The sequence below is a fragment of the Pseudomonas rubra genome (assembly GCF_028656935.1).
GTDB classification, from domain to species: Bacteria; Pseudomonadota; Gammaproteobacteria; order Pseudomonadales; family Pseudomonadaceae; genus Aquipseudomonas; species Aquipseudomonas rubra.
In genome coordinates this window covers 54954-105398 of the sequence record NZ_JAMDGZ010000009.1, presented here as the reverse complement: position 1 = coordinate 105398, position 50445 = coordinate 54954, and the positions used below count along the sequence as shown (strand labels likewise).

Below are 50445 nucleotides of genomic sequence, written 5' to 3'. Positions count from 1 at the left end.
CATTTGTTGCAACGTGCCATGACCTGTGAGATCGGCGTTGTCAGCCTTGGTGCCAGGCGGGAGCCTGTGTCGAGGCCAAAAAACCTGGCGGGAAAATTCATTGCCGGCTCAGGCCACCGCAGCCAGCTGGGCCTTGGCCTGGTTCAGGCCCTTCTCGTGGAAGTCACCGCCCATGTTCAGGCCTTCGGCATGGATGAAGGTCACGTCATGGATACCGATAAAGGCCATGACCTGGCGCAGGTAGGGTTCCTGGTGGTCGCTGCTGGCGCCGCTATGGATGCCACCGCGGGCAGTGAGGATGTAGGCGCGCTTGCCGGTCAGCAGGCCCTGGGGACCGGTTTCGGTGTACTTGAAGGTGATGCCGGCACGCAGCACGTGGTCCAGCCAGGCCTTGAGGGTGCTGGGGATGGTGAAGTTGTACATCGGCGCGGCCAGCACCAGGACATCGGCGGCCAGCACTTCATCGGTCAACTCGTTGGAACGTGCCAGGGCCTGCAGCTCGTCGGTATTGCGCTGGGCTTCGGGCTTCATCCAGCCGCCGAGCAGGTTGCCATCCAGGTGCGGCACCGGGTTGACGGCCAGGTCGCGCAGGGTCACCTGGTCGGCAGGATGAGCCGCTTGCCACTGGCTGACGAAATCGCGGGTCAGTTGCCGGGAGATCGAATCCTGCTGGCGGGCGCTGCTTTCGATGACGAGTACACGGGACATGGGCTTGCCTCCATCGGCGAGTTCGGTAAGTCGATGGAGGCAAGATTAATGATTGACCTATCGATAAAAAAGCGTAAAAACTGGGTCCAACCTATCAGTTAAATTGTTTTATTGCGGCTTGCAGCTCACGGCGATGCGCAGCTTGATGATCTCGCGGTTGAACTTGGCGGTGGTATCGACGCTTTTTTTCGCCGGCACCTGCACGCGCCGCACTCGCGGCGCTTCCGGGCCATTGCGGAACATCACCTTGCACTGCGCGGCAACCTCGCCATAGTTGTTCAGGGTGATCGAGCCAATGTCACGGTCGGTGTCATAGGTGGTGTAGTCGACCTTGACGCCTTCGATGTCCTTTTCCACGTCGATGGGATAGGCCAGGGCCGTGAGCGGAAGCAAGGCCAGCAATACAGCACAACATTTCTTCATACGACGCTCTCCATGAAAGAGCGCCAGCTTAGGACAACAGGAGCCGAAGATGAAAGCGCCGCGCGTTACCCTGGATCAGTGGCGGACCCTGCAGGCGGTGGTCGATCATGGTGGCTTTGCCCAGGCTGCCGAGGCGCTGCACCGCTCGCAATCCTCGGTGAGCTACACCGTGGCGCGCATGCAGGATCAGCTCGGCGTGCCGTTGCTGCGCATCGACGGGCGCAAGGCGGTGCTGACCGAGGCCGGCAACGTGCTGCTGCGTCGCTCGCGGCAACTGGTCAAGCAGGCCAGCCAGCTGGAAGACCTGGCCCATCACATGGAACAAGGCTGGGAGGCCGAAGTGCGTCTGGTGGTCGACGCCGCCTACCCCAATGCCCGCCTGGTGCGCGCTCTGAGTGCGTTCATGCCGCAAAGCCGCGGCTGCCGGGTGCGTTTGCGTGAGGAAGTGTTGTCCGGGGTCGAGGAAGTGCTGCATGAAGGCGTGGCTGACCTGGCCATCAGCGGCTTCAACATTTCCGGTTACCTGGGCACTGAACTGAGCGCCGTGGAGTTCGTCGCCGTCGCCCACCCCGAACACAGCCTGCACCGCCTGGGGCGGCAGCTGAGCTTCCAGGACCTGGAGAGCCAGTTGCAGGTAGTGATCCGCGATTCTGGCCGCGCGCAACCTCGGGACGTCGGCTGGCTGGGCGCTGAACAGCGCTGGACGGTCGGCAGCCTGGCCACGGCATCGACCTTCGTCAGCAGCGGCCTGGGCTTTGCCTGGCTGCCACGCCACCTGATCGAGCGGGAGCTGCGTGAAGGCCTGCTCAAGCCCTTGCCACTGGATCAGGGTGGCAGTCGTCACCCACTGTTCTACCTTTACTCGAACAAGGACAAACCCTTGGGCCCGGCAACACAGATCCTCATCGAGCTGCTGCGCAATTTCGACACCGCACCGCTGGATGTTCCCTTCGCCGCGCCCGCCCAAGCCTGATAGGAATCAAGCCGATGGCCTACTTCGAACATGAAGGTTGCTCGCTGCACTATGAGGAATATGGCCAGGGCGAGCCGCTGGTGCTGCTGCACGGCCTGGGCTCCAGTTGCCTGGACTGGGAAATGCAGGTACCGGAGCTTGCCGGCCATTACCGGGTGATCCTCATGGACATCCGTGGCCACGGTCGCTCCGACAAGCCTCGCGAGCGCTACAGCATCGCCAGTTTCAGCGCTGACCTGCTGGCCCTGCTCGAACACCTGCAGACCGGCCCCGTGCACCTGGTCGGCTTGTCCATGGGCGGCATGGTCGGTTTTCAGTTTGCCGTCGATCACCCCGAGTGGTTGCGCAGCCTGTGCATCGTCAACAGCGCCCCGGAGGTCAAGCGCCAGAGCCGCAGCGACTGGATCTGGTGGGCCAAGCGTTGGGCCCTGGCCCGGGTGCTGAGCCTGGAAACCATTGGCAAGGGCCTGGCCGAGCGGCTGTTCCCCAAACCGCAGCAGGCCGATTTGCGGCGCAAGATGGCCGAACGCTGGGCAAAAAACGACAAACGCGCGTATCTTGCCAGCTTCGACGCCATCGTCGGCTGGGGGGTAGCGCAACGCCTGGGGCAGATTCGCTGCCCAACCCTGGTCATCAGCGCCGACCAGGACTACACCCCGGTGCAACTCAAAGAGCGCTACGTCGCCCTGATTCCACAGGCGCGGCTGGCGGTCATCGAAGATTCCCGGCACGCTACGCCCCTGGATCAACCTCACATTTTCAACCAGACGCTGCTGCAGTTCCTGGCGGCGTCCACCACCTCTCAAGGATCATTGAGCCCATGCTGAAAAAACTCCTGCTGGCCACCTGCTCGGTCGTCTTCGCCACCAGCCTGATGGCCGCTGAAAAAGCGCCTCATGTACTGCTGGATACCAGCTTCGGTCAGATCGAAATCGAGCTGAACGAAACCAAGGCGCCGATCAGCAGCAAGAACTTCCTGCAGTACGTGGACAGCGGTTTCTACAACAACACCATCTTCCACCGGGTGATCCCGGGCTTCATGGTCCAGGGCGGCGGTTTCACCGAACAGATGGTGCAAAAGAACACCAAGGACCCGATCCGCAACGAAGCCAGCAACGGCCTGAAAAACGTCCGTGGCACGCTGTCGATGGCCCGTACCTCCAACCCCAACTCGGCTACCAGCCAGTTCTTTATCAACGTTGCCGACAACGACTTCCTCAACCCGGGCCGCGACGCCGGTTACGCGGTGTTCGCCAAAGTGGTCAAGGGCATGGATGTAGTCGACCAGATCGTCAACTCGCGCACCACCACCAAGAAAGGCATGGGTGATGTACCGGTCGATCCGGTATTCATCAAGTCGGCCAAACGCATCGACTGACCTCGGGTTTCACAGGGACGTGAACCAGGCCTGAGAGTCTACTGAACAGGAGTTATCGCTTTCATGTTGTTTCGCCGTTTTGAAAAACTCATCGACATCTTCCGTGAGGCGCCCACTGCGGCGCCACCGACCACGGTATGGCCGTTTTACATCTACTACCTGCGCCAGGTCTGGCCGAGCTTTGCCGCCCTGCTGGTGATCGGTTTCATCGGCGCACTGATCGAAGTAGCACTATTCAGTTACCTGAGTCGAATCATCGACCTGGCCCAAGGCACACCCTCTGCCAGTTTTTTCAGCGACCACGCCAGTGAACTGCTGTGGATGCTGGTGGTGGCACTGATCCTGCGCCCGGTGTTTCTTGGCCTGCACGACCTGCTGGTGCACCAGACCATCAGCCCGGGCATGACCAGCATGATCCGCTGGCAGAACCACACGCTGGTGCTCAAGCAGAGCCTGAACTTCTTCCAGAGCGACTTTGCCGGGCGCATCGCCCAACGCATCATGCAGACCGGCAACTCGCTACGCGACTCGGCAGTCCAGGCCGTGGATGCCCTGTGGCATGTGCTGATCTATGCCGTCAGTGCACTGGTGCTGTTCTTCGAAGCCGACTGGCGGCTGATGCTGCCTTTGATTGCCTGGATCGCCTGTTACATCGGCGCGCTCTCCTACTTCGTACCCCGGGTCAAAGCCCGTGCGGTGATTTCTTCGGATGCCCGCTCCAAACTCATTGGCCGCATCGTCGATGGCTACACCAACATCGCTACCCTGAAACTCTTCGCCCACACCGATTTCGAACAGCAATACGCCCGCGAAGCCATCAGCGAGCAGACCGAGAAAACCCAGCTTGCTGCCCGCGTGATCACCAGCATGGATGTGGTGGTCACCAGCCTCAACGGCCTGCTGATCGTCAGCACCACAGGCCTGGCCCTGTGGCTGTGGACCCAGTCGCTGATCACCGTCGGCGCCATCGCCCTGGCCACTGGCCTGGTGATCCGTATCGTCAACATGTCGGGCTGGATCATGTGGGTGGTCAATGGCATCTTCGAAAACATCGGCATGGTCCAGGACGGCCTGCAGACCATCGCCCAGCCGGTGAGCGTCACCGATTCGCCGAGTGCGCGCGACCTCAAGGTCGATCGCGGCGCGGTGAGGTTCGACAATGTCAGCTTCCACTACGGCAAGGGCAGCCGCATCATCGATGACCTTGACCTGGACATTCGCCCGGGCGAGAAGATCGGCCTGATCGGCCCCTCCGGCGCGGGCAAGTCGACCCTGGTCAACCTGCTGCTGCGCCTCTATGACCTGGAAAGCGGGCGGATTCTGATCGATGGCCAGGATATCGCCCAAGTGACCCAGGCCAGCCTGCGGGCGCAGATCGGCATGATCACCCAGGACACCTCGTTGCTGCACCGCTCGATTCGCGACAACCTGCTCTATGGCCGGCCCGACGCCACTGAACAGGAATTGTGGGACGCAGTGCGCCAGGCCCGGGCCGACGAGTTCATCCCGCAGTTGTCAGACGCCCAGGGGCGTACCGGCTTCGATGCCCATGTGGGTGAGCGTGGGGTCAAGCTGTCCGGTGGCCAACGCCAGCGCATCGCCATTGCCCGGGTACTGCTCAAGAACGCGCCGATCCTGATCATGGACGAAGCGACGTCAGCACTGGACTCGGAAGTAGAAGCAGCCATTCAGGAGAGCCTGGAAACCCTGATGCAAGGCAAGACCGTGATCGCCATTGCCCACCGACTGTCGACCATTGCCCGCATGGACCGCCTGGTGGTGCTGGAGAAAGGCCGGATTGCCGAAGTGGGCAGCCATTCGGAACTGTTGGCCCATCAAGGGCTGTATGCCCGCTTGTGGCATCACCAGACCGGGGGCTTTGTCGGGATCGACTGAAGACTGCGGTGACTTCATCGCCGGCAAGGCCGGCTCCCACAATGGATCTGTGTACACTGGACCTGTGGGAGCCGGCCTTGCCGGCGATGAGGCCCTCAGCCCTGCCGATAAGGCAACGCCGAACGCGCCTCTTCGGCGTAGGCCAACACCCCCGCCCGCTCCTGCTCCAGGAACTCCTCCACTGCCCGGCGCAACCCTGGGTGCAGCAGGTAATGCCAGGAACGGGTGATCACCGGTTCAAAGCCGCGAATCAGCTTGTGCTCACCTTGCGCACCGGCATCGAAGCGCTGCCAGCCTTCGGCAATGGCCATGTCCATGCCCTGGTAAAAACAGGTCTCAAAGTGTAGCCGGTCGAACTCATCCACACAGCCCCAGTAACGGCCATACAGGCTACTACCGCCGACCAGGCTGAAGGCCATGGCAACATCGCGCCCACCCTGACGGGCCATGACCACGCGGATCGCCGACGGCATGCGCTCTGCTAACAGGCTAAAGAACTCCCGCGTCAGATAAGGCGCTCGTCGGCGTACCGCGTAGGTATTGGCATAACAGGCAAAGACAAAATCCCACTGCGCCTCGCTCAGCTCTTCACCGCGAAACCACTGAAACGCTATGCCGTGCCCCGCCACCTGCTCGCGCTCCTTGCGCATCTGCTTGCGCTTGCGTGAACTCAAGGTGTCGAGAAAATCCTGGAAGTCGCGGTAGCCTTGGTTGCGCCAATGAAACTGACAGCCCAGGCGCTCCATCCAGCCGTCGCGATCGCGCATCACGGCATCACCAGGCTCGTCGGTGAAGTTGATATGGGCGCCAGACAAGCCCTGTTCGAACAGCTCATCGGTCAGCCTGTCCACCAGCTCCGCCGCCGCTTGTGGATCACCCAGCAGCCGCGGGCCCGTGACCGGTGAGAAGGGCACGGCGCAGAGCAGCTTGGGGTAATAGGCGATGCCCGCCCGTTCGCAGGCATCGGCCCAGGCGTGGTCGAACACATACTCGCCGAACGAGTGGCTCTTCACGTAGGCCGGCAAGGCCGCGCGCAATTGCCCGGCGCTGTCGGTAAGCAGGTGATGGGCCGGGCTCCAGCCGGTATGGCGGCTGACACTGCCGCTGTCTTCCAGGCTGGACAGAAATGCATGGCGCAGGAACGGCTGTTCGTCTGGTACCAGGGCATCCCAGGTAGCAGGTGTGAGTTCGGCAAGGTGTTGCAGAATGAGCTTGGGCATTGGCGCAGTCTGCCTCGTCGCGTCGACGAAAAAAAGCCCCGCAATCGCGGGGCTGAAGATCTAACGGATGAGGAGCGGTGTTGCTTAGAACACGTACTGCGCGCGCATTACAAAACCATCGCCACTGTCGTCGCCGGCGGCGTTCTGGGCGTTGTCGACCTTGGCCTTGACGTACACGCCGCTGAGCTTGATCGACTCGTTGGCGTACCAGTTCAGACCGACGTTGTGCACCTTGCCTTCGACATCGCCAATGTTGGCGAACGCACCGTTGTCGTCATCGACGCTCAGGTGGTCATAGCGATAGAACACTTCCCAGGCACCGATCTGCTTGTTCGAAGGCTTGATGCTGTCGAACTTGCCCAGCTTGTAGCCACGCGCTTCACCGGTGATGGTGTAGGCCAGCTGACCGTAGTAACCATCGGCCTTGATGTCAGAGAACGAGGCGCTGTCGGCCTGGACGTCCCGCTTGACGTACTCGCCCTGAACCGAGAACGGCCCCATGGCCCATGCCGCTTCCAGGCCCCAGGCCTTGTCGGTGTCGAAGGCACCGGCCGGGGTGTTGTTCTGGCCACCCAAGGTCAGGCGGTTGCCGTTGCTGCCAGCATCCTGACCACCGTCGGTGCTGACCCCGCGCATGCCCAGACGGCTGCGGATACGGCCATCGAACGCGGTATCGGAGAGATCGCGCTGGGCGTAGTTGACGCCGAAGTGCAGGACATTGCCGGCTTCGTGCATTGGTGCAAAGACGCCGCGCAGGTTGAACTGCTTGGTGCTGTCGCCGTCCTTGTCCTGGTTGGTGGCATCCTTGGCGAAGGCACCGACCGAACCGTACAGCGAGTCACCGGCGTTGCCCGAAACCTGCAGCCCCATGCCACCGTTGTGGGCGTTGGTCCAGTCGACCAGGTCGTAGGCAGCGGTACGTTCCTGAGCCGTTACCCACTTGGAGCTGGTGGCTTTTTCCAGGCCGAACTCGGGGTCGAAACGACCGACCTTGATCGAGACCGGGCTGAAGCCGTTGTAGGCCAGGGACGCTTCATCGAAGTAGCCGTCTTCGGAGCGGTTGTCGCCGCCGGAGTTGTGCGAGAAGTCGTAGGCGATCTGGTAGGCCCAGTCCTTGTACATCACGCCGCCCAGTTCCAGGTAGGCGCGGCGGAAGTAACCGGCATCGGCAGTGTCGCCGTTGTTGGTGTAGAAACCGTCGAAACGGCTGTAGTCAGCCTGGATCCGACCGCCCAGCTTGAAGCTGAATTCCTTGTCGGTGGTAGCGACCTCGAGGCCACCCTTGGTCTTGACTACGATATCGGCGCCGTCGGTGGTCACGGTACCCGCGAAAGCCTGGGCGGTAACGGCCATGGCCAAGGCGCTGGCTACGAAACCTGCGAAGTGCTTACGGATCATCGAAGAAGCTCCCCTACTATATGGTCTTGATAATGTTGGAAAAACACGCGGCTCAAGCCACTTGTGCTGGGGAGGAATCTTGGCGGGGGCTTATGTCAGATCAGTGGCTTTTAGATAAATGTTTTGTTACAGGGGAACTTTTTTACTTCGAAAGGAAATAAGTCAGAAAGCTCCATTGCAGAGCTTTCCAGACGTGTTTCAGGAGTCTTTGAGCTCCCGCGCCAGGCGTTCGGCCAGGGCCTGGCTGTCGACCACCGGCTCCTCCGGCAAGGCCCGCACCGTGGCCTGGGCGACGCGCATCTGCTTGAGAAAGCGTCGACAATGGCTACAGAACAACAGGTGCTGGCGCACCATCAAGCGCTCCCCCAGCGTCAGTTGTTTATCCAGGTAGTCGCTTGAGCGGGCGACGAGTTGCTTGCAGCTCAGCATTGGCCGGTTTCCTCGAAATGTTCCAGGGTCGCAAAGACTTTCAGGCGCGCCCGATGCAACAGCACGCGGACATTGGAGAGGGAAATATCAAGAAGATTACAAATCTGTTCCAGCTCCAGGCCCTGTCGCTCGCGCAACAACAGCACACTGCGTTGCAGTTCGGACAGGCTGAGCAAGGTGTGCTCCAGGCATTCGCGCATCTGCTCGCGGCTGAGCAACGCCTCCGGGGTGTCTTCGTGCCACGCCGCCGGCCCTTGCAGCCAATGCCCGTCTGTTGCGAAGCGCTCGTCACCGATCGTGCCGTGCGGGCCTGGCAGGTCATCAAGCAGCACCTCCCGGCGGTTCTGCTTGTAACGGGTCTTGGCGGCATTGGCGGTAATGGTCAGCAACCAGGTCTTGAGGCTCGAGCGCTGCTCGAAGCCCTTCAGGTTACGTACCACCGCCAGCCAGGCATCCTGTACTGCTTCATCGGCATGCCGGCTGCCGACAATCGCATAGGCAACTGCACGCATCGCGCCTTGGTAGGTATCGACCAGTTCCTTGAACGCCTGTTGCTCACCCTTGAGCAGCCGCTCCAGCAAGCGGGTTTGTTGTTCGCCAGTCATCGCCTTCCATCCATCGTTCTGCGGGTAGAGTCCGATTAGGCGGATTTGTTACAGCCAACACTATCAGCGAAGCGCCCGAGCACGGTGGGACACTTCGCCAACAGCTGCAGCTTAGCGCTTGCGCAGGATCACGCTACCGATCGAGTAGCCAGCACCGAACGAGCTGAGCACGCCCAGGGCGCCCTGTGGCAAGTCATCCTGATGCTTGTGCAGAGCGATTACCGAGCCGGCCGAGCTGGTGTTGGCGTAACTGTCGAGAATCACCGGTGCTTCTTCTTCCAAGGCATCGCGACCGAGCAGCTTCTTGACGATCAGGTGGTTCATGCTCAGGTTGGCCTGGTGCAGCCAGAAGCGCTTGACGTCGCTGACATTGAGGTTGTTTTCACTCAGGTGCTGGCCGATCAGTTCAGCAACCATCGGGCAGACCTCGCGGAACACTTTGCGGCCTTCCTGGACGAACAGCTTGTCGGTGGCATCAACGCCCTCTTCGCCTGCGCGGTTGAGGAAGCCGAAGTTGTTGCGGATGTTGTTCGAGAACTGGGTCAGCAGTTTGGTGCTGACGATGTCGAACTGGTGTTTGGAGGTGGCCAGGTCAGCGCGCTCCACCAGCACGGCAGTGGCGGCATCACCGAAGATGAAGTGGCTGTCGCGGTCGCGGAAGTTCAGGTGGCCGGTGCAGATCTCCGGGCTGATCACCAGCACCGCACGGGCCTGGCCCAGTTGCACGCTGTTGCAGGCCGTCTGGATGCCGAAGGTGGCCGAGGAGCAGGCCACGTTCATGTCGAAGCCGAAACCGTTGATGCCCAGGGCCTGTTGCACTTCGATGGCAATGGCCGGATACGGGCGCTGCAGGTTGGAGCAGGCGACGATCACTGCATCGACGTCGGCGGCAGTGCGGCCGGCGCGTTGCAGGGCCTGCTCGGCGGCAGCCACGGCCATCTGGCAGAGGATCGACGGCTCGTCATTGCTGCGTTCTGGCAAGCGCGGCTTCATGCGTTGCGGGTCGAGGATGCCGGCCTTGTCCATGACGAAACGGCTTTTGATGCCCGAGGCCTTTTCAATGAAGGCGGCGCTGGACTCGGCCAGAGCCTGGACCTCTCCGCGCTCGATGGCGGCGGCGTTGTCGCTGTTGAACTGTTGCACGTAGGCGTTGAAGGACTCCACCAGCTCTTCGTTGGAAATGCTGTTGGCCGGGGTGTACAGGCCGGTGCCGCTGATGACGACGTTATGCACGGTCGTTCCTCTGTTCGGGGCCATTGCCAGCCCGGCAACGGCCTGTTCGGTCGGTTTGTAGTTGGTACCAAAGTACCAACTTTGACTGGCAATGAGCCTGAATCACAGGGCCGCTGCGCAGTGCTGCATGGGTGAGCCGCACGCCCCCGGAGGATAATCCGGGGAACGCGGCGTATATCGGCCAAGTGTGCCACAACTACAGGGGTTTAGGCTTCTACCTGGCTCCACTGCTTGCTCAGTCGCTTGTCGGAAACCGGCACCTTGGTACCCAACTGCTGGGCGAACAACGACACCCGGTATTCCTCCAGCCACCAGCGGTACAACTGCAGTTGCTCGTCGCGCTTGCCTTCCTGGGCGTGCTTGTCGAGGCGGGTCTTGTACTGACTCCAGAGGTTGCTCAGCTCACCGCTCCAGACCCGGTCCTTCTGCACTTGGGAGCCGAGTTTCTCCAGGCGCAGCTCGATGGCCTTGAGGTAGCGCGGCAGTTCCTTGAGCCACAGCCCCGGGGTTTCGCGAACGAAGCCCGGGTAAACCAGGTTGCCCAATTGCTGCTTGATGTCATTGAGGGCCACGGCCTGGGCCAGGTCGATCTTGCCCTTGAAGCGCTTTTGCAGGCCATGCCAGAGCTTGAGGATCTCCAGGGTCAGGCGTGCCAGGCGCTCGGCGTGTTCGGCCCAGCTCCCGCGCTTGCGCTCGGCCAGCGAGGCTAGGCCGGCGCCATCGCGTGGCAGGGTGGCTTCACCTTCAAGGATGCAGCTGTCGAGGCTGGCCAACAGAATGTCTTCGACCAGCGCCTCAACGCGGCCCAGCTCACGGTAGAGCAAGCCCAGCTCGGTCAAGCCTGGCAACTTGCCACGCAGGAACTTGGCCGGCTCGGCCAGTTGCTGCAGCAGTAAGCGTTGCAAGGCGCGGCGGTGCTGAAATTCGGCTTCGGCCTGGGTCGAGAAACGCCCTTCCTTGACCGTGCCGTTTTCTTCCACCAACGCCGGGTACACGGTCATCGACAGCCCGGCAAACTTCTGTTGCGCGGTTTCCGCCACTTGGGTAAACGCCTTGGCCTGCACCGGCTGCTGGCTTTGCGCGGTCTGCGGTACCGCCAGGGCGGCCTGGCTGGCAGCGGCAAAGCGTGCGGTCAGCTCGGCCAGGTCGCGGCCTTCACCAAGGAACTTGCCTTGGCCATCGACCACTTCCAGGTTCATTTTCAGGTGGCTGTCGACCTGAGCGGCGGCTTCGGCCCAGGCGTCATCGCTGACCCGCGCACCGGTCATGCGCAGCAGCTCGCGGCCCAGCGCCTGGGGCAACGAACCTTCGCCGAAGCTCATGCGCTGCAGGGCGGCCTTGACGAAGTCCGGCACTGGCACGAAGTTCTTGCGCAACGCCTTGGGCAGGTTGCGCACCAGGGCAATGCACTTGGCTTCCAGCAGGCCCGGCACCAGCCACTCCAGGCGTTCGCCCGGCAGGCTCGGCAACAGCGGCGCCGGCACCCGCACGGTCACGCCATCGCGCGGATGGTTAGGCTCGAAGTGATAACTCAGGGCCAGGCTCAAATCGCCCAGGCGCAGGGTGTCCGGGTACTGCGCAGCGGTGACTTCACTGGCCTCGCGAGCCAGCACGTCTTCCTCGCGCATGATCAGCAACTGCGAATCTTTCTGGCTGTGGACCCGGTACCAGCTGTCAAAGGTTGCAGTCTGGTGGATCTCGGCCGGCAGGCGCGCCTCGTAGAAGCCGTACAGGGTTTCTTCATCGGCGAGAATGTCGCGTCGGCGGGCCTTGGCTTCCAGCTCGTCGAGCTGCTCGAGCAAGCGCCGGTTGGCCGTCAGGCATTTGGCCTTGGACTGGATCTCGCCACCGACCAGGGCCTCGCGGATAAACAGCTCGCGGGACATCACCGGATCGACCGGGCCGTAATGCACCGGCCGACGACCGACCACGATCAGGCCGTAGAGGGTGATCTGCTCGAAAGCCACGACCTGGCCGCGCTTTTTCTCCCAGTGCGGTTCGAAGTGGTTCTTCTTGATCAGGTGCCCGGCCAGCGGTTCGATCCAGTCGGAATCGATCTTGGCCACCATGCGCGCATAGAGCTTGGTGGTTTCCACAAGTTCAGCGGTCATCAGCCATTGCGGACGTTTCTTGCCCAGGCCGGACGAGGGGTGCACCCAGAAGCGCCGCTGGCGGGCGCCGAGGTAGTCACCGTCTTCGGTCTTCTGGCCGATCTGGCTGAGCAAGCCCGACAGAATCGCCTTGTGCAGGCGCGGGTAGTCGGCCGGTTCCTTGTTGATGCTCAGTTGCAGGTCACGGCAGATCAGGCTCAGTTGCCGGTGCGCATCGCGCCATTCGCGCAGGCGCAGGTAGTTGAGGAAGTTCTTCCGGCACCAGTTGCGCAACGGGCTGGCGGTCAGGGCCTGGCGTTGTTCTTCAAACCCGCGCCATAAGCTGACCAGCGCGGCGAAGTCGGAATCGGCGTCCTTCCATTGGGCATGGGCCTGGTCCGCCGCTTGCTGACGCTCTGGCGGACGCTCGCGTGGGTCTTGCACCGATAGCGCACTGGCAACGATCAACAACTCGTTGAGGCTGCCCTGCTTGGCGCCTTCAAGCAGCATGCGGCCCAACCGCGGATCCACCGGCAGGCGCGCCAGTTGCCGGCCCAGGGGGGTCAGCTGGTTCTCGCGGTTGACCGCCGAGAGTTCCTGCAACAGGTTGAAGCCGTCGCTGATGGCCTTGCCATCCGGCGGCTCGATGAACGGGAACGCGTCGATCTCGCCCAGGCGCAGGTGCAGCATCTGCAGGATGACTGCCGCAAGGTTGGTACGCAGGATTTCCGGGTCGGTAAAGGCTGGCCGGCCGTTGAAGTCTTCTTCGCTGTACAGGCGTATGCAGATGCCCGGTTCGACCCGGCCGCAACGGCCTTTGCGCTGGTTGGCGCTGGCCTGGGATACCGCTTCGATCGGCAGGCGCTGGACCTTGGCCCGGTAGCTGTAGCGGCTGATGCGCGCGGTGCCGCTGTCGATCACATAACGAATGCCCGGCACTGTCAGCGAGGTTTCCGCGACGTTGGTGGCTAGCACCACGCGCCGCCCCGGGTGGGACTGGAAGATCTTCTGCTGTTCGGCCGGCGACAGGCGCGCGTACAACGGCAGGATTTCGGTGTGGCGCAACTGGGCCTTGCGCAGTATCTCGGCGGCGTCGCGGATTTCACGCTCGCCCGGCAGGAACACCAGCACATCACCCGGGCCTTTGCCCAGGCTGCGCTCGTGAGCGGTGATCTCATCGAGGGTGGCGAGGATCGCCTGGTCAATGGTGAGGTCGTCCTCGACCCGGTTGCCCTCCTCGTCCTGCTCGCGGGTCACGGGCCGGTACCAGGTTTCTACCGGGTAAGTGCGGCCCGAGACTTCGATGATCGGCGCATCGTTGAAGTGCTTGGAGAAACGCTCAAGATCGATGGTCGCAGAGGTGATGATGACCTTGAGGTCCGGACGGCGAGGCAGCAGGGTCTTGAGGTAACCGAGCAAAAAATCGATGTTCAGGCTGCGCTCGTGGGCTTCGTCGACAATGATGGTGTCGTAGCGCTCAAGAAAGCGGTCGTGCTGGGTTTCGGCCAGCAGGATACCGTCGGTCATCAACTTGACCAGGGTGTTGGCGTCGCTCTGGTCTTCAAAGCGCACCTGATACCCCACCAGTGCCCCCAGTGGCGTGCCCAGTTCTTCGGCGACCCGGGTGGCGACGCTGCGCGCGGCTATCCGCCGTGGCTGGGTATGGGCGATCAGGCCATGCTGGCCGCGGCCCAGTTCCAGGCAGATCTTCGGCAACTGGGTGGTTTTGCCCGAGCCGGTTTCGCCGGCAATGATCAGCACCTGGTGCTCGGCCAAAACCTTTTTGATCTCGTCACGCTTGGCCGCAATCGGCAGGCTGTCGTCGTAACGGATGCTCGGCACGCTGGCCTTGCGCGCAGTGACCTGGGCGCAGGAGGCCTGCACCTTGGCGGCCCATTGCGCCAGCTTGGCTTCATCCGGGCGTTTGCGCAGCTCATGCAGTTGCCGGCGCAAGCGGTGACGCTCGGCAATCATGGCGTGGTCGAGGTTTTTTAGCAGTTGATCAATCGCGTGGTCAGTCATGGGAGCTTTTTAGTCGTGCAGGTGAGCCTGCTTTTGCATGATCGGCTTTTCAAGGGCTGCGATTGTCGCAGATTTGCCGACGCTCGGCACGGTTGCGGGCTGGCAGACGATTGTTTAGTGCAGGCTTACCTGAGGTTACCCAAATGCTGATTTAATGAACCTTCCCCGGCATGGGAGTATCCGGGCATGACCTCGTCTCCCGGCTTGCCCCGACCGTTGCCGCGCCCTTCGTTCCCGAAGGTGCGGGCACGCTGCGGGGAGAATCCGCTGGTGCATATCATCCTCGCCTTCTGGGCCTTGTGGCACTGCCGCCATGCCCGCCCACCGGACGCCCGCCTCGCTGCGCACTGAACCGTACGGCCACCTGCTGGCCGAGTTTCCTTGTCGATGACTGCCGCCTGACTGGCAAGGCAGTCCTGTGCGCCTGAGGGCGCGAGCGAGAGCACCATGCAATTTGCCCCCATCGAGCAGGCCCGAACGTTCCTGGCCGAAAACCCCGATATCGAGATGATCGAGCTGTTCATTCTCGACGCCAACGGCGTGCCGCGCGGCAAGCTGCTGCACCGCGAAGAACTGCTGGCGGTGTACGAAAGCGGCCGGCCGCTGCCCAGCACCATCCTCGGCCTGACCCTGAACGGCGACGATGTGGAAAACTCCGGGCTGGTCTGGGATGTCGGCGATATCGATTGCCGCGCCTATCCACTGGCAAACAGCCTGGTGCGCTTGCCGTGGCGGCAGATCCCCACGGCAGCGCTACAGGTCAGCATGCACCCCAGCGAAGGCATGCCCGCAAGCATCGCCGACCCTCGGCACCTGCTGGTCAAGGTCATCGATGCGCTAAAGGCCGACGGTTATTACCCGGTGATGGCCTGCGAGCTGGAGTTCTACCTGCTCGACCAGCGCCGTGACAGCCATGGCCGGCCGCAACCGGCACTGGACAGCGACGGCGGCCGGCCACGCAGCACCCAGGTCTACGGCCTGCGCGAGCTGGAACAGATCGAGCCGTTCCTCGCTGACCTCTATGCTGCCTGCAAGGCCCAGGGCATCCCGGCGCGCACGGCGATTTCCGAGTACGCCCCGGGGCAGGTGGAAATCACCTTGGAGCACGGTGATGCGTTGCTGGCCATGGACCAGGCGGTGCGCTACAAACGCCTGGTCAAGGGCGTGGCACACAAGCATGGGATGCAGGCCTGCTTCATGGCCAAACCGTTCGATCACCTGGCCGGCACCGGCATGCACATGCACGTGAGCCTGGCCGATGCCCAGGGCAACAACCTCTACGCCAGCGATGACAAGGCCGGCACGCCGCTGCTGCGCCAGTCGGTGGCTGGCATGCTCACGTTGCTGCTCGATTCGTTACTGCTGTTCTGCCCCAACGCCAACTCCTATCGACGCTTCCAGGCCAACAGCTATGCGCCCCTGGCGCCGACCTGGGGCGTCGACAACCGTACCGTCAGCCTGCGCGTGCCGGGCGGCCCGGCCAACAGCCGGCACATCGAGCACCGCATTTGCGGCGCCGACGCCAACCCTTACCTGGCGGCGGCGGCGATTCTCGCCAGCCTGCATCACGGCATCCGCCAACAGCTCGACCCCGGCGCACCGGTCCAGGGCAATGGCTACGCCCAGGCCACCGAACTGCTGCCCACCGACTGGCTGACGTCGCTGACCGCACTGGAGCGTTCGAGCTGGGCCCGCGAGGCGCTGGGCGCCGAGTTCCTAGGTGTCTACCTGGCGATCAAGCGTGCCGAGTACCGCCAGTTCATGGCCGAAGTCAGCGAACAGGACTGGCGTTGGTACCTGACCCAGGCCTGACACTTTATTTTTGCGCCAAGGATTTTGTCATGAATGCAGCCGTAAACACCGGCCCTGCCCAGCGCAGCGCCTCCTACTACACCGCCAGCCTCAACGACACCACCCAGTACCCGACCCTCAAGGGTACGGTACAGGTCGATGTGGCAATCATCGGCGGCGGCTTCACCGGTGTCGCCAGCGCGGTGGAGCTGGCCGAACGCGGCCTTAAAGTCGCCATCGTTGAAACCAACCGCATCGGCTGGGGCGCCAGCGGCCGCAACGGCGGCCAGGTCACCGGTAGCCTCTCGGGCGATGAAGCGATGCGCAAGCAGATGCGCGACAAGCTCGGCGATGACGTCGACGACTTCATCTGGCACCTGCGCTGGCGCGGCCACCAGATCATCGAGCAAAGGGTTGCGCGCTACGGCATCGACTGCGACCTCAAGCACGGCCACCTGCACGCAGCGATGAAAGCGTCGCACATGGGCGAACTGCGTGCCTTTGCCGCCGAGGCCGAACGCCGCGGCATGGGTGACCAGGTCGAACTGCTCGAGCTCAATGCCATACGCGAACACCTGCAAAGCCCGTTGTACCTGGGCGCGCTGAAGAACCGCCGCAACCTGCACCTGCACCCGCTCAACCTGTGCCTGGGCGAAGCCCGCGCCGCGCACAGCCTGGGCGCACTGATCTTCGAAAACTCCGAGGTACTGGAGATCGTTCATGGCGATCAGCCGGCGCTGGTGACTGCCCACGGACGGGTCGAAGCCAAGCAGATCCTGCTGGCTGGCGACGTCTATCACAAACTGGAAAAGCGCCAGCTCAAGGGCAAGATCTTCCCGGCCATGGGTGGCATCGTCACCACTGCCCCACTGGGCGAGCTGGCCGCGCAGATCAACCCCCAGGATCTTGCGGTATATGACTGCCGTTTCGTCCTCGACTACTACCGGCTGACCGCCGATGGCCGCCTGCTGTTTGGCGGTGGTGCCAATTATTCTGGGCGCGATTCGCGGGATATCGCTGGCGAACTGCGGCCCTGCATCGAGCGCACCTTTCCGGCGCTCAAGGGTGTGCCGATCGAATTCCAGTGGAGTTGTGCGATGGGGATCGTGGTCAACCGCATCCCGCAGTTGGGCAAGCTGTCGGATAACGTCTGGTACTGCCAGGGCTATTCCGGGCACGGCATCGCCACCAGCCACATCATGGGCGAGATCATGGCCGAGGCACTGACCGGGACGCTGGAAAAATTCGATACCTTTGCCGGTTGCAAACACATCAAGGTGCCGATGGGCGATGTGCTGGGCAATCCGTTACTGGCGGCGGGGATGTGGTATTACCAGATGCTTGAAAAATTGCGCTGATTTGAAAAGCATCGCGGGGCAAGCCCGCTCCTACAGATACTGTGGGAGCGGGCTTGCCCCGCGATCAGAGCCTCAAGCGATCTTCTTCAGGCCCAGCTTTTTCAGCTCTTCATCACGCAATTCACGGCGCAGGATCTTGCCGACGTTGGTGGTCGGCAACGCATCGCGGAACTCGATGAAACGCGGCACCTTGTAGCCGGTGACATTGGCGCGCATGTGCTCCATCACCTGCTCCTTGGTCAGGGTCATGCCCGGCTTGACCACGATGAAGATCTTGATCACTTCACCGGACTTCTCGTCCGGCACACCGATGGCCGCACACTGCAGCACACCCGGCAAGGCGGCCAGCACATCTTCGAGTTCATTCGGATAGACGTTGAAACCGGAGACCAGAATCATGTCCTTCTTGCGATCGACGATACGCATGTAGCCGTCTGGCTGGATCAGGGCAATGTCACCGGTCTTCAGCCAGCCTTCGCTGTCGAGAATCTCGTTGGTGGCATCCTCGCGCTGCCAGTATCCCTTCATCACTTGCGGCCCCTTTATGCACAGTTCGCCGACTTCACCCAGCGCCAGCTCTTGGCCCGCGTCATCGATGATCTTGCACAAGGTCGAAGGCAGCGGAATACCGATGGTGCCGATCTGGTTGCGTTCGGCCGGGTTGACCGCCGCTACCGGACTGGTTTCGGTCATACCGTAACCTTCGCAGATGGCGCAACCGGTTACCGCCTTCCAGCGCTCGGCAACACTCATCTGCAGCGCCATGCCACCGGACAGGGTGAGCTTCAGGCCGGAGAAATCCAACTTGCGGAAGTTCTCGTTGTTGCACAGGGCAACGAACAGGGTATTCAGGCCGACAAAACCGCTGAACTTCCACTTGCCCAGTTCCTTGACCATCGCTGGCAAGTCGCGCGGGTTGCTGATCAGGATGTTGTGGCTGCCGATCAGCATCATCGCCATGCAATGAAAGGTGAAGGCGTAGATGTGATACAGCGGCAATGGCGTGATCAGGACCTCGCAACCTTCGTGGAGGTCAGAGCCCATCAGCGCGCGGCACTGCAGCATGTTGGCCACCAGGTTGCGGTGGGTCAGCATTGCACCCTTGGCCACGCCCGTGGTGCCGCCTGTGTACTGCAACACGGCTACATCATTGCTGTCTGGATTGGCTTCGGAGATTTGCTTGCCACGGCCTTTGCTCAATGCATCATTGAACTTCACCGCCTTGGGCAAGTGATAGGCCGGAACCATTTTCTTCACATACTTGATCACGCTGTTGATCAACAGGCGTTTAACCGGTGGCAACAGGTCGGCCACTTCGGTGACAATAACGTGTTTGACCTGGGTCTTGGGCACCACCTTCTCGGCCAGGTGCGCCATGTTCGCCAGGCACACCAGCGCCTTGGCACCGGAGTCATTGAACTGGTGTTCCAATTCCCGCGTGGTATACAACGGGTTGGTGTTGACCACGATCAGGCCCGCACGCAGGGCGCCGAACACGGCGACCGGGTACTGCAGGACGTTGGGCAGTTGCACGGCAATACGATCACCCGGCTGCAGGTCGGTATGCTGTTGCAGGTAGGCGGCAAAGGCCCCTGACAACTCATACAACTCGCCGTATGTAATGGTTTTGCCCAGGTTGCTAAAGGCCGGTTTATCGGCAAAGCGTTGGCAAGACTGCTTCAGTACCGCTTGAATATTCGGATACTCATCAGGATTGATTTGCGAGGCAATCCCGGCTGGGTACTTATCCTTCCAAAAATTTTCGATCATGGAAGCCCTCTCCTCCAGCAACAGCGAATTCTTCACCGCAGTCGATGCGATTATTATTGATATAAGATTACGGTTTATTGCAAACCAGATAACCAGAAGCGGGCCGAGAGTAGCAGCTTTGCCAAGGCCCGCCTAGAGCTAAAACAGCCTAAACAGTCACGGAAATGACTCTTGATAATCACGTAGTCATTTTTAGAGTAAAAATTCTAACGGCCTGTCTGTTAGGCAATATCCCGCAACTCCCGACGCAAAATCTTGCCCACCGCTGTCATCGGCAACGAATCGCGCAGCACGATGTGCTTGGGCACCTTGTAGCCGGTGAAGTTGGCCTTGCAGTACGCCTTGAGCTCTTCAATGCTGACCCCACCTTCACGCGCCACCACAAACAGCTTCACCGCCTCGCCCGAGCGCTCGTCCGGGATGCCGATCACCGCGCAACTGGCCACCTGCGGATGGCTCATCACCACCTCTTCGATCTCGTTCGGGTACACGTTGAAGCCCGAGACAATGATCATGTCCTTTTTGCGGTCGACGATGCGGGTAAAGCCGTCCGGGTCGATCACCGCGATGTCGCCGGTCTTGAACCAGCCCTCGCTGTCCAGTGCCTCGGCCGTCGCCTCGGGATGCTGCCAGTAGCCCTTCATGACTTGCGGGCCCTTGATGCACAACTCGCCGCGCTCGCCAAAGGGTTGCTCGACCCCCGCATCGTCAATGACCTTGAACGCCGTGCCCGGCACTGGCATACCCACGGTCCCCAGGCGTGCCAGCTGGCCATAGGGATTGGTACTGGCCACCGGCGAGGTTTCGGTCAACCCATAGCCCTCGACAATGCGACAGCCCGTCATGCTTTCCCAGCGCTCGGCAGTGGCGGACACCAGTGCGGTACCACCGGAATTGGTGACCTTCAATGCCGAGAAGTCGAGGTCTTTGAAGTCGGGATGGTTCATCAGCGCCACGAACAGGGTGTTGAGCCCCAGCAGCCCGGAGAACTTCCACTTCTTCAGCTCCTTGACGAAGCCGGGGATGTCCCGCGGGTTGGTGATCAGCACGTTGTGATTGCCGGTGACCATCATGCACATGCAATTCGCGGTGAAGGCATAGATATGGTAGAGCGGCAGCGGTGCGATCATCACCTCCTGCCCTTCCTTGATCAGACGCTGACCATCAGGCCCGTGCTGGGAGAAACACGCCAGGACCTGGAGCATGTTCGCCACCAGGTTGCCATGGGTCAGCATCGCGCCCTTGGCCAGGCCCGTGGTGCCGCCGGTGTACTGCAGCACGGCGATATCGTCGAGGCTCAGCGATACCGGTTTCAGGGACTGGCCACGACCCTGGGCCAGTGCGCGCTTGAACGGCACCGCCTGCGGCAGGCGGTAATCCGGGACCATCTTCTTGACCTTGCTGACGATGGTATTGACCAGCCAGCCCTTGGCCGCCGGCAGCATGTCGCCCATCTTCGCTTCAATGAGGAACTCGATGCCGGTATCGGGAAGTACCTCCTGCACCAGCTTGCCGAACATGTTCAGGTACACCAGTGCACGGGCACCTGAATCCTTGAACTGATGGCGCATCTCGCGGGCGGTGTACAACGGGTTGGTGTTGACCACGATCAGCCCGGCGCGCAAGGCACCGAAGACGGCGATGGGGTACTGCAGCACGTTTGGCATCTGTACCGCGATGCGGTCGCCCGGCACCAGGTCGGTGTGCTGCTGCAGGTAAGCGGCAAAGGCTGCCGAGTAGCGTTCAAGTTCGGCGTAGCTCAGGGTCACCCCGAGGTTGCTGAACGCTGGGCGGTCCGCAAACTTCTTGCAGGAGCGTTCGAACACTTCGACCACTGACTTGTAAGCGTTTATGTCAATTTGCGCAGGAACGCCTGGCGGGCGCTTGTCATTCCAGAAATCAGCTTGCATCAATTATTGTCCTCATACCTGAGCCGTTCCGGCCCCCCTGCCTACTTGGCGAAGAAGGTGCTGTGCCGACGTTAGCAGGTCTGTGGCAGGTGGCAAATACGCCAAGCGCTGTCATTTGCATTGTGAATCTTGTTGCTGATGACCCTGCGATCGCCTGCCTGGGTTATACACTGTGCTGACCTACCGACTTGCGTGCACAAGGACCCGCCATGCACCACGACGCGTTCTGGCTTGCAGCCAGCGACCATTGCAGCCTCTATGTTTACCAGTGGCTGCCCGCCACGCCGATCAAGGCGGTGGTGCTATTGGCCCACGGCATGGCCGAGCATGCCGGGCGTTACCAGCGTCTGGGCGAAGCCCTGAGCAATGCCGGCTACGCCCTGCTCGCCCACGATCAACGTGGCCATGGACGCACCGCAGAGCTTGGCACTTTAGGCCTGTTCGCCCGACACAATGGCTGGAACAGCGTGGTCAATGATCTGGGCCTGCTCAGCCAGCACATCGGCCAGCAATTTCCCGGCACGCCGGTGTTCCTGTTTGGCCACAGCATGGGCAGCTACATCGCCCAGGCCTACCTCATGCACCATGGCGCCAGCCTGCAGGGGGCAATTCTGAGCGGTTCGAACTTCCAGCCGCCAGCGCTGTACCGCACGGCCTGCCTGATTGCACGCTTCGAAGCCTGGCGCCAGGGGCCGCTTGGGCACAGCGCACTGATCGAGTGGCTGTCCTTCGGCTCGTTCAACAAGGCCTTCAAGCCCAACCGCAGCGCCTTCGACTGGCTCAGCCGCGACAGTGCCGAGGTCGACAAGTATGTTAACGACCCCTTGTGCGGCTTTCGCTGCAGCAACCGGCTGTGGATCGATCTGCTGATGGGCCTGGAGCAAATCAGCCAGCCACGCAACCTGGCACAGATCGATCCGAACCTGCCAATCCTGGTCATGGGCGGCGAATGTGATCCGGTGAGTACCGGCAAGCGTCTCAAGGATCTGGTCGGTGCCTTGCGCCTGGCCGGCAATCAGCATGTGCAGTTGCAGCTCTATCCCCAGGCGCGGCATGAACTGCTCAACGAAACCAACCGTGACGAGGTCACGGCCGCCATCATCGACTGGCTGGAGCAGGCCCTGGCCATTGGCCGCCCCGCCCGCAGTGAATGACCGGCCGCCCCTCAGGACAGAAGGAAGGCCAAGCGATGACCCAGGTCACCAACACCCCGTACGAAGCCCTCGAAGTCGGCCAGACCGCCAGCTTCAGCAAGACCGTCGAAGAACGTGACATCCAGCTGTTCGCGGCGATGTCCGGTGACCACAACCCGGTGCACCTGGATGCCGAGTTCGCCGCCAAGAGCATGTTCAAGGAGCGTATCGCCCACGGCATGTTCAGCGGCGCGCTGATCAGCGCCGCAGTGGCGTGCGAACTGCCAGGCCCTGGCACCATCTACCTGGGCCAGACCATGAGCTTCCAGAAGCCGGTGAAGTTCGGCGACACCCTGACCGTGCGCCTGGAAATCCTCGAGAAGCTGCCAAAATTCAAGGTGCGCATCGCCACTCGTGTGTTCAACCAGAACGATGAATTGGTAGTCGATGGCGAGGCCGAGATCCTCGCTCCGCGCAAATTGCAGACCGTCGAACTGATCAGCCCGCCACCGATTACTGTCGGCTGAGTCTCACAACTCGCTCAGGCGGCGCTCGATAAAGCGCCGCTCAGGGCCCTGGCACGTCAGCTCAAGGGCACTGCGATACGCCTCCCGGGCTTGATCCAGACGGCCCAGTTGGCGGCACAGTTCAGCCCGGGCCGAATGGGCCAGGTGGTAGTCACGCAACTGGCCGCGGGCCAGAATCACCTCCACCGCCGCCAAGCCCGCCTCGGCACCGTCGCGCCGAGCCAGGGCGGCCGCGCGATTGAGCTCGACCACCGGCGACGGCCAGCGCTGTAGCAGCACATTGTACAAACCAACGATCTCTTCCCAGTCGGTTGCCTGGGCACTGGCCGCTTCGGCATGCACAGCGGCAATCGCTGCCTGCAAGCTATAGACACCGAACCGCTGACTGCGCAGAGCTTGTTGCACCAGTTGGCAGCCTTCGGCAATCAGTTCACGGTTCCACAAGCTTCTGTCCTGCTCATCGAGCAGCACCAGTTCGCCCTGGGCGTCGCTGCGTGCCTGTTGCCGCGAGGCTTGCAAAAGCATCAAGGCCAGCAGGCCGAGCACCTCGGGGTCGGGCAGCAATTGCTGGAGCAAACGCCCCAGGCGGATCGCTTCATCGCTCAGGTCATGGCGCATCAGGCTCTCACCCGAAGATGCCGAGTAACCTTCGTTGAACACCAGGTAGATCACTCGTAGCACGCTATCAAGACGTTCCGGCAACTCGGCCAGTGACGGTACCTGATAGGGAATCCGCGCCTCACGGATCTTGGCCTTGGCCCGCACGATACGCTGGGCGATGGTCGCCGGGCTGTGCAAGAACGCGCGGGCGATTTCTTCGGTGGTCAGGTCGCAGACTTCGCGCAAGGTCAGCGGCACCTGGGCATCGGCGGCCAGCGCCGGGTGACAGCAGGTGAAGATCAGACGCAAGCGGTCATCCTCCAGTTCCTGATCGTTCACCTCGACCTCCTCAAGCGACTCCAGCGCCTGGATCAACTGCGCCTGGGAGCGGTCGAAACGCGCACGGCGGCGCAGGCCATCGATGGCCTTGAAGCGCCCGGTGGAGACCAGCCAGGCACGAGGGCTGGCCGGAGTACCGTCGCGCTGCCAGCGCTCTACAGCGATAAAAAACGCCTCGTGCATGGCCTCTTCGGCAAGGTCGAAGTCACCCAGCAGGCGAATCAGGGTTGCCAGGATACGCCGCGACTCCTGGCGATATACCGTCTCCAGTTCAGCCCGTACCTGGGCAAGCTCGGCCATCAGTCGGGCATCTGCGTAGTTACCAGCGCCACCAGACGATCCAGGCTCTCACCCCAGCCACGGTGAAAGCCCATTTGCTCATGGGCCTGGCAATCGTCGGCACTCCAGTGCCAGGCACGGGCGGTGTACTGGGTCTTGCCATGGACATCATCGAAGGTCACCACGGCGGTCATGAAGGCCTTGTTCGACGGCACCCAGCCCGGGCCAAAGGCATCGGTGAAAACGATCCGCGCCGGCGGCTGGATTTCCAGAAACACACCCTGGTTCGGGTACTCAGTGCCGTCAGGGGCGCGCATCACCGTGCGAAACAGCCCGCCCACCCACAGCTGCATTTCGCATTCGGGCGTAGTCATGCCGTTGGGCCCCCACCACTGGGCAAGCAGTTGCGGCTCAGTCCAGGCGCGAAACACCTTGCGCCGTGGCGCGTCGATCAGGCGCGTCAACAACAGCTCGTGCTGCGCCTTGGACTGCTCGGGGTGTAGATGGCTCATCGTCTCGTACTCCTTGGCTTCAGGGTTGCAACTCACGGATCGGTCGCACTTCGATACTGCCGACCCGCGCTGCCGGGATGCCCCTGGCGATGTTCAAGGCTTCGTTCAGGTCCCGAGCATCGACCAGATAAAATCCGGCCAGTTGCTCCTTGGTCTCGGCAAAAGGGCCATCGGTCAAACTCATGTGGCCACCGCGCACCCGCACGGTGGTCGCGGTCTGCACCGGCTTGAGTGCCTCGGCAGCGAGCATTCGGCCACTGCCCTGGATCGATTCGGCGTAGGCCATGCACTCGGCATCGGCGGGACTGTCGGGCAGGCTGTGCAACAGGGCCTCATCACAGTAGACCAGGCATAGGTATTTCATCGTCTTCTCCAGCGCAGATTCGTACTATGGCTGCACACCGCGCCTGCTTGAAAAGCGCGATTCGGCATAACACTCGGCCTTTTCAGCTTAAGGCTTGAGCGAGAACAGCGCGGCACCGGACTCCATGTCAAACGGCGCCGACCAGTGCTCGTGAATCACCTTCCACTGCCCGTCGATACGCTGGTAGCCGACGGTGGCGCGCATGTAGCAACTTTCCTCCTTGTTCGGGCCGCAGCGATTGAGCCAGTGGGCCAGGGCGAGCTCCGGGGTGGCCTGGATCTGCAATTGCTCGATTTCGAAGACCATGTCGCCGGGGCAGTGATCCATGCAGGCCTGCCAGTGGGCTCGATAGGCGGCCTTGCCCTGGAACTGCAAATGCTGGATCGCATCGAAGGCGCGAATGTTCTCGGCGTAAGGCGCGGTAATAGCCTCGACGTCGCGCGAGCGTACGGCGGGAAGCCATTGCTCGATGAGTTGGCGGATATCGTCTTCGGCAGTACGGGTCATGATCGTGTCCTCTGAGCGAGCAAACGCCGAAAAACTCGGCGCGTTCACAGATGGTCGAATGACCGTGGCTGAAATCGACAGCCCGGAAAAATCAGCCCTTGGCCAAGGGCTTGAGGAAGTACACCACCCGCTCGGTTTCTCGAAAGCCCAAGGCCTCATGCATGGCGTGACTGTTGTGGTTGTCCAGGGCGGCGTCCGAGGCCAGCTCGCTGCAGCCCTGACGGGCGGCCCACTGCTCGACCGCCGCGATCAGCCGCCCGGCGATGCCCTGGCCACGGGCCTGGGGCGCGACGAACACACCTTCGAGAAAAGCCACCGGCGAGCTGTTGCTGCCATTGACGTAATCACGGCGGATCGAGGCCTCGGCAAAACCCAGGGCCTGACCGGCACTATCACGGGCCAGCAAGGCAATCAGCCGTTGCGGTTGCTCGAGGGTTTCCTGCAAAGAGCGCCGATGCTCATCAAGCGGGCAGTCGGGCCACAGCGCCTGACGCAGCGCCAGCCAAGCCGGTTGTTGAGCATCGTTGCAGGTTTCGATCATTTGCTTTCCAGAGGGAGCCATATTTCCATCACGCTATTGCTGTCGTAGGGGCTGAAGTCCTTGCCGTAGCGTTCAAACTCCGGTGCATTGGCCACAGTTTCGCCGGACACCGGCACCCAGTCCTTCCAGATAGCCTCAAAGGTGACCTTGAGATTATCGAGGCTGCCATGGTGTTCAAACACCGCATACCGCCGGGCCTTGAGTTCTACATGCTGAAAATCGGCAGGCAGCAGGTCGGTGCCCTGTACCTGAACCCCGGCGATGTAGTCGAAATTGCCTTTGCCATCACCGTTGCAGCATACCCCGTAGGCTTCTTCACCTTCTTGCCCAGGCACCTGCCCAATGTACCGTTCGAAGCGCTGCCACAGGGCGGGGATCTTCTGGAGAGTCGCCTGGCTATAGCGTTCACCCAGTCCTGCAATGGTGAAGGCAGGAGCGTCTTCGAAACGCGCGGGTTTGATCGGGGGAGTTTGCAGAGTCATGTCCTTTGCCTCGCTCAAGGGTGTCATGGGCACAGCGCACCTGTACCAAGCACCAGAGTAGCGGCAACTACCGATTCACGGAATCGGTTCGATGGCACGGGCCTGACGAAAAGAGCCCCTGCGGAGCTCTTGGCCTTATTGCGGTAGAAAACTCTCGCCAGAGCGTTTGGCGCGTTTGGCGGCGTGTTTTTCTTTGGCTGTTTTCAGTGGTTTTTTCTTCGTCATCTTTTTTGCATCAAGACCTTTCATCGAAGATCCTCCTGCCTGACGGCACCTGCGCAACGGTGTCCCGGTTCATTATAGACCCGGCGTGGCCGCAGGCACGGCGAGAATGAACTCACGGTAGCCGGAAAGAATCACGTACCCGGCGAAATAGCAGAAGATACCCGCCGACAGCAGATACGACCAGGTCAGCAGACGGTCACCCAACAACCGCCCGCCGTGGCTGGCGATACTGCACAACGACAGGCACCAGATCAGCCCGGCGGCAAAAAAACCGGAGAGAAACAGCCCGGCTTCAAGCAGGCTGCCGCCACCGGAACGGGAAATCAGCACCCCACCGACAGCAGCAAACCAGAGGATGGCGCTTGGTGACGACATGGCCAGGAAGACTCCTCGGCTGAATTCGCGCCAGGCCGACTCCACAACCACCTCGCCACGGGTTTCCAGGTGGGCATTGCCACGCAGCGCGGCCAGCAGCATCTTGATGGCAAACCACACCAACAACACCGATCCGCCCAGCCACAACACCCAGCGCACCGTTTCAAATTGCAGCAGCACGGTCATCCCGGCCAATGCGGCAATGGCATACAGCAGATCCCCGACACAAGTCCCCAGCCCCAGCCACAAGCCCTGCAGGAACCCCCGCTGCATGGCCAGGGTGATCATGGCGATATTGGCAATGCCGATATCCAGGCACAGCGACAAACTCAGCAGAAATCCGTTTGAAAATGGCATCGACGTTCCATAACCCGTGTTGAAGGCAGGCGCTATTAGAACGGTTATTTATCCGGCTGTATTGGAAGAAATTGCCCCCATTCAGGTTTGCGCTGCACGTTCGAAGACCTCGTCCGCCCATTGGTTGAGGCTCTTGCCGGCCGATTGAGCAGCTATTGTCGCGGCCGCATGGACTTCGGGCCTGATCCGCAGCATGACCTTGCCGGACGCAGGCTTTTCTGGCTGGACGCCACGCTCGGCGCAATCGGCCAGGTAGTCATCCAGCGCCAGGTGAAACGCCTCGTGCAACGGCCGGACAGCGCTTGCGTGGAAACTGATGATGTCGCGTACGCCGAGGACACGACCGACGAATATGTCATCCCGTGGGTCGTATTCGATTCGGGCGGTGTAGCCCTTGTAGGTCATAGTGTTCATGGTTGAACTCCTGCCCGCAGAAGAAACTCGCGAGCTTCTTCCACCTGATATCGCTTGGCCTCTTTGCCCGGGTGCGGCCGGTGACAGCGCCACAGCTGATCACCCAGGGTCAACTTGACCCTGGAGCCTTCACGCTCCTGCACATGCCCACCCAGGTACAGCACCAGCGCCTCGATGTCAGCAAACACCACACTGGCGCTGGTCGGTGCACGGAAAATGCTGTCGAGGATCTTTCGATATCGATTGTTCATCGGAAAATGCTATCAAAATAAGATAGCACTTTTTCCAATGCTTCAATTCAGGATTTTTCAATCCCCCGCCAACACCTGCGCATACCGCTGCCGATCAATATTCGCCCCGCTGAGAATCACCGCCACCTTGCGCCCCTGCTGACGCTCGCGCTCCTGGATCAACGCGGCAAGCCCGGCGGCGCCCGCACCTTCGGCGGTGTTGTGGGTGTCTTCGTGGTAGATGCGCATGGCCTGGGCCACTTCCTCGTCGCTGACCCGCACGATGCGCGCGGCGTGCTGGCGGATGATTTCGAACGCTTCGGGCAACGGCATACGGCACGCCATGCCATCGGCAAAGGTATTGGCTGTAGCCGTGGTGACAATGCGGTCCTGTTCCAGGCTCTGGGCGAAAGCGTCTGCGGCGCTGGACACTACGCCGACGATTTCGATATCCAGGCCAAGCAGGTTGCGCGCCTGGATCAGGCCGCAGATGCCCGAGCCCATGCCGATCGGCACATAGACGCAATCCAGCGCGTGCACCGCCTCCAGCAGTTCCAAGGCATAGGTGGCAACACCGCGGATCAACTCGGGGTGAAACGGCGGAACGCTCTCGTAATCGTGCAACCGGGCCAGGCGTGCGGCCTCTTCGCGGGACTGGTCAAAGTCGGCGCCGTGTTCGATCAGCTGGGCGCCCAAGGCGCGCATCGCCGCATTTTTCTCCAGCGAGTTGTCTTCAGGCACCACGATGATGATCGGCAGTCCTGCATTGCGCGCAGCCAGGGCCATGCTCTGGCCATGGTTGCCACGGGTCGCGGTGACCAGGCCACGGACCGTCGGTTTCTGCGCCAGCAACCACTGCACATACATCAACCCGCCGCGCACCTTGAAGGCGCCGGTCGGGGCATGGTTTTCATGCTTGACCCAGACCTCGCAGCCCAACCGCTCGGCCAGGCGCGGCCAGGCATACTGTGGGGTGGCGGGTACGCTGACATGAACCAGGCGGGCAGCTTCGCGCAGGGCAGGCAGATCGAACATGGAGCACCTCGGCAAGAGTGGATTTGACCCGATCCTAGTCGCCGCGCATTGTATGGGTACATTCTTATATTGCATGGCCAACAATAAATGTGGACCCCTGCCCTTGCCGACGATGCCCAGCCACGCTACCTGGCCCTGGTCGACGCCATTGCCGCTGCCATCGAACGCGGCGAACTGAAAGTCGGCGAACGCTTGCCGCCACAACGGCGCCTGGCCTGGAACCTGGGGCTGAACCCCAGCACCACTCAGCAAGCCTACCGCGAGGCGGCGGCGCGGCACCTGGTTTCAGGCGAAGTCGGGCGTGGCACCTATGTACTGGCCGGCAGCAAGGAGGCCACGCTGTTTCGTCTCAAACAGCGCGACGTGCAATCAAGCCTGATCGATCTGTCGACCAATGTGCCGGTGATCGACCCGGCCAACCGCGACAGCGAAATCACCCTGCAAGCCCTCCTCCAGGACGGCCAGGCCGGGTGCCTGGATCACTACCTGAGTGCCGAAGCGTTGCTGCACGCTCGTGTGCACGGCGCTGGCTGGCTAGCCAACCGCGGCCTGCAGCTCAGCGACCGGCAGTTGCTGCTCTGCGGTGGTGCCCAGCAAGGCCTGTTCGCGGTGTTGCTGTCGCTGTGCCAGCCGGGTGAAGCGGTGCTGGTCGAGGCTCTTACCGCGCCCGGCATCAAGGCCGCCTGCCGGCAGCTACGCCTGCCGTTGCATGGCATCGCCCTGGACGAGCAAGGCATAGTGCCGGATGACCTCGATCGGGTCGCCCGGGCCACCGGCGCACGGGTGGTGGTGCTCACCCCGAGCCTGCACAACCCCACCGGCGCGTGCATGAGCCGCGCACGCCAACTGGCAATTGCCGAGGTGGTCGAGCGCCATGACTTGCGGGTAGTCGAAGATGATGTCTACGGTGCCCTGACCGACCAACCACCGCTGTGGCCATTACTCGGGCAGCGCGGCATGTTGATCAGCAGCCTGTCGAAGACCGTGGGCGCCGGCTTGCGCCTGGGCTGGATCGTGGCCGACCCGGCCTTGCTGGAACAGGTCGACCCACATGCCCAGGCCACTCACTGGCAAGTGTCGCCGCTGAACCTGCAGATCGCCTGTCGCTGGATTGCCGACGGCACCGCGCAACGGCGCCTGGCCTGGCAACGCGCAGAAGTCCGCCAACGTTGGCGCCTGGCCTGCAGGATTCTGGGCAACCACCTGGTCAATCACCGCCAGCCCTCGCCACACATTTGGGTCAAGGCCGGGCTCAGCGCCGCACGCGTGGCCCAGGCTTGCCGGAGCAACGGTGTGGCAGTGGTGCCAGGCGAGGTGTTCGCGGTAAAACAGCAGGATCTGGCGGCAATCCGCATCAGCCTGTCGGCGGCTACCAGCCGCGCCGAACTCAAGCAGGCACTGGAGCAAGTGAGCAAGGCACTGGAGGCCTGATGAGCAAGCACGCGTTCTATACCCAGGCACAAACCTGCCTCGCCGCACTGGACCCACACTGGGCTGCGCACATCGAGGCGATCGGCCCTTGCCTGCATCAACCCAAACCTACCCGCGACCCGTATCAAGCCCTGATACGGGCCATCGCCTACCAGCAACTGCATGCCAAGGCCGGCGATGCCATTCTCGGACGCTTTCTGGCGCTCTATCCAGGCAGCGCGTTTCCCAACCCCGAGCAGGTGCTGGCGAGCACCCCGGAACAGTTGCGCGCTTGCGGCTTCTCGGCGAGCAAACTGGCAACCATTCAGGGCATCGCCCGGGCGCGGATCGAAGGGCTGGTACCGGACTATCAAGACGCCCTGGCACTGGACGATGAAGCGCTTATCGAACGCCTGGTCAGCCTGCGCGGGGTTGGCCGCTGGACCGTCGAAATGCTGCTGATCTATACCCTGGAACGCATGGATATCCTGCCGGCCGACGACTTTGGCGTACGCGAGGGTTATCGCCGGCTGCAGGGCCTGGAAACACAACCAACACGCCGGCAAATGATCGACCTGGGCAAGCACTGGAGCCCCTATCGGACCGTGGCGGCCTGGTACCTGTGGCGAGTGCCGGCCACACGAGTTTGAACGCAAGACTCGGAGTTTTTCCGGTGGGCCGACCCCGTAGCCTGAAGCCCTCGATCATTGCCAGGAGCACCCCGTCATGAGAACAGGCAAACCCCGCATCAGTGAGTCCGACCCGCGCTGGCAGGCCATCCTCGCCCGCGACCCGGCCGCTGACCAGGCCTTTGTCTATGGTGTGCGCACCACAGGCGTGTACTGCCGCGCCAGCAGCAGCGCACGCCTGCCACGCATCGACAACGTCGAGTTCTTCGACACCGCCGAGCAGGCCGAGGCCGCTGGCTACCGGCCAAGTAAACGCCGTGGTGCTGACCAGACCCACGTCGCCGAACAGCACCGGGCTCAGGTCACCCGCGCCTGCGCACTGATTGAAAGCACAGAGCCGGCGCCGAGCCTGAATCAATTGGCCGAACAGTTGCAGATGAGCCCGTTTCACTTTCATCGGGTGTTCAAGGCCGTTACCGGGCTGACCCCCAAGGCCTATGCCACGGCTCACCGAGCGCGCAAGGTGCGCACCCAACTGCAGCAGGCGACCAGCGTCACCCATGCCTTGTACGAGGCCGGATTCAACTCCAACAGCCGCTTCTACGAGTCAAGCAACGCCCGCCTGGGCATGACCCCGGGCGCCTATCGCGATGGCGGCGCCAATACCGATATCCGCTTTGCCCTCGGCCAGTGCTCGTTGGGGGCGATACTGGTGGCGCAGAGTGCACGGGGGATTTGCGCGATCCTGCTGGGCGACGACCCGCAGGCGCTGCTGGAAGACCTGCAGGACAAGTTCCCCAAGGCCAACCTGATCGGTGGCGACGCCAGCTTCGAAACCCTGGTCGCCAGGGTGGTAGGTTTTATCGAGGCACCGGGGATCGGCCTCGACCTGCCGCTGGACCTGCGCGGCACTGCCTTCCAGGAGCGAGTCTGGCAGGCCTTGCGAACGATCCCGGCCGGCAGCACTGCCAGCTATGCCGAGATCGCCCAGCAAATTGGCTCCCCCAGGGCGGTGCGCGCCGTGGCCCAGGCCTGCGCTGCCAACTCCCTGGCTGTGGCCATCCCGTGTCATCGGGTGGTGCGCAGCGACGGCAACCTCTCGGGTTACCGTTGGGGCGTGGAGCGCAAGCGTGAGCTGCTGGCGCGCGAGAGCCAGTGAGGCAAATTACTGGAAGTTTACGTCGAAGGCCTGGTAGAAAGCGTTGCCAGTATCAGCCACCAGCCACAGCAGCACGATCACATGGTGGCCGCGCTTGTTGGCGGGCAGCTTGACCTCGTGCTCGACCTTGGCCTTGAGCTTGTCCTTGTGGCTGTAGTACGGCGTGTAGGGGTAGAGATCTTCGGCGAACGGTGCCGTATCGAGCTGGGCACGGCTGATGCGTTTGTTGGCATCCCAACCATCTTTGGTAATAAACCAGCGGTAACCACGGGTGATGTGCGCCGCCGTATACTCCCACTTCACGTGAAACGTCTGGCCTGGTGTGACGTTCAACAACGGCCAGTTGAAGGGTGAGCCAAGTTTGGCGGACATTTCCGCATTCGTGAAGTTGACACAGTCACGAGCGTCCTGTTTGCCACCACTTAGAATATATCCGTCTGCGGGGGGGGCAACACTGTCAACGTCCGTCTGGAACGGTGCGGGCACAGGGCCTGCCACCAGGCTTGGGAAGTTTTTGCCGCCTTCCATTTCATTGACCTGCCAATTGCCGAGCAATCCCAATTCGACAGTCTTTGAGCCACGGCTGGCCGGTGAAATGACACGACCGTGACGCAGGTTTTTTTCCGGGCTGTTCATTACATTCACTCCATGTGAGAGAGAAGAAGCTGTCCGTCCTGGACACCTCTTACCCTAGCCCATGCCCTGCAATGCGCAACCCAGAGCTGCCCAACGGTATCAGCCGTTGCTGCAGCCGTCGCCCATGGCGCGGTATTCGATGGTGTGGCGTTGACCTTGATGGTCTTCGTAGGTCATGGTGGCCGGGACCACTTCGCAGACATTGGGAATCGTCGACAAACGGATGACTTTGGCAATATCCAGGTTGTTGCTGTAGTCGTACTGTTCAACAACCGGTTGTGCGGCAGCAGTATTCATTTCATCGGCCATGGCGAACGAAGAAACAGCAACCAGGGCAAGTGCAATTAAATTTTTCATAATAATAGGCCTGCAAAGCAATCAAACTAATCGATTGACTTCATTTGCCAGAACGGGCGCGGAGAAGTTGTTATATCAAGTCATGGGACATAACACGAAGTACCGACCCCACTGCAACTTTCTGTGTGGGATGTGCTTAGTTTACAAGGTACTTCAGCCGGTTAAATCACGAAGCCGGACAATCACTGTTACCGCCTGCGCAACAATACCGCCGACACAACGCCCTCGACACAGCTTGCCGTCGGGTGTAAAAGCCCGGGGTAGAGCCTTTGCCAGATCAAACCCGTGACCCTATTGCGCTATTGCCCGCTGCTCGCCGCCGAGCGGCCCTTGCTGAACAAATTTTACCGAAACCAGGGTTCGCCCATGCGCGCAGCCGCTCAGGGCCAGCTTTGGGTCGCCAGGGCCGACGAAATCGTCGCCGCCTTGTGCCTGAGTGAAGTGCCAGGCGGCCACTGGCTGACCGGGCTGTTCGTCGCGCCCCCCTGGCGCGGCCAGCAAGTCGCCCGGCAACTGATCGAGGCGGCGCTGGATGAGTTGCAAGGCAATGTCTGGCTGTTCTGCCATCCACACCTGGTGAGCTTCTACGCCCAGCAGGCATTCAAGACCGCCGACGCCCTGCCCGCACTGCTGGCCGAGCGCCTGGCCCGCTATCAACGCAGCAAGCCACTGCTGGCGATGGTGCGGGTTCAGTCGTCGCTGGCCGGGTCCAGCCCGGGAAACAGCACGTCGGTATAACCGAAGCGGCTGAAGTCGTGGATGCGCGAGGGGTACAGGCGGCCGATCAGGTGGTCGCACTCATGCTGCACCACCCGCGCATGAAAGCCCTCGGCATTACGCATGATCGGCTGCCCCTGGGGATCGATGCCTTCGTAACGAATCCGCTGGAAGCGCGGCACCACGCCACGCAGCCCCGGCACCGAAAGGCAACCTTCCCAACCGTCCTCGATCTCGCTACCCAACGGCGTGATCAGCGGATTGAGCAGAATGGTCCGCGGCACCGCCTCGGCATCCGGATAGCGCTCACTGCGCTCAAAGCCAAAGATCACCAGTTGCAGATCAATGCCGATCTGCGGCGCCGCCAGGCCAACGCCGCCGACATGCGCCATGGTTTCAAACATGTCGGCAATCAGCCGTTCAAGCTCGGCACTGCCGATCATGTGCGTCGGCACGGGCGGGGCGATGCGCAGTAAACGCTCATCGCCCATTTTCAGAATGTCATGAATCATGCTGGCTTCGACTCAGGGGTTCGCTGGCAGGCGTGGTCTCATGATCGAGCGAATGATCACGACCCAGCCCGGAAACATGCTTTTTATCATGCTCATGGCCCCCGCCTTTGAAGTCTTTTTCGCCGGGAGCCTTGCCTTCCTCGGACATGTGCTCGATCACCGCATTCATCTCAGCGCCCAACAGCAATACGGCAGCGGAAATGTAAAAGTACAACAGCAGGACAATGATCGCGCCGATACTGCCGTACATCGCGTTATAGTCGGCGAAAGTCTTGACGTAGTAACCAAAGCCCAGCGACGCAATGATCCACACCACCACCGCCAGCACCGAACCTGGGGTGATGAAGCGAAACTTCTGCTTCACATCGGGCATGACGTAGTAGATCAAGGCCACTGCGACCATCATCAGGATGATGATCGCCGGCCAGCGCAGCACGGTCCAAAGGGTAACGATGAACTCCTGCATGCCGATTTGCGAGGCAATCCACTCCATGACCTGCGGCCCCAGCACCATTAGCGCCGCTGCAGCCAGGAGCATACCGGCGATGCCGACGGTATAGATGACCGACAGCGGAATGCGCTTCCACGGCGGACGCCCTTCAACCACGTCATAGGCCGCATTCATCGCGCTCATCATCAGCCGCACGCCGGCCGACGCTGTCCACAGGGCGATGACGATACCCACCGAGAGCAGCCCGCCCTTGGATTGCTGCAACTGGTCGATCACCGGGTTGACCTGCTCCAGCGCCTGGGGTGGCAGGACCAGTTCCGACTGCAGGCGCAGCCAGGAGAAGAAGTCCGGCAAATGCAGAAAACCGATCAGGGCAATCAGGAACAGCAGGAAGGGAAACAGCGAAAACAGCATCTGGTAGGCCAGTGCCGAAGCATAGGTGGACATCTCGTCATCGAGAAATTCCTTCACGGTGCGCAACAGCACGCGGTGCAACGGCAAGCCGCGCAGGTCGGGAAAAATCATGGCGTCTCCTTTCGCTGCTCGAGGGTCATGGCGGGGCACCTCAAACACTTGTCAGACAGGTTCTGAGCTGAAGTCTAATCGACGATCGCCTCACAGTTGCGATTGATTGACGCAGATAGCACAACGGCCATCCTGGGATGGCCGTTGTGTTGAGCGCGCGCAGGGTTCAAGGCTTTTTCACGGCATCCTTGACCTTGCCAACCACCTGCTGGGCTTCGCCTTTGCGCTCCTGCAGCTCGCCTTCGGCGCGCAGGCGATCATTATCGGTCACCTTGCCGATACCTTGCTTGATGTTGCCAACGGCCTCGTTGGCCATGCCTTTGACTTTATCTTTAGTGCCACTCATGGGAGTTCTCCTGAAGGGGAAATAACACGCTGTCAGAGTCGACAGTCTGTGGACCCGTGGCCTGTTGCGAGAGTTTCAATTATTTTCCCGGTGGCAAACAGCAGGATCAGTGTTTCATGGCATCGCATTGGGCACGCAGGTCGCGATCATCGATACTGCCGCAACTGCTGCCTTTCATGGCGTTGCAGTAGGCACGCTGGTCGCGGTCATCGATGGAGCCACAACTGCCTCCCTGGGTTTCGGCGTTGCAGGCAGCCCGCAGGTCGCGGTTGTCGATACTCCCGCAACTACCGCCTTTCTTGGCATTGCAGTACGCGCGCTGATCACGGTCATCGATCGAGCCACAGCTGCCGCCCTGGGTTTCAGCATTACAAGCGGCACGCAAATCGCGGTTATTGATACTCCCGCACGAGCTCCCTTCGCGGGCATAACAGTAAGCACGCTGGTCAGCGTCACCGATACTGCCGCACCCTGCATAGGCGTAGCCACTGAGCATCAACAGCAGGGCAATCACAACTCTCATCGACGGTCTTCCTTGAGTTGCCGGGATGCAGCCCGGCGCTGTTCGAACATTTCGGAGGGACAGCGCATTTGCGCGCTATCAAATTGATATCAATCCCGACAAAAAGTTCCATCGTAGCCAGCACGCGCGACGGCGGCTTTATGTTTCATGCCAATCCCAGCACAATAAGCGACCTTTCAAGCGTCACCCGTAGGAACCTGCATGAAACTCGACAAACCCACCGCCATTGCCCGCCGCAACCAGGAACTGGAAAGGCCAGTACTCAACAGCGACAACACCCTGTTTGCCGTGCTCGACACCAAGCGCAGCCTGTGGTGGTTCGATGTGCCGGTAAAACTGGTACTGCGCAAAGGCACGGCCGACTGGGTCAACCTGCTGTTGCACACACCAGAGACCGATGAGCTGCAGCACTTGAAGGTGCCGGTGAACTTCCTCAAAGCCCATCAGGAAAAAATGGAATTGCGCAAACCGGGCAAGCGTCGCTCGACATTCAGCCTGGCGCTGAGCGCCGATCGCGACTCGCTGCTCGAAGACCTGCGCCCAGGCGGTGAAAACCTGAAATTCGCAGGCTTCAAGCAGGTCTGATCAGGCCAGTTCGATGCGGTCGGCGTGGATGACGATGCGGCCATCCTTGTACAAGGCACCGATGGCTTTCTTGAAGTTGCCCTTGCTGACCCCGAACAGGTCGCTGATCAATTGCGGGTCGCTCTTGTCGCTGACCGGCAGCACGCCGTTGGCGTCCTTGAGCTTGGCGAGAATCTTGTCGTGCAGGCTGTTGGCCAGGTCCTGGCCAATGGGCTGCAGGCTCAGGGCAATCTTGCCGTCGCTGCGCAGTTCCTTGACGTAGCCCTTCTCCTGCTTGCCCGAACGCAAGAACTTGAACACTTCATTCTTGTGGATCAAGCCCCAGTGCTTGTTGTTGATGATCGCCTTGAAACCCATCGGGGTTTCTTCAACCACCAGCAAGTCGACTTCCTGGCCAACCGTGTAGGTCGCAGGCAGCTTGTCCAGATACCGGTCCAGGCGCGCAGTGGCGGTGATGCGGCGAGTGCGCTTGTCGAGATAAGCGTGCACCACGCAGTACTCGCCAGCCTTCATCTGGCGTTTTTCTTCGGAGTACGGCATCAGCAGATCCTTGGGCAAGCCCCAATCGAGGAAAATGCCGATGCTGTTGATCTCCTTGACCTTGAGGCTGGCGAATTCGCCGACCTGCAACTTGGTCTTTTCCGTGGTGGCGATCAGCTTGTCTTCGCTGTCGAGATAGACAAAGACGTTCAGCCAGTCTTCGACCTCGGTGGGCGTGTCCTTGGGGATGTAACGGTTCGGCAGCAGAATTTCGCCGTCCGCTCCACCGTCCAGGTACAGACCGAAGTCCGTGTGCTTGACCACTTGCAAAGTGTTGTAACGCCCAACTAAAGCCATTTCCGAAAAATCCTCGTTGCGAGCGGGGCATTCTACACCTCAAGCGGCGATTGCGCCCGGTTGCCGATGACGGCCTGTCAGCAAAATGAACCGCACAGCTTTGCCCTGTTCTATAAAGACAAGCAAGCCTTCGCAAGGATTCGCTCATGTACGCCTGCCTGTCCAAGTACCTGCGCACCGTTCTGTTGCTGGTGATATCGGCCTTGCTGGTGATCGCCTGCAACCGTATCGACCTGGCCTACCGCAACCTCGACATGCTGGTGCCCTGGTCATTGAACGACTACCTGAGCATGAACCGCCAGCAGAAAACCTGGCTCAATGAACGACTCAAGCAGCAACTGGCCTGGCATTGCCGTACACAGTTGCCGGCTTACCTGACCTGGATCGATGAAATCCAGGTGATTGTCGCCAGCAACAGCGTGACCGACCAGCAGTTGCAACTGCGCACCGAGCAGGCCCGCCAAGCGATTGCCAAGGTCGCCGAGCAGATCACCCCCTCGGCTGCCGAACTGTTGCGCAGCATGGACGATGAGCAGGTGCGGGAAATGCGCCAGGCCTTTGCCGACGACATCCGTGAACGTCAGGCCAAGTACGTCGACACCCCCCTGGCGCGGCAGATCGAACGGCGTGCCGAGCGCATGGAGCAGCGCCTGAGCACCTGGCTGGGTGAACTCAGCCCGCAACAGAAGTTGCGGGTCATGACCTGGTCCCAGGGACTGGGCGAGCAGAATCGCCAGTGGATTGCCAACCGCGCACATTGGCAGGCGCAGTTCAGTGCGGCCATGGACCAGCGTCATGCCGACAACTTCGAGCCACGCCTGGACATTCTTCTGAAAAAGCGCGAAAGCCTGTGGACCCCGGAGTACCGCATCGCCTTCCAGCGTACCGAGCAAGAGGCACGGCGGTTGCTGGTGGACGTGATGGCGCAGAGCAGCGAGCAACAGCGCCAACACCTGGAGCACAAGCTTGGGCAGGTGCGGCAGAGCTTCAGCGAGTTGAAGTGTTTGAAGGGTTGAACCTACCAGTCACCACCCCGCGCTCCCGCCTTGCACCAAGGCCGACAACGCCGCTCTCGCAGACCATGGCACGTTGCAACAAATGTGGGAGCCGGCCTTGCCGGCGATGCTCCGCGCGGGCGGCGCTCGATTTCAAGGACGCCACAAGCCTTGTGGCATGCACCTACGTCGCCATGAGGCCAATGCAGCCAGCACTTCACACGGCGCCTGGAGTACGAGCGCTTCGCGCACGAATCGCTGGCAAGCCAGCTCCCACAGTGTTCAGCTCTCCCGGCACTTGCGCCGGTACGGGAACACATCGATCACCTTGCCGCCACGAATCGCCGTCTGCAGACTTTTCCAATAATCGGCATCGTACAGTTCGCCATGCAACTGGTTGAACAGCCGGCGCTGGCCGCTATCGGCGAACAGGAACGGCGGAAACTCTTCAGGGAACACATCCAGCGGCCCGATCGAGTACCAGGGCTCGGAGGCCATTTCATCCTCCGGCGTGCGCGGCGCAGGAATGTAGCGGAAGTTGACTTCGGTGAGAAAACAGATCTCATCGTAGTCGTAGAACACCACCCGCCCGTGACGGGTAACGCCAAAGTTCTTCAGCAGCATGTCACCCGGAAAGATGTTCGCCGCCGCCAGTTGCTTGATGGCCAGGCCATAATCCTCCAGGGCCTCGCGCACCTGGGCGTCGTTGGCGTTTTCCAGGTAAAGGTTGAGCGGGGTCATGCGCCGCTCGGTCCAACAGTGGCGAATCAGCACAGTGTCACCGTGCACTTCGACCGTGGACGGTGCCACCTCCAACAGCTCGGCCAGGCACTCGGGCTCGAACTTGCTCAAGGGGAAACGGAAATCGGAGAACTCCTGGGTGTCGGCCATGCGCCCGACACGGTCGACGCTTTTTACCAGCCGGTACTTTTCGATCACCGTGGCGCGGTCGACGTTCTTCGACGGCGAGAAGCGGTCCTTGATGATCTTGAACACAGTGTTGAAGCCCGGCAGGGTGAACACGCTCATGACCATGCCACGCACGCCCGGGGCCATGATGAAACGGTCATCGGTGCCGGCCAGGTGGTTGATCAGGGCCCGGTAGAACTCCGATTTGCCGTGCTTGTAGAAACCGATCGAGGTGTAGAGTTCGGCAATGTGTTTGCCCGGCAGGATGCGTTTGAGAAAGCCGACGAACTCGGCCGGTACCGGCACGTCGACCATGAAGTAGGAACGGGTGAAGGAGAAGATGATCGACACGTCGGCTTCGTCAGTGATCAGCACGTCAATCTCGATGCCATGGCCTTCGCGGTGTAGCAGCGGGATCACCAGCGGCCATTGCTCATCCTGGGTGTACAGGCGCCCGACCAGGTAGGCGCCCTTGTTGCGGTACAACACCGACGAAAACAGCTCCACAGCCAGGGCCGGGTCCTTGCACACCCAGTCCGGCAGGTTTTCACGCAGTTGCCCTTCAAGGCGCGCCAGGTCACCGGCAAGGTCCGCATAGGGTACATCGAAGCGATAGTCGGCAAAGACCTGCGCCAGCAACCCGCCGAGGCTGCTTTGAGGCCGGTAGGTGCGGGTTTGCGCGGCCCGCTCGTGGCTGCGCAACGACGGCCGGGTGGTATGGATGAACATGCTGCCGTCGCTGATCAGGTCATGGCTGAACAGGCTGCAGAAGATCGAGTTGTACCAGGTTTCCGACAGTTCATCGTCCAGGCGCGGGTCAATCAGGCCTATATAGGCACTCTTGACCAATGGCCACAACGACACATCGAGCAGCACCTGGTCATCGAAGCCCTGGTGCAGCCAGCCGCTAACCTCGCTGACTTTTTCCTCATACAGGTTGATGCGCGCCGCCGAGGCGCTCTGGGTCTGTTGCCACTGGGCCTGTTCGAAACGCTCACGGGCACCGTCGGTGATCTGCCGGAAATGCTCGCGGTAATCGTCGAAGCCATCGAGGATCATCCGGGCGATATCGGCGGCCGGCCATTGCTGGGGCATACGTCAGACCTCTGCGGGAATGTCAAAGCCTGAGCTTAGCCAGTCGCCATGGGCAGGGAAAGCCTGTTGGCGCGGCTGTATCGGCCAAACTCGCCTAACGGCGAATTCAAGCGCAAGAAAGGGAGAGAGCCCAGCCTGGTTTGTAACGTAAACTCGCGCCCTGCCCCAAAGGACCCGGAGAGCCCATGAGCCCCATCGCCATTTCCCGCCTGTTGATTCTTGCTGCTGTCTGGGGGGCGAGCTTTCTGTTCATGCGCATCATTGCACCGGTGCTTGGCACCCTGCCCACGGCGTTCTTTCGCGTCTGCATTGCCTGCCTCGGCCTGCTGGTGATACTCGCCCTGCTGCGGGTGCGCTGGGACTTCAACGGCAAGCTCAAGGCCTGCCTGGTGCTGGGCATGATCAACTCGGGGATCCCGGCCACCCTGTATTCAGTGGCGGCCCAGGTGTTGCCGGCTGGCTACTCGGCAATCTTCAATGCCACCACGCCATTGATGGGCGTGCTGATCGGCGCGCTGTGCTTTCGCGAGCCAATGACCCTGGCCAAGCTCAGCGGCATCTTTCTCGGCTTGTTCGGTGTCGGCATTCTCAGTGGCACAGGCCCAGTGGCGTTTGATGCCAAGCTGATGCAGGGCGCCCTGTCGTGTCTGGCGGCGACCGCCTGTTACGGCCTGGCCGGCTTTCTTGCGCGGCGCTGGCTCGACCAGCAAGGCGGCCTCGACAGCCGGCTGTCGGCGCTGGGCAGCATGCTGGGCGCGACCTTGCTGCTGTTTCCGTTGTTCAGCTACAGCGTGCTGACCCAGCCGCCGGCAAGCTGGGGTGGCTGGCAGGTGTGGGCGTCGTTGCTAGCGCTGGGGCTGGTGTGTACCGCCTTTGCCTACATCCTTTACTTCCGCCTGATCAGCGAGATCGGCCCGGTCAAATCCAGCACCGTGACCTTCATGATCCCGGCCTTTGGTGTGCTGTGGGGTGCCTGGCTGCTGGACGAGCCGCTGTCGATGGCGCACCTGTATGGCGGGCTGCTGATTGCCGTGGCGTTGTGGCTGGTGCTCAAGCCTGCTCGTGCCTGACAGGACCTGTGGGGCCTTGCCGGCGATGAGTCCGGCACAGGCAGCAACATCATCCGCTGACTGAATTGCGACCGCTGCGCGCTCGATCGCTGGCAAAGCCAGCTCCCACAGTCCGACGCATGCAGATGTTCCTGGTTTCACCCATGAAACCAGCTTTCACTTCCGTTACCGAAAAAAGCCCCTCTACCTTGCATCAACAATTGCCACGCGCAGTTGTTGTGCAATTTCGTGCCATATAGAAAACCATGTTTTATATATGGAACATGTGATTTTTTACAACCACACAGCAAACCATTAATAAATAAGAAATTTCTACATTTTCTGCAGGAATTTTCAATATGGCATTGTTCATGCACCAAGCGGCGTATCACCTACAAAACAGACCAGAGAGCTTCCCCAATGGCTGTGAAAGAGATGTACGCAATCCCCTCTCAATGGAATACACCGCACTCCAAGGAAGACCTGGAACCGACCGAAATCGAATTTCGTAATGTCGGTAAATGTTTCCCGGCCAAAGGCAAGGCCGAGGCGCCCTTCGCCATTCGCGAGGTGAACTTCAAGATCCGCCGCGGCGAGGTGGTGTCGATCATCGGCCCATCCGGTTGCGGCAAGAGCACCATCCTCAACATGGGCTCCGGCCTGTACCGCCCCAGCGAAGGCGAAGTCTTCGTCGGCGGCGAAGCCGTAGTCGGGCCGGTGCGCAAAGTGGCCTTCATGCTGCAGAAGGACCTGCTGATGCCCTGGCGCAGTATCCGCCGCAACGTCGAGCTGGGCCTGGAGATTCAGGGAATGGCCGCCGCCCAGCGCCAGCCGATTGCCGAAGATCTGCTCAATCGCTGCCACCTGCAAGGCTTTGCCGACCACTACCCGTTCCAGTTGTCGGGCGGTATGCGCCAGCGCGCCGCCCTGGCCCGGACCCTGGCCATCGACCCGCAGGTACTGTTCCTCGACGAGCCGTTTTCGGCCCTCGATGCGCAAACCAAGATGATCCTGCAACAGGATCTGGCGCGGATGCTGTTCGAGGAGAAAAAAACCGCGCTGTTCATCACCCATGACCTGGTCGAGGCGATTGCCATGTCCGACCGCCTGCTGGTCATGAGCGCCCGCCCCGGCACCATCATCGAAGAAATCAGCGTCGACCTGCCGTTTCGTGACAACCCGCTGGAGCGCCGCAAGCTGCCAGAAATCGGCCCGCTGGCCGGGCGCCTGATGGAACTGCTGAAAGTCGGCGAAGACACCGAACTGCATTGATCAACGGCCCCCGGCCCTTCAACCGATTCAGGAGTACGCATGTTCAAGTCCCTGCAACGCCTGGCACAGACTTCAGTCATCGCCCTGGGCCTTGGCCTGGCGCTCAGCGCCCAGGCAGAGCCGACCAAGGTCACCTACCTGCTGCCCGCGCCGCCCAACTCGCCGGCCTTTGCGCCGTGGATCATTGCCAAGGAAAAGGGCTACTACCGTGCCAGGGACCTGGACCTGACCTTCATTGCCGCCAAGGGCGGAGTCGATGTCGCCAAGCAAATCGGCGCCGGCAACGCCATGCTCGGCGGCGCCATCGGTGACACCCCGATCGTGGTTCGTGCCAACGGCATTCCAGTGCGTGCGGTGGCCGTGCTCGGGGCTGGCGGGGTGACCATGATCGCCACTAATGCCAGCGAGAACATCCAGACGATCAAGGACCTCAAGGGCAAGACCCTGACCGTGATGTCCTACTCCGACACCACCTACTACGCCCTGCTCGCTTCGCTGCGCAAGGCCGGCCTGAGCAAGACCGATGTCGATATCCAGGCCGCCGGCCCATCGGGGGTGTGGCAACTGTTCTCGGCCAACAAGGCCCAGGCCATGGCCGGGGTGCCGGACTGGGTAGTCAATGCCGAAGAAGCCGGCGTGAAGATCAACCTGATTCCGCAAAACGAAATCTTCGAGAGCATGGCCCAGGCGATTCTCGCTTCGGACGAGGCGATCCAGAACCAGTCGCAGGTGGTCGGCGGTGTGGTCCAGGCCACCCTTGAGGGCATGCGCGACATCATCGAAGACCCGAAAGCCGCCGCCGCCACCTTCGCCAAGGCCGTCCCGGCTTATGCCGGCAAGGAAGCGGCGCTGGAGAAAACCTTGCGCCTGTACGTCGAGCACGTCTACGCCAACCAGACCGTACTCGGGCGCATCGACCCGGCCCGCCTGGACGCGGTGCGCACCTTCTACGTCAGCGAAGGCATCGTCGCCAAGGAACCCAAGCTGGACGAGCTCTACAGCAACCAGTTCATCGAAACCACCACGGCAGCGCAATAAGCCTGGATGCATAACAAGGTATTAGCCCGATGAGAAACCTCAACACCTCCGTGCTCGGCAGCATCGCCCTGCTGATCCTGTTCCTGCTGCTCTGGCAGTGGGGCCCCGGCCTGCTCGGCATGCCCGAGTTCGTCATGCCGCAACTGAGCCGCGTAGCCCAGGAAAGCGTATTGATGTGGCAGTCCAGCGGACTGCTGCAACACACCCTGATCACCGCCTTCGAGATCATCGTCGGCTTTGGCCTTGGCGCCCTGCTGGGCGTGGCCATCGGTGTGTCGCTGGGCCTGTCGCCGTCGGCCGAGGCCATGCTCTCGCCATACATCCTGGCCCTGCAGATCGCCCCGAAAGTCGCCTTCGCGCCGCTGTTCGTGATGTGGCTGGGCTACACCATCTACCCGAAGATCCTCATCGCCATCCTCATCGTGTTCTTCCCGGTGATGATCAACGTGCTCTCGGCAATCCGCACCGTTGACCCGGACATGATCAACCTGGTGCGCACCATGAACGCCAGCCGCTGGCAGATCTTCCGCCTGGTGGAGTTTCCCTCGGCCATGGCCGCACTGTTCTCCGGCCTGCGCATCGCCTCGACCCTGGCGGTGATAGGGGTCACCGTCGGCGAGCTGGTCGGCGGCAACCAGGGCCTGGGCTTCCTCTTGGTCGACGCTGAAGGCCAAGGCAACACCGCCGGGGTCTTCGTCGCCATCGTCATGCTCACCCTGATCGGCGTGCTGGCCTACGGCGCGGTGGTCTGGGCCGAGAAACGCGTCCTGCACTACCTGCCCAAAGCCATGCTGAGTACTCAATGATGAACCCATTCAACGCCATGCTCGAAGGCCGTCGCGTGCTGGTCACCGGTGGCGCCCGCGGCCTGGGCTATGCCTTCGCCCAGGCCATCGGCCAGGCCGGTGCCCGGGTGGTGATCGCCGACATCCTCGCCGAGCGCGTCCAGCAGGCAGCCTGCGAGCTACGTGAGCAAGGCCTGCAGGTGACCGGTGTGACCCTCGACCTCGGCAACCCCGATTCGATCACGGCCTGTGTCGCCGAAGCCACCGTTCAACTGGGTGGCCTCGATGGCCTGGTCAACAACGCCTCGATCACCAACTCCGGCGGCAAGAGCTGCGAGCAACTGGACATCGACACCTGGGACCAGGTCATGCAGGTCAACGTCCGTGGCACCTGGCTGATGACCCGCGCCTGCCTGCCTGCCCTGCGCGCCAGCGGCAAGGGCGCGGTAATCAACCTGGCCTCCGACACACCGCTGTGGGGCGCACCGAACCTGCTGGCCTACGTCGCCAGCAAGGGCGCGATCATCGCCATGACCCGCAGCCTGGCCCGCGAACTGGGCACTGACAACATCACTGTCAATGCCATCGCCCCTGGCCTGGTGCTGGTCGAAGCCACCGCCTATGTGCCCGAGGCGCGCCACCGCCTGTACACCGAACAACGGGCGATTCAGCGCCCGCAACTGCCCGAGGACGTCAGTGGCGCCGTGCTGTTCGCCCTGTCCGACCTGTCGCGTTTCATCACTGGACAAACCCTGCCGGTCAACGGCGGGTTCGTCATGCCTTGATCAGGAGAGAGACCCATGACTGACCTATCCGTACAAAACGACGCACCAAAGACCTGGGACCAACCTGCTGGCTCGGACCTGGCCGGCTGGATGCAGACCCGCATCGCCCGCTATGAAACCCGCAAGTACGACTGGGACGCGCTGAAGTTCCAGGCCGATTACGACCCCAAGTTCCGCCGCGCGCAAATGCGCTACGTCGGCACCGGTGGCACCGGGGTCAACAGCGACATGAACACCATCGCCTCGGAGAACTTCACCTTTTCGACCATGGTCATCCCGGCCGGCCATGAAGGCCCGCCGCACATCCATACCGATGTCGAGGAAGTGTTCTTCGTACTGCGCGGCAAGCTCAAGGTGATCATCGAAAAGGACGGCGAGCGTTTCGAAACCGTGCTCACCGACCGCGACCTGATTTCGGTGCCACCAGGTGTATACCGCGAAGAGATCAACATCGGCGATGAAGACGCGCTGATGTGCGTGATGCTCGGCGCAAAAAAACCGGTCACCCCGACCTATCCGCCAGCGCACCCGCTGGCCTCGATCAAGCGCGGTTAAGCCCATGTCGCACGCCACCGACCACTCGCTCGCCGGCCTCGAAGCCCAGTTGCAGCAGCGCTTTGCCCAGCGTCTGGTGCAACTGGCCGACGGCGCCCAGGCGATCCGCGAAGCCGGGCACGGGCCTGCCATGGTGCTGCTGCACGGCATCGGCTCGGGCGCCGCGTCCTGGCTGCAGGTGGCGCTGCAACTGAGCCAGCGCGCCCGGGTAATTGCCTGGGATGCCCCGGGTTACGGCGACTCAAGCCCGCTTGCTACACCTGCACCACAGGCAGCGGACTATGCCCGGCGCCTGCTGCAATTGCTCGACGCGCTGAACATCGATGACTGCGTGCTGGTCGGCCACTCCCTCGGTGCCCTCAGCGCTGCGGCGTTGGCCTGCCAGCATCCGCAACGGCTGCGCCGCCTGGTGCTGATCAGCCCGGCACGTGGTTATGGCGACCCAGCCCGGGCCGAGCAGGCGCAACAGGTGCGCAGCCAGCGCCTGCACAGCCTCGAGCAACTGGGCATCGCCCAAATGGCCCGCCAGCGCAGCGCACACATGCTCTCGCCTGCGGCCAGCAGCGAGGCCCGCGCCTGGGTGCAATGGAACATGGCGCGGCTGCAGCCCCAGGGCTATCGCCAGGCCATCGAGCTGCTGTGCGGCGATGACCTGCTGCGTTACACCGCAAGCACCGTGCCTTGCGAAGTCCATTGCGGTGCCGCCGACAGCATTACCCCGCCCGCCGACTGCCAGGCCCTGGCGGCTGCGCTGGATGCACCGTTCCAGCTAATTGCCGGGGCCGGCCATGCTAGCCCGATCGAACAACCCGAGGCCGTGGCAAGCCTGCTTGCCCGAGCCCTCGAAGCCTCACTGACAGGTACTGCGCTATGAATGATTCGGATCTGTTGAAAGACAACCAGGACAAGTACATCGTCCCCGGCCTTGAGCGCGGCCTGTTGCTGCTCTGTGAATTCAGCCGGCAAAACCGCACCCTCACCGCGCCGGAGCTGGCGCGGCGCCTGGAGCTGCCACGCTCGACCATCTTTCGCCTGCTGACCACCCTGGAAACCATGGGCTTCGTCACCCGCAGCGGCAATGAGTACCGCTTGGGCATGTCGGTGCTGCGCCTGGGCTTCGAGTACCTGGCTTCGCTGGAACTGACCGAACTGGGTCAACCGCTGCTGGCGCGGCTGTGCGATCACCTGAACTACCCGAGCAATCTGGTGGTGCGCGACGGTCGCTCGATTGTCTACGTGGCCAAGGTTTCGCCGCCGTCGGTGTTCTCCAGCGCAGTCAACGTCGGCACCCGCCTGCCGGCCCACGCCACGGTGCTGGGGCGCATCCTGCTGGAAGACCTGAGCCTGGCCGAGTTGCGCGAACTGTACCCGGAAGAGCATCTGGAACAGCACTCGCCATGCACGCCGAAAACCGTGCTGGAGCTGTTCGACCTGGTGCAGAGCGACCGTCAGCGCGGCTATGTCAGCGGCGAAGGCTTTTTTGAATCATCGATCTCAACCATCGCCGCCCCGGTGCGCGATCACAGTGGCCGGGTGGTGGCCGCCATGGGCGTGACCATCCCCACGGTGCAGGTTGCTCACATCAATTTCGACGGTTTGCTCGGCCATGTCCGTGGCAGTGCCGACGAGCTGTCGCGCCTGCTCAACTACACCCCGCACGCTGGCAACGGTCGCGTCACTGCTTTGATGAGGGATTGAGATGAGCAACCTTTATCAACTGCACGGCAGCACCGCGATCGTTACCGGCGGCTCCTCCGGAATTGGCCTGGCCTGCGTCGAGCAACTGCTCGAAGCCGGTGCTGCGGTGGCCTTCTGTGGCCGTGATCAACAGCGGTTGGACAGCGCCCAAGCGCGCTTGCGCGAACGCTTTCCCCAGGCCCGTTTGCTAGCCCAGGTCTGCGACGTGCTCGACAGCCAATCGGTGCAGGCCTTCGCCGCCGCGAGCCTGGCCGCACTGGGCCCGGCCCGGGTGCTGATCAACAACGCCGGCCAAGGCCGCGTCTCGACCTTCGCCGACACCAGTGACGAGGCCTGGAGCGAAGAGCTGCAGTTGAAGTTCTTCTCGGTGATCTACCCGGTGCGCGCCTTCCTGGCGCAACTGCAGAGCCAGGCCGGCGCCTCGATCGTCTGCGTCAACTCGCTGCTGGCCAGCCAGCCGGAGCCACACATGGTCGCCACCTCAGCGGCGCGTGCGGGCCTGAAAAACCTGGTGCGCTCGATGGCCACCGAGTTCGCCGAACAGGGCATCCGGGTCAACGGCATCCTCATCGGCCTGGTGGAGTCCGGCCAGTGGCGCCGGCGCTTCGAGGCCCGCGAAGAGCGTGACCTGGACTGGTCGCAATGGACCGCGCAACTGGCGCAACGCAAACACATTCCCCTGGGTCGCCTGGGCCTGCCCCAAGAAGCAGCCCAAGCGATTCTGTTCCTGGCTTCGCCCCTGTCGGCTTACACCACTGGCAGCCATATCGATGTTTCTGGAGGCCTGTCCCGCCATGCGTAATGAAAACACTGTCACCGTTGGCGCTGCCATCACCGCGTTCCTCGAACAATGCGAGGTCAAGGCTGCCTTCGGCGTGATCTCGATCCACAACATGCCGATCCTCGATGCCTTCGCCGTGCGCGGCAACATCCGTTTCGTCATGGCCCGGGGTGAAGCCGGCGCGACCAACATGGCCGATGCCTATGCCCGCACCACTGGAGGCCTGGGCGTGTGCCTGACCTCCACCGGCACCGCTGCCGGCAATGCTGCCGGGGCGCTGGTCGAAGCGCTGACCGCCGGCACACCGCTGCTGCACATCACCGGGCAGATCGAAACGCCGTACCTGGACCAGGATTTCGCCTACATTCATGAAGCCCGCGACCAGTTGACCATGCTCAAGGCAGTGTCCAAGGCCGCCTTTCGGGTACGCAGTGTCGAGACCGCGCTGAGCACGCTCAAGCTCGCCGTGCAAACCGCCCTCACCGCGCCGACCGGCCCGGTCAGCGTCGAGATTCCGATCGACATCCAGTCGACCTTCATCCCCATGCCGACCGACCTCTCGCCGTTGCCGATCCCGGCTGCCGTGCCCGCACCCGAAGCCCTGGACCTTGTCGCCGAACGCTTGGCCTGCGCCACCCGCCCGCTGCTCTGGCTCGGCGGCGGCGCCCGCCACGCCGGTGCGCAGGTCAAACGCCTGCTGGACATGGGCGTTGGCGTGATCACCTCGACCCAGGGCCGTGGCGTGGTCAATGAAGACGACGAGCGTTGCCTGGGCGCCTTCTCGCAGAACAAGCTGGTCGAAGGTTTCCTGCAAAGCTGCGACGCCCTGGTGGTAGCCGGTTCGCGCCTGCGCAGCAACGAGACCTTCAAGTACGCCCTGAAGCTGCCGCGCACCACCCTGCGCATCGATGCCAACCCGGCCATCGAAGGCCGCAGCTACTCCAGTGAGCTGTTCATCTGCGGCGACTCTGCCCTGGCCCTCGAAGGCTTGGCCAATCGGCTTGAAGGCCGCTTGCACATCGACCCGAACTTTCTCGAAGAACTCAAAGCCGTACGCACGCAATCGCGCGCGCAACTGGTGGCCGACCTCGGCCCGTACTCGGCCATGGTCGAGCAGTTGCAGGGCCTGACCGGGCGCAATTTCTCCTGGGTGCGCGACGTGACCCTGTCCAACAGCATCTGGGGCAACCGCCTGCTCAACCTTTACCACCCGCTGTCGGGCGTGCATGCCCTGGGTGGCGGTATCGGCCAGGGCCTGGCCATGGGCATCGGTGCAGCCGTGGCCGCAGCGGAGACCGACCCGCAGCGCAAGGTCTTTGCCCTGGCTGGCGACGGCGGTTTCATCCTCAACCTCGGCGAGCTGGCGACCCTGGTACAGGAGAACGCCAACGTGGTGATCCTGCTTATGAACGATCAGCGCTACGGGGTGATCCGCAATATCCAGGACGCCATCTACGGCGCCCGCCACGCCTACGTCGAACTGCACACCCCGGACTACACCCAGCTCGCCGAATCCATTGGCCTGCGTCATGGCCTGGTCAGCGACCTCAAGGACTTCGGCGCGGTGCTGGACAACGCCCTAAGCCAGGGCGGGCCGTTCCTGCTGGAAGTCGACATGCTCAGCGTCGGCGGCTTTGCCACCCAGTTCGCCGGCCCGCCCAACAGCGAAACC

53 protein-coding genes (1 of these 53 cut by a window edge) are annotated in these 50445 nt (G+C 61.9%); 25 read left to right on the top strand and 28 right to left on the bottom strand.

Annotated features, from left to right (window positions below; all coding sequences use genetic code 11):
- Positions 1-108: 108 nt before the first annotated feature.
- Together M5G17_RS04140 and M5G17_RS04135 are read right to left on the bottom strand one after the other, a co-directional pair.
- Positions 109-708: an FMN-dependent NADH-azoreductase gene (locus M5G17_RS04140; protein WP_273891745.1), complete on the bottom strand. Its 600-nt coding sequence runs from the start codon at positions 706-708 to the stop codon at positions 109-111.
- A 108-nt stretch (positions 709-816) separates the two neighbouring features.
- Positions 817-1131: a 3-phosphoglycerate kinase gene (locus tag M5G17_RS04135; RefSeq protein WP_273891744.1), complete on the bottom strand. Its 315-nt coding sequence runs from the start codon at positions 1129-1131 to the stop codon at positions 817-819.
- A 49-nt stretch (positions 1132-1180) separates the two neighbouring features.
- On the opposite strand from M5G17_RS04135, the gene M5G17_RS04130 reads away from it, so the two are divergent.
- The 4 genes from M5G17_RS04130 (at position 1181) to M5G17_RS04115 (ending at position 5378) form a co-directional block, all read left to right on the top strand.
- Complete coding sequence (locus tag M5G17_RS04130) at positions 1181-2104, top strand: PA3225 family LysR-type transcriptional regulator (RefSeq protein WP_130263657.1); 924 nt, start codon at positions 1181-1183, stop codon at positions 2102-2104.
- A 14-nt stretch (positions 2105-2118) separates the two neighbouring features.
- Positions 2119-2931 (top strand): alpha/beta fold hydrolase, encoded by an 813-nt coding sequence (locus tag M5G17_RS04125; protein WP_273891743.1) that lies wholly within the window; start codon positions 2119-2121, stop codon positions 2929-2931.
- On the top strand, positions 2925-3482 hold the full coding sequence (locus tag M5G17_RS04120; RefSeq protein WP_273891742.1) for a peptidylprolyl isomerase: 558 nt from the start codon (positions 2925-2927) through the stop codon (positions 3480-3482). Before M5G17_RS04125 ends, M5G17_RS04120 begins: the two co-directional genes overlap by 7 nt.
- Before the next feature lie 63 nt (positions 3483-3545).
- On the top strand, positions 3546-5378 hold the full coding sequence (locus M5G17_RS04115; RefSeq protein WP_273891741.1) for an ABC transporter ATP-binding protein: 1833 nt from the start codon (positions 3546-3548) through the stop codon (positions 5376-5378).
- A gap of 95 nt (positions 5379-5473) precedes the next feature.
- Here M5G17_RS04115 and M5G17_RS04110 read toward each other — a convergent pair whose 3' ends face one another.
- From M5G17_RS04110 to hrpA, 6 genes are all read right to left on the bottom strand, one after another.
- Positions 5474-6598 (bottom strand): GNAT family N-acetyltransferase, encoded by a 1125-nt coding sequence (locus M5G17_RS04110; RefSeq protein WP_273891740.1) that lies wholly within the window; start codon positions 6596-6598, stop codon positions 5474-5476.
- Between the two features lie 84 nt (positions 6599-6682).
- Positions 6683-7996: an OprO/OprP family phosphate-selective porin gene (locus M5G17_RS04105; protein ID WP_273891739.1), complete on the bottom strand. Its 1314-nt coding sequence runs from the start codon at positions 7994-7996 to the stop codon at positions 6683-6685.
- A 198-nt stretch (positions 7997-8194) separates the two neighbouring features.
- On the bottom strand, positions 8195-8425 hold the full coding sequence (locus M5G17_RS04100) for an anti-sigma factor family protein (protein WP_273891738.1): 231 nt from the start codon (positions 8423-8425) through the stop codon (positions 8195-8197).
- Positions 8419-9030, bottom strand: a complete 612-nt coding sequence (locus M5G17_RS04095) for an RNA polymerase sigma factor (RefSeq protein WP_273891737.1) — start codon at positions 9028-9030, stop codon at positions 8419-8421. The genes M5G17_RS04100 and M5G17_RS04095 overlap by 7 nt, the downstream gene beginning before the upstream one ends.
- A gap of 111 nt (positions 9031-9141) precedes the next feature.
- The gene (locus M5G17_RS04090) at positions 9142-10263 is read right to left on the bottom strand and encodes a beta-ketoacyl-ACP synthase III (RefSeq protein WP_273891736.1); all 1122 of its coding nucleotides are present in this window, start codon (positions 10261-10263) and stop codon (positions 9142-9144) included.
- A gap of 206 nt (positions 10264-10469) precedes the next feature.
- A complete protein-coding gene (gene hrpA, locus M5G17_RS04085) occupies positions 10470-14375 on the bottom strand; it encodes an ATP-dependent RNA helicase HrpA (RefSeq protein WP_273891735.1) in 3906 nt (1301 codons plus the stop codon).
- A 186-nt stretch (positions 14376-14561) separates the two neighbouring features.
- Between hrpA and M5G17_RS04080 the strand changes: the two genes are divergently transcribed.
- The 3 genes from M5G17_RS04080 to M5G17_RS04070 all read left to right on the top strand — a co-directional run bounded on the left by M5G17_RS04080 (position 14562) and on the right by M5G17_RS04070 (position 17524).
- Positions 14562-14726 (top strand): hypothetical protein, encoded by a 165-nt coding sequence (locus M5G17_RS04080; protein ID WP_273891734.1) that lies wholly within the window; start codon positions 14562-14564, stop codon positions 14724-14726.
- A gap of 96 nt (positions 14727-14822) precedes the next feature.
- Entirely contained in the window at positions 14823-16187 is a 1365-nt protein-coding gene (locus M5G17_RS04075) for a glutamine synthetase family protein (RefSeq protein ID WP_273891733.1), read from the top strand.
- Between the two features lie 29 nt (positions 16188-16216).
- Positions 16217-17524, top strand: a complete 1308-nt coding sequence (locus M5G17_RS04070; RefSeq protein WP_273891732.1) for an NAD(P)/FAD-dependent oxidoreductase — start codon at positions 16217-16219, stop codon at positions 17522-17524.
- Positions 17525-17596: 72 nt separating this feature from the next.
- Here the strand turns inward: M5G17_RS04070 and fadD1 are convergent, their stop codons facing one another.
- Both fadD1 and fadD2 read right to left on the bottom strand, forming a co-directional pair.
- Positions 17597-19294 (bottom strand): long-chain-fatty-acid--CoA ligase FadD1, encoded by a 1698-nt coding sequence (gene fadD1 / locus M5G17_RS04065; RefSeq protein WP_273891731.1) that lies wholly within the window; start codon positions 19292-19294, stop codon positions 17597-17599.
- A 221-nt stretch (positions 19295-19515) separates the two neighbouring features.
- A complete protein-coding gene (fadD2, locus tag M5G17_RS04060; RefSeq protein ID WP_273891730.1) occupies positions 19516-21204 on the bottom strand; it encodes a long-chain-fatty-acid--CoA ligase FadD2 in 1689 nt (562 codons plus the stop codon).
- Between the two features lie 209 nt (positions 21205-21413).
- Between fadD2 and M5G17_RS04055 the strand changes: the two genes are divergently transcribed.
- Positions 21414-22358, top strand: a complete 945-nt coding sequence (locus tag M5G17_RS04055; RefSeq protein WP_273891729.1) for an alpha/beta hydrolase — start codon at positions 21414-21416, stop codon at positions 22356-22358.
- Positions 22359-22393: 35 nt separating this feature from the next.
- Positions 22394-22864: a MaoC family dehydratase gene (locus tag M5G17_RS04050; protein WP_273891728.1), complete on the top strand. Its 471-nt coding sequence runs from the start codon at positions 22394-22396 to the stop codon at positions 22862-22864.
- A 3-nt stretch (positions 22865-22867) separates the two neighbouring features.
- Here the strand turns inward: M5G17_RS04050 and M5G17_RS04045 are convergent, their stop codons facing one another.
- The 10 genes from M5G17_RS04045 to M5G17_RS04000 form a co-directional block, all read right to left on the bottom strand.
- Complete coding sequence (locus M5G17_RS04045; RefSeq protein ID WP_273891727.1) at positions 22868-24103, bottom strand: RNA polymerase sigma factor; 1236 nt, start codon at positions 24101-24103, stop codon at positions 22868-22870.
- Positions 24103-24594 carry an SRPBCC family protein gene (locus M5G17_RS04040; RefSeq protein WP_273891726.1) on the bottom strand — a complete coding sequence of 164 codons (492 nt, stop codon included), beginning with the start codon at positions 24592-24594 and terminating at the stop codon, positions 24103-24105. The genes M5G17_RS04045 and M5G17_RS04040 overlap by 1 nt, the downstream gene beginning before the upstream one ends.
- 19 nt (positions 24595-24613) lie before the next feature.
- On the bottom strand, positions 24614-24958 hold the full coding sequence (locus M5G17_RS04035) for a YciI family protein (protein WP_273891725.1): 345 nt from the start codon (positions 24956-24958) through the stop codon (positions 24614-24616).
- An 87-nt stretch (positions 24959-25045) separates the two neighbouring features.
- The gene (locus M5G17_RS04030; protein ID WP_273891724.1) at positions 25046-25465 is read right to left on the bottom strand and encodes a YybH family protein; all 420 of its coding nucleotides are present in this window, start codon (positions 25463-25465) and stop codon (positions 25046-25048) included.
- A gap of 91 nt (positions 25466-25556) precedes the next feature.
- Positions 25557-26006 (bottom strand): aminoglycoside 6'-N-acetyltransferase, encoded by a 450-nt coding sequence (aac(6'), locus tag M5G17_RS04025; RefSeq protein ID WP_273891723.1) that lies wholly within the window; start codon positions 26004-26006, stop codon positions 25557-25559.
- Positions 26003-26488 (bottom strand): GyrI-like domain-containing protein, encoded by a 486-nt coding sequence (locus tag M5G17_RS04020; protein WP_273891722.1) that lies wholly within the window; start codon positions 26486-26488, stop codon positions 26003-26005. Before M5G17_RS04020 ends, aac(6') begins: the two co-directional genes overlap by 4 nt.
- Before the next feature lie 297 nt (positions 26489-26785).
- On the bottom strand, positions 26786-27445 hold the full coding sequence (locus M5G17_RS04015; protein ID WP_273891721.1) for a LysE family translocator: 660 nt from the start codon (positions 27443-27445) through the stop codon (positions 26786-26788).
- 81 nt (positions 27446-27526) lie between these two features.
- Positions 27527-27859 carry a type II toxin-antitoxin system HicB family antitoxin gene (locus M5G17_RS04010; RefSeq protein WP_273891720.1) on the bottom strand — a complete coding sequence of 111 codons (333 nt, stop codon included), beginning with the start codon at positions 27857-27859 and terminating at the stop codon, positions 27527-27529.
- Entirely contained in the window at positions 27856-28110 is a 255-nt protein-coding gene (locus tag M5G17_RS04005) for a type II toxin-antitoxin system HicA family toxin (RefSeq protein ID WP_273891719.1), read from the bottom strand. Before M5G17_RS04005 ends, M5G17_RS04010 begins: the two co-directional genes overlap by 4 nt.
- Positions 28111-28167: 57 nt before the next feature.
- Positions 28168-29124 (bottom strand): threonine dehydratase, encoded by a 957-nt coding sequence (locus M5G17_RS04000; protein ID WP_273891718.1) that lies wholly within the window; start codon positions 29122-29124, stop codon positions 28168-28170.
- A gap of 87 nt (positions 29125-29211) precedes the next feature.
- Here M5G17_RS04000 and M5G17_RS03995 point away from each other — a divergent pair, with 87 nt between their 5' ends.
- The 3 genes from M5G17_RS03995 to ada all read left to right on the top strand — a co-directional run bounded on the left by M5G17_RS03995 (position 29212) and on the right by ada (position 32322).
- Positions 29212-30555 carry an aminotransferase-like domain-containing protein gene (locus tag M5G17_RS03995; protein WP_273891717.1) on the top strand — a complete coding sequence of 448 codons (1344 nt, stop codon included), beginning with the start codon at positions 29212-29214 and terminating at the stop codon, positions 30553-30555.
- The gene (locus tag M5G17_RS03990) at positions 30555-31184 is read left to right on the top strand and encodes a DNA-3-methyladenine glycosylase family protein (protein WP_273891716.1); all 630 of its coding nucleotides are present in this window, start codon (positions 30555-30557) and stop codon (positions 31182-31184) included. Before M5G17_RS03995 ends, M5G17_RS03990 begins: the two co-directional genes overlap by 1 nt.
- A 76-nt stretch (positions 31185-31260) precedes the next feature.
- The gene (gene ada, locus M5G17_RS03985) at positions 31261-32322 is read left to right on the top strand and encodes a bifunctional DNA-binding transcriptional regulator/O6-methylguanine-DNA methyltransferase Ada (RefSeq protein WP_273891715.1); all 1062 of its coding nucleotides are present in this window, start codon (positions 31261-31263) and stop codon (positions 32320-32322) included.
- A gap of 6 nt (positions 32323-32328) precedes the next feature.
- Here ada and M5G17_RS03980 read toward each other — a convergent pair whose 3' ends face one another.
- Complete coding sequence (locus M5G17_RS03980; protein WP_273891714.1) at positions 32329-32958, bottom strand: lytic polysaccharide monooxygenase auxiliary activity family 9 protein; 630 nt, start codon at positions 32956-32958, stop codon at positions 32329-32331.
- Between the two features lie 99 nt (positions 32959-33057).
- Positions 33058-33315, bottom strand: coding sequence for a DUF2790 domain-containing protein (locus M5G17_RS03975; protein WP_273891713.1), 258 nt, complete (start codon positions 33313-33315; stop codon positions 33058-33060).
- 366 nt (positions 33316-33681) lie between these two features.
- On the opposite strand from M5G17_RS03975, the gene M5G17_RS03970 reads away from it, so the two are divergent.
- The gene (locus M5G17_RS03970) at positions 33682-34053 is read left to right on the top strand and encodes a GNAT family N-acetyltransferase (protein WP_420793335.1); all 372 of its coding nucleotides are present in this window, start codon (positions 33682-33684) and stop codon (positions 34051-34053) included.
- On the opposite strand, the gene def is transcribed toward M5G17_RS03970, so the two are convergent.
- The 4 genes from def to M5G17_RS03950 all read right to left on the bottom strand — a co-directional run bounded on the left by def (position 34005) and on the right by M5G17_RS03950 (position 36389).
- Complete coding sequence (gene def, locus M5G17_RS03965) at positions 34005-34544, bottom strand: peptide deformylase (RefSeq protein ID WP_273891711.1); 540 nt, start codon at positions 34542-34544, stop codon at positions 34005-34007. The genes M5G17_RS03970 and def overlap by 49 nt on opposite strands.
- Entirely contained in the window at positions 34534-35520 is a 987-nt protein-coding gene (locus M5G17_RS03960) for a YihY/virulence factor BrkB family protein (RefSeq protein WP_273891710.1), read from the bottom strand. The genes def and M5G17_RS03960 overlap by 11 nt, the downstream gene beginning before the upstream one ends.
- A 166-nt stretch (positions 35521-35686) precedes the next feature.
- Positions 35687-35866 carry a CsbD family protein gene (locus M5G17_RS03955; protein WP_273891709.1) on the bottom strand — a complete coding sequence of 60 codons (180 nt, stop codon included), beginning with the start codon at positions 35864-35866 and terminating at the stop codon, positions 35687-35689.
- 106 nt (positions 35867-35972) lie between these two features.
- Entirely contained in the window at positions 35973-36389 is a 417-nt protein-coding gene (locus tag M5G17_RS03950; protein WP_273891708.1) for a hypothetical protein, read from the bottom strand.
- Positions 36390-36590: 201 nt separating this feature from the next.
- On the opposite strand from M5G17_RS03950, the gene M5G17_RS03945 reads away from it, so the two are divergent.
- Positions 36591-36974 (top strand): hypothetical protein, encoded by a 384-nt coding sequence (locus tag M5G17_RS03945; protein WP_273891707.1) that lies wholly within the window; start codon positions 36591-36593, stop codon positions 36972-36974.
- Here M5G17_RS03945 and M5G17_RS03940 read toward each other — a convergent pair whose 3' ends face one another.
- Positions 36975-37811 (bottom strand): CvfB family protein, encoded by an 837-nt coding sequence (locus M5G17_RS03940; protein ID WP_273891706.1) that lies wholly within the window; start codon positions 37809-37811, stop codon positions 36975-36977. It abuts the gene before it with no gap.
- Positions 37812-37957: 146 nt separating this feature from the next.
- On the opposite strand from M5G17_RS03940, the gene M5G17_RS03935 reads away from it, so the two are divergent.
- Complete coding sequence (locus M5G17_RS03935; protein ID WP_273891705.1) at positions 37958-38827, top strand: DUF6279 family lipoprotein; 870 nt, start codon at positions 37958-37960, stop codon at positions 38825-38827.
- A gap of 261 nt (positions 38828-39088) precedes the next feature.
- Here the strand turns inward: M5G17_RS03935 and aceK are convergent, their stop codons facing one another.
- On the bottom strand, positions 39089-40810 hold the full coding sequence (gene aceK / locus M5G17_RS03930; RefSeq protein WP_273891704.1) for a bifunctional isocitrate dehydrogenase kinase/phosphatase: 1722 nt from the start codon (positions 40808-40810) through the stop codon (positions 39089-39091).
- A gap of 185 nt (positions 40811-40995) precedes the next feature.
- On the opposite strand from aceK, the gene M5G17_RS03925 reads away from it, so the two are divergent.
- The 10 genes from M5G17_RS03925 to M5G17_RS03880 all read left to right on the top strand — a co-directional run.
- The gene (locus M5G17_RS03925; RefSeq protein ID WP_273891703.1) at positions 40996-41880 is read left to right on the top strand and encodes a DMT family transporter; all 885 of its coding nucleotides are present in this window, start codon (positions 40996-40998) and stop codon (positions 41878-41880) included.
- A gap of 414 nt (positions 41881-42294) precedes the next feature.
- Positions 42295-43131 carry an ABC transporter ATP-binding protein gene (locus tag M5G17_RS03920; protein ID WP_273891749.1) on the top strand — a complete coding sequence of 279 codons (837 nt, stop codon included), beginning with the start codon at positions 42295-42297 and terminating at the stop codon, positions 43129-43131.
- A 39-nt stretch (positions 43132-43170) separates the two neighbouring features.
- On the top strand, positions 43171-44169 hold the full coding sequence (locus M5G17_RS03915) for an ABC transporter substrate-binding protein (RefSeq protein ID WP_273891702.1): 999 nt from the start codon (positions 43171-43173) through the stop codon (positions 44167-44169).
- Between the two features lie 29 nt (positions 44170-44198).
- A complete protein-coding gene (locus tag M5G17_RS03910) occupies positions 44199-44975 on the top strand; it encodes an ABC transporter permease (protein WP_273891701.1) in 777 nt (258 codons plus the stop codon).
- On the top strand, positions 44975-45739 hold the full coding sequence (locus M5G17_RS03905; RefSeq protein ID WP_273891748.1) for an SDR family oxidoreductase: 765 nt from the start codon (positions 44975-44977) through the stop codon (positions 45737-45739). Before M5G17_RS03910 ends, M5G17_RS03905 begins: the two co-directional genes overlap by 1 nt.
- A 15-nt stretch (positions 45740-45754) precedes the next feature.
- A complete protein-coding gene (locus M5G17_RS03900; RefSeq protein ID WP_273891700.1) occupies positions 45755-46294 on the top strand; it encodes a cupin domain-containing protein in 540 nt (179 codons plus the stop codon).
- Between the two features lie 4 nt (positions 46295-46298).
- Positions 46299-47168 carry an alpha/beta fold hydrolase gene (locus M5G17_RS03895; RefSeq protein WP_273891699.1) on the top strand — a complete coding sequence of 290 codons (870 nt, stop codon included), beginning with the start codon at positions 46299-46301 and terminating at the stop codon, positions 47166-47168.
- Positions 47165-47992 (top strand): IclR family transcriptional regulator, encoded by an 828-nt coding sequence (locus tag M5G17_RS03890; protein ID WP_038996562.1) that lies wholly within the window; start codon positions 47165-47167, stop codon positions 47990-47992. Before M5G17_RS03895 ends, M5G17_RS03890 begins: the two co-directional genes overlap by 4 nt.
- A 1-nt stretch (position 47993) precedes the next feature.
- A complete protein-coding gene (locus M5G17_RS03885; RefSeq protein WP_273891698.1) occupies positions 47994-48794 on the top strand; it encodes an SDR family oxidoreductase in 801 nt (266 codons plus the stop codon).
- Positions 48787-50445, top strand: partial view of a thiamine pyrophosphate-binding protein gene (locus M5G17_RS03880; protein WP_273891697.1) — the 5' portion only. It continues 24 nt past the right edge of the window; the window shows 1659 of its 1683 coding nt (coding positions 1-1659); the start codon lies at positions 48787-48789; the stop codon falls past the right edge of the window. Before M5G17_RS03885 ends, M5G17_RS03880 begins: the two co-directional genes overlap by 8 nt.

What these genes read in the sequence shown, in the direction of transcription:
- M5G17_RS04140 (WP_273891745.1), bottom strand. Translation starts at nt 708, where the DNA reads ATGTCCCGTGTACTCGTCATCGAAAGCAGCGCCCGCCAGCAGGATTCG.
- M5G17_RS04135 (WP_273891744.1), bottom strand. Translation starts at nt 1,131, where the DNA reads ATGAAGAAATGTTGTGCTGTATTGCTGGCCTTGCTTCCGCTCACGGCC.
- M5G17_RS04130 (WP_130263657.1), top strand. Translation starts at nt 1,181, where the DNA reads ATGAAAGCGCCGCGCGTTACCCTGGATCAGTGGCGGACCCTGCAGGCG.
- M5G17_RS04125 (WP_273891743.1), top strand. Translation starts at nt 2,119, where the DNA reads ATGGCCTACTTCGAACATGAAGGTTGCTCGCTGCACTATGAGGAATAT.
- M5G17_RS04120 (WP_273891742.1), top strand. Translation starts at nt 2,925, where the DNA reads ATGCTGAAAAAACTCCTGCTGGCCACCTGCTCGGTCGTCTTCGCCACC.
- M5G17_RS04115 (WP_273891741.1), top strand. Translation starts at nt 3,546, where the DNA reads ATGTTGTTTCGCCGTTTTGAAAAACTCATCGACATCTTCCGTGAGGCG.
- M5G17_RS04110 (WP_273891740.1), bottom strand. Translation starts at nt 6,598, where the DNA reads ATGCCCAAGCTCATTCTGCAACACCTTGCCGAACTCACACCTGCTACC.
- M5G17_RS04105 (WP_273891739.1), bottom strand. Translation starts at nt 7,996, where the DNA reads ATGATCCGTAAGCACTTCGCAGGTTTCGTAGCCAGCGCCTTGGCCATG.
- M5G17_RS04100 (WP_273891738.1), bottom strand. Translation starts at nt 8,425, where the DNA reads ATGCTGAGCTGCAAGCAACTCGTCGCCCGCTCAAGCGACTACCTGGAT.
- M5G17_RS04095 (WP_273891737.1), bottom strand. Translation starts at nt 9,030, where the DNA reads ATGACTGGCGAACAACAAACCCGCTTGCTGGAGCGGCTGCTCAAGGGT.
- hrpA (WP_273891735.1), bottom strand. Translation starts at nt 14,375, where the DNA reads ATGACTGACCACGCGATTGATCAACTGCTAAAAAACCTCGACCACGCC.
- M5G17_RS04080 (WP_273891734.1), top strand. Translation starts at nt 14,562, where the DNA reads ATGACCTCGTCTCCCGGCTTGCCCCGACCGTTGCCGCGCCCTTCGTTC.
- M5G17_RS04075 (WP_273891733.1), top strand. Translation starts at nt 14,823, where the DNA reads ATGCAATTTGCCCCCATCGAGCAGGCCCGAACGTTCCTGGCCGAAAAC.
- M5G17_RS04070 (WP_273891732.1), top strand. Translation starts at nt 16,217, where the DNA reads ATGAATGCAGCCGTAAACACCGGCCCTGCCCAGCGCAGCGCCTCCTAC.
- fadD1 (WP_273891731.1), bottom strand. Translation starts at nt 19,294, where the DNA reads ATGATCGAAAATTTTTGGAAGGATAAGTACCCAGCCGGGATTGCCTCG.
- fadD2 (WP_273891730.1), bottom strand. Translation starts at nt 21,204, where the DNA reads ATGCAAGCTGATTTCTGGAATGACAAGCGCCCGCCAGGCGTTCCTGCG.
- M5G17_RS04055 (WP_273891729.1), top strand. Translation starts at nt 21,414, where the DNA reads ATGCACCACGACGCGTTCTGGCTTGCAGCCAGCGACCATTGCAGCCTC.
- M5G17_RS04050 (WP_273891728.1), top strand. Translation starts at nt 22,394, where the DNA reads ATGACCCAGGTCACCAACACCCCGTACGAAGCCCTCGAAGTCGGCCAG.
- M5G17_RS04045 (WP_273891727.1), bottom strand. Translation starts at nt 24,103, where the DNA reads ATGGCCGAGCTTGCCCAGGTACGGGCTGAACTGGAGACGGTATATCGC.
- M5G17_RS04040 (WP_273891726.1), bottom strand. Translation starts at nt 24,594, where the DNA reads ATGAGCCATCTACACCCCGAGCAGTCCAAGGCGCAGCACGAGCTGTTG.
- M5G17_RS04035 (WP_273891725.1), bottom strand. Translation starts at nt 24,958, where the DNA reads ATGAAATACCTATGCCTGGTCTACTGTGATGAGGCCCTGTTGCACAGC.
- M5G17_RS04030 (WP_273891724.1), bottom strand. Translation starts at nt 25,465, where the DNA reads ATGACCCGTACTGCCGAAGACGATATCCGCCAACTCATCGAGCAATGG.
- M5G17_RS04020 (WP_273891722.1), bottom strand. Translation starts at nt 26,488, where the DNA reads ATGACTCTGCAAACTCCCCCGATCAAACCCGCGCGTTTCGAAGACGCT.
- M5G17_RS04015 (WP_273891721.1), bottom strand. Translation starts at nt 27,445, where the DNA reads ATGCCATTTTCAAACGGATTTCTGCTGAGTTTGTCGCTGTGCCTGGAT.
- M5G17_RS04010 (WP_273891720.1), bottom strand. Translation starts at nt 27,859, where the DNA reads ATGAACACTATGACCTACAAGGGCTACACCGCCCGAATCGAATACGAC.
- M5G17_RS04005 (WP_273891719.1), bottom strand. Translation starts at nt 28,110, where the DNA reads ATGAACAATCGATATCGAAAGATCCTCGACAGCATTTTCCGTGCACCG.
- M5G17_RS04000 (WP_273891718.1), bottom strand. Translation starts at nt 29,124, where the DNA reads ATGTTCGATCTGCCTGCCCTGCGCGAAGCTGCCCGCCTGGTTCATGTC.
- M5G17_RS03995 (WP_273891717.1), top strand. Translation starts at nt 29,212, where the DNA reads ATGTGGACCCCTGCCCTTGCCGACGATGCCCAGCCACGCTACCTGGCC.
- M5G17_RS03990 (WP_273891716.1), top strand. Translation starts at nt 30,555, where the DNA reads ATGAGCAAGCACGCGTTCTATACCCAGGCACAAACCTGCCTCGCCGCA.
- ada (WP_273891715.1), top strand. Translation starts at nt 31,261, where the DNA reads ATGAGAACAGGCAAACCCCGCATCAGTGAGTCCGACCCGCGCTGGCAG.
- M5G17_RS03980 (WP_273891714.1), bottom strand. Translation starts at nt 32,958, where the DNA reads ATGAACAGCCCGGAAAAAAACCTGCGTCACGGTCGTGTCATTTCACCG.
- M5G17_RS03975 (WP_273891713.1), bottom strand. Translation starts at nt 33,315, where the DNA reads ATGAAAAATTTAATTGCACTTGCCCTGGTTGCTGTTTCTTCGTTCGCC.
- M5G17_RS03970 (WP_420793335.1), top strand. Translation starts at nt 33,682, where the DNA reads ATGCGCGCAGCCGCTCAGGGCCAGCTTTGGGTCGCCAGGGCCGACGAA.
- def (WP_273891711.1), bottom strand. Translation starts at nt 34,544, where the DNA reads ATGATTCATGACATTCTGAAAATGGGCGATGAGCGTTTACTGCGCATC.
- M5G17_RS03960 (WP_273891710.1), bottom strand. Translation starts at nt 35,520, where the DNA reads ATGATTTTTCCCGACCTGCGCGGCTTGCCGTTGCACCGCGTGCTGTTG.
- M5G17_RS03955 (WP_273891709.1), bottom strand. Translation starts at nt 35,866, where the DNA reads ATGAGTGGCACTAAAGATAAAGTCAAAGGCATGGCCAACGAGGCCGTT.
- M5G17_RS03950 (WP_273891708.1), bottom strand. Translation starts at nt 36,389, where the DNA reads ATGAGAGTTGTGATTGCCCTGCTGTTGATGCTCAGTGGCTACGCCTAT.
- M5G17_RS03945 (WP_273891707.1), top strand. Translation starts at nt 36,591, where the DNA reads ATGAAACTCGACAAACCCACCGCCATTGCCCGCCGCAACCAGGAACTG.
- M5G17_RS03940 (WP_273891706.1), bottom strand. Translation starts at nt 37,811, where the DNA reads ATGGCTTTAGTTGGGCGTTACAACACTTTGCAAGTGGTCAAGCACACG.
- M5G17_RS03935 (WP_273891705.1), top strand. Translation starts at nt 37,958, where the DNA reads ATGTACGCCTGCCTGTCCAAGTACCTGCGCACCGTTCTGTTGCTGGTG.
- aceK (WP_273891704.1), bottom strand. Translation starts at nt 40,810, where the DNA reads ATGCCCCAGCAATGGCCGGCCGCCGATATCGCCCGGATGATCCTCGAT.
- M5G17_RS03925 (WP_273891703.1), top strand. Translation starts at nt 40,996, where the DNA reads ATGAGCCCCATCGCCATTTCCCGCCTGTTGATTCTTGCTGCTGTCTGG.
- M5G17_RS03920 (WP_273891749.1), top strand. Translation starts at nt 42,295, where the DNA reads ATGTACGCAATCCCCTCTCAATGGAATACACCGCACTCCAAGGAAGAC.
- M5G17_RS03915 (WP_273891702.1), top strand. Translation starts at nt 43,171, where the DNA reads ATGTTCAAGTCCCTGCAACGCCTGGCACAGACTTCAGTCATCGCCCTG.
- M5G17_RS03910 (WP_273891701.1), top strand. Translation starts at nt 44,199, where the DNA reads ATGAGAAACCTCAACACCTCCGTGCTCGGCAGCATCGCCCTGCTGATC.
- M5G17_RS03905 (WP_273891748.1), top strand. Translation starts at nt 44,975, where the DNA reads ATGAACCCATTCAACGCCATGCTCGAAGGCCGTCGCGTGCTGGTCACC.
- M5G17_RS03900 (WP_273891700.1), top strand. Translation starts at nt 45,755, where the DNA reads ATGACTGACCTATCCGTACAAAACGACGCACCAAAGACCTGGGACCAA.
- M5G17_RS03895 (WP_273891699.1), top strand. Translation starts at nt 46,299, where the DNA reads ATGTCGCACGCCACCGACCACTCGCTCGCCGGCCTCGAAGCCCAGTTG.
- M5G17_RS03890 (WP_038996562.1), top strand. Translation starts at nt 47,165, where the DNA reads ATGAATGATTCGGATCTGTTGAAAGACAACCAGGACAAGTACATCGTC.
- M5G17_RS03885 (WP_273891698.1), top strand. Translation starts at nt 47,994, where the DNA reads ATGAGCAACCTTTATCAACTGCACGGCAGCACCGCGATCGTTACCGGC.